The organism is Bordetella bronchiseptica (assembly GCF_900636925.1).
Lineage (GTDB): Bacteria > Pseudomonadota > Gammaproteobacteria > Burkholderiales > Burkholderiaceae_B > Bordetella > Bordetella pertussis.
This window is the reverse complement of the sequence record NZ_LR134326.1, coordinates 4,633,041-4,690,711: the sequence shown is the minus strand read 5'-3', so window position 1 is coordinate 4,690,711 and position 57,671 is coordinate 4,633,041. Positions and strand designations below refer to the sequence as shown.

Sequence of the window (57,671 nt, the reverse complement as noted above, 5' to 3'; positions counted from 1 at the left end):
CAACGGCACCTTCGATACGGCTGACGGCACGGCGCTGGGCTGGACGGGCGACATCGGCGGCGCCGGCGCGCTGGTCAAGGAAGGCCTGGGCACCCTGGTGCTGGATGGCGACAACCAGTATGGCGGCGGCACGACGGTCAATGCCGGCACGGTGCAGGTCGCGCGCGACGCAAACCTGGGCGCGGCAGGCGGCGCGGTGCGGCTGCAAGGCGCCACGCTGGCCAGCACGGGCAGCTTTGCCTCGGCGCGCGCGCTCACGCTGGGTGCGGCCGGCGGCACCTTCGCCACGCTGGGCGCGACGACGCTGGGCTGGGATGCGGCCATCGACGGCGCGGGCGGACTGACCAAGACCGGCGCCGGCGATCTGGTTCTTTCGCAGGCCAACACCTATGCCGGGCCGACCTTGATCAAGGAAGGCCGGCTGGCCGTCAATGGCAGTATCGCCAGTCCCGTGACCATCGATCCTGGCGGGGTGCTGGGCGGCACGGGCCGGGTCCTGGGGGCGGTGGCCAATAGCGGCACGGTGGCGCCGGGCAATTCCATCGGAACCCTGACCATCGTGGGCAACTACGCGGGCACCGGCGGGCGGTTGGAAATGGAGGCGCAGCTTGGCGGCGATGCTTCGCCGGCCGATCGGCTGGTCATCGATGGTGGCGCTGCCACTGGCAGGACCGATGTGGTAGTGATCAATCAGGGCGGCCTGGGCGGGCAGACCGACCAGGGTATCCCGCTGGTCGTGGCGCGCAATGGCGCGACGACGACGGCGGACGCCTTCAGCCTGGCATCGCCCGTGGCCGCGGGCGCCTATGAGTACAAACTGCTGCGCGGCACGCCTGATGGCACGGCAGCCAATGCACAGAACTGGTACCTGCGTTCGGGTCTGCTGGTGCCGCCGGCTGAAGTGCCCGGCGGTGGACCCGGCGGCGCGCCCGAGCCGGAATTCATTCCGTTCTATCGGCCGGAGGTGGCGCTGTACGCCGGCGCACCGATGCTGATGCGGGCCGTCGGCCTGCAGGCGTTGGGCACGTATCACGAACGTACCGGCGAGCAGGGCCTGATGACGCGGGACGATCCCGACCCCGTGCGGCGCGGCGCGTGGACACGCGCTTTTGGACGGACGTTCGAGCGCTCGGGTAGCGGCGATGTGGATCCGCGCTTCGACGGACACGTGGCGGGCTTGCAGGCCGGCGTTGATCTCTACGCCCGCCGCTCGGACCAGGGCCATGCCGATCTGGCCGGGGTTTTCGGCGGATACGCGAACGCGCGCGGACACATGGACGGTTTCGCGCGGGGAGAAACCGGTGCCTATGCCGGCAAGCCGGACCTCAATGCCTACTACATCGGTGGCTACTGGACGCACATTGGACCGAGCGGCTGGTACGTGGACGCGGTGCTGGCCGGTACGCGCTACGAGCAAAAGGCCAAATCGAGCAACGACCTGCGCACCGAGGCCAAGGGCTGGGGCGTGACCGCGTCGGTGGAGGCGGGCTACCCGGTGCCCATCGGCGAGAAATGGCATATCGAGCCGCAGGCGCAATTGGTGTACCAGCGCCTGACCGTGTCCAACGGCGAGGACGATGTGTCGTCGGTGTCGTACCGCACCCCCGACAGCGTGACGGCGCGCCTGGGCGCGCGCCTGTCGGGTCAGTACGCGTACAACACGACGCAACTGCGGCCGTTCATGGAAGTCTCCCTGCTGCGCGACTTCGCGGGTACCGACACGGTGACGTTTTCCGGCATCGACCGGATCGACTCGCGGTACCAGGCAACGGCCGTGGACTTGACGGCGGGCCTGGTGGCGCAGGTCCGCAAGGACGTGGGCCTGTGGGGGCAGGTGGGCTACGGAAAATCGATCGGCGGCGGCGACGGCAGCGATCGAGGCTGGGCCGCCAGCCTGGGGCTGCGCATCGAATACTAGGCGGCGCCGGCAAGCGCGGGACGCACGCGCGTCCCGTCCGGCATTCCGATCTTCCCGGGGCGTGGGCACGCCGCTTGCTGGGGCGTGGGCGCACAGGCCGATCGCTTGCATGGCAAGCGGTACGAGTGCGCCTTTTTACCGACCGAGGAAGACAATATGAAGACCTGCATCCATGTCCTTGCCGCCGTATCGGGCGATGCTCGGGACCAGCACGAGACGGACGCCGAGATGCGCGACGGCAAGTAGCCGCGACCCATTCCACGACAAGGAGCCAATCATGAACAACCGTATCCGGGCGGCCCTGCTTGCCGCCATCACGCTCGTCGCGCTGGCGGGCTGCAACACCATGTCGGGCGCCGGCAAGGACATCGAGCGCGGCGGCGAAAAAATCCAGGAGAAGGCGCAGTAGCAGCACCTCGGCCGGGGCGCGTTGCCGCTCCGGCAAATCCGCACGACAGGCGCGCGAACGCGCGTTCCACGCATCGCGTCATCCAGACGCTGTCCGGCATCGCGCCGGGCGCAGGCGATTTTTTCAAACGCAATGTACTACTAGGTCGAGATCATTCCTACTCGACCAAGCTGATGGCGCCTGCATCTTTCGATGCCGAATCTCCCTAGGATTTCTTGATTGCCGGTGTCAGTAGTCACTGGCAAGCAAGCTGGGAAGACTACGAATTCCTGTCTGGTTTCCGTCGCCACGCACGTGCACGGCCACTGACCGCGTCAGATCGCCACGGCCGTACCGACCAATTCGCTGCGTGGCCGCTTCATCCCTCTTGCTTCATCCATAAACCTTACCAGCGTCGTGGGGTGATCCCTGCGTGCGCCCATACATTTCATTTCGCGGGAGAAATCATGAGACGGTTAAAGGCCCAGGCTTTCGAGGGCAGCCGCAGCAGGCCGGCAGGACATGGGGTGGCGCCTACCTTGCTGGCGCTGGCCCTGGGGTTCCAGGGGGCGGCGGCGTGGGCCAATTGCACGACGTCAAACGGTGCTACCACTTGCACCAACGCCAACGGCTCTCATACCAACAAGGTGGGCAGTGGACCGAGCGGGATGAACGAACGCGTCACCGTGAATCAGGGGGCGCGCATCGAGACAAACGCCAGCGCGGCGATCAGTGTGGGAACGAGCGGGCAGGTACGAATCGAGGGCGGTGCAGTAGTGCAAAGCACGGTCAATACTGCTGCGTCCGGCCAGTACGCCAAAACGCTGGAAGCAGCAAGCAATAACAATATTTCCATCCAAGTAGGCGCGCAGCTCCTGGCCAAGGGCAGCGCTTCGCAGTCCAGCGCGTTGGGATTGTCAGGCGCCGGCAATACCGTCACCAACCATGGCACGATCCGGGCCGATAATGCCGCGGCAATCTGGATCACTGCCAATACCGCCAATGCGGCCAATACCATCGATAACTACGGGACTATCGAAACAGTGCTCAATGGCGGCTACGCCAACGCCATCGGCAGCACGCGGAACAACAGCGCCACGGGCGCTGGCGTGACGGTACGCAATCATGCCAACGGGCGCATCGTCGGCAACGTGAAGTTCGAGGCTGGCGACGACAGCGTCATACTCGACGGCGGCTCTACCATCACCGGATCCTTGAACGGTGGCAGCGGCAACAACAGCCTGACGCTGAAAGCCGGCGACGGCACGCTGGGCCGCGCAATCCGCAACTTCGGCACGATCACCAAGCAGGAGGCTGGAACCTGGACCCTGAATGGCCAGGTCGGCCGCAACGACAACAACCTCAAGTCCACGGTCAAGGTGGAGGGCGGCACGCTGGTCTTGCGCGGCGACAACAGCGGCGCCACCCAGGGCGGCGTGTTGCAGGTGTCCGCCGGCGCTACGGCGGATGTAACTGCCGCCAGCGCCATGCAGTCCATCAGCAACGCCGGCACGGTTCAGTTCACGCAGGACAGCAATGCCGCCTACGCCGGCGTGCTGAGCGGGACCGGGAGCATCGTCAAGCGCGGCGGCGGCGACCTGACGTTGACGGGCAACAACACCCATACCGGCAAGGTGGTGGTGGAGGCGGGCAGCCTCAGCGTATCGGCGGCCAACAACCTGGGTGGCGCAGGTAGTTCGGTACAGCTCAAGGGCGGCGCCCTCGCCCTCAAGAAAACCATCGCCGTCAATCGCGGCCTGACGCTCGATTCCGGGGCGCAGACGTTGATCATCGAGCCGGGAACAACCACGACCTGGCAAGGCCAGGTCAGCGGCGCCGGCAAACTGGTGACCCAGGGCGGCACGCTGGTGCTGGAGCACGCGTCCAATACGTATAGCGGCGGTACGGAGATCAACAACGGAACGCTGCGGGCGGCGCATGACGCCAGCCTGGGTTCCGGCACGTTGGCGCTCAAGAACAGCCAGCTGGCCGCCACGGACAGCTTCACGGCCACGCGTGCATTGACGCTCGCTGGAAACGAAAGCATAGACGTCGCAGCCACCAAGATACTCAGTTGGAACGGCGAAATCAGCGGTGCCGGCACCCTGGTGAAGGAAGGCCAGGGGACCTTGCTGCTGCGCGGAACCAATCAGCAAAATGGCGGCACGACCGTCAATGCCGGTACGCTGCAGATATCCCGCGACGCCAATCTTGGCCGAGGGGCGCTGGCGCTGAACGACGGCACGCTGCAGAGCACCGGCAGCTTCGCGACCTCGCGCGCGGCCACCTTGCGCGGCCAGGCCACCATGGAGGTCGACGCTTCGCATACCGTGACCTGGAATGGCGAGCTGAGCGGCGGCGGCATGTTGCGCAAGTCAGGCCAGGGCACGCTGGCCCTGGCCGGCGCCAACACGTACTCGGGTGGCACGGTGGTCGAGGCCGGCGCGCTTCGGGCAGGACACGAAGACAACCTGGGACGGGGCGCAATAACCCTGCAGGGCGGAGATCTGCTTGCCGGCGGCAGTTTTTCGAGCAACCGCGATCTCACGCTTGTCCGCGGTTCCTTGGACGTGGCTCGCGACGCTACCCTGACCTGGAACGGTGCGATATCGGGCGCCGGCGATCTGGTCAAAACGGGGGACGGGACTCTGGCGCTCACTGGCGTCAACGAGTACGCCGGCCAGACCGTGCTCAGGCAAGGCAAGCTGCGCGTGGCCAGGGAAGAAAGCCTGGGCGGCGGTGCGCTGGTGCTGGAAAACAATACGGTGTTCGAGAGTGCGGGCTCGTATGCCATCGGGCGGCGAGTCACGCTCAAGGGCGCGCCCAAGGTGGCAACGCCCGCGGGCGACACGCTCGAATGGCGCGGCACGGTCGACGGCGACGGCAAGCTGTACAAGCAAGGCGGCGGCACGCTCGTGCTGAGCGGCAACAATACCTACGCCAAGGGCGTCGAGGTCTGGGGCGGGGTCGTGCAAGTCTCTCGCGACCAGAACCTGGGCGCGGCCAATGGCGCGGTCACGCTCAACGGCGGCGGGTTGGCGGCCAACGGGGATTTCACCAGCAATCGCCAGCTGGAGCTGACCGCCGGGGCCAAGGCCATCGACGTCGCGGCCGGCAAGGACGTGACGTGGCGCGGTGTCGTCAACGGCGCCGGCGCGCTGACCAAGGCCGGCGACGGCACCTTGAGGTTGGAGGGCGTCAACACCTACACCGGTGGCACGCGCTTGCAGGGCGGCACCGTGCAGGTATCGCGCGACAACAACCTAGGCCAGGCCGCCGGCGCGGTCACGTTCGACGGCGGGCGGCTGGCCAGCACCGGCAGCTTTGCGACCGCACGCGCGGCCACGCTCAACAACGCCGGCCAGATCGATACCGCCCAGGGCACCACGCTGACGTGGAACGGCGCCATTGGCGGCAAGGGCGAGCTGCGCAAGCAAGGGGCGGGCACCCTGGTGCTGGGCGGCGCCAACACTTACCAGGGCGACACCCGCGTCGAGGCTGGCACGCTGCAGGTGTCGGCCGACGCCAATCTGGGCCAGGGCGCCGTGCATCTGCACGACAGCCGGCTGGCGACGACCGGTACCTTCGCGACCTCGCGCCGTCTGGAGTTGACCGGACGTGGCACGGTGCAAGCGGCTGCCGCCGCCACGCTGGATTGGCGCGGGACGGTGGCTGGCGCCGGCACGCTGGTCAAGGAAGGCGCAGGCACGCTGGTGCTGGCCGGCGACAACCAGCATGCCGGCGGCACCGAGGTCAGGGCCGGCACGCTGCAGGTATCGCGCGCCACCAACCTGGGGCCCGGCGCGCTGGCGCTGGAGAACGCGGCGCTGGCCACGACCGCCAGCTTCACGGCCACGCAGGCGGCCACCCTGACCGGCAACGCCGCCATTGACACGGCCGCCGGCACCACGCTGGGATGGGAGGGGGCCATCGGCGGAACCGGCAGCCTGCACAAAAAGGGCGAGGGCAAGCTGGTGCTGGTCAAGGACAACCACCATGACGGCGGCACCACCATTCACGCCGGCACCCTGCAGGTGTCGCGCGACGCCAACCTGGGCTCGGGGCAGAGCGCGGTGACGCTGGATGGCGGCGCCCTGGCGGTTTCTGCCGGGTTCTCCAGCGGGCGCGAGATCGTCGTGGGCGCCGGGCACGGCGCGCTTTCGGTGGCGGGCGGCCACACCCTGCAATGGCAGGGCCAGGTCGGCGGGGCGGGGACGTTGACCAAGACGGGCGACGGCACGCTCGTGCTGGAGCACGACAATACCCACGCCGGCGGCACCCGGGTTACCGGCGGGGTGCTGCGCGTCTCGCGCGACGAGAATCTGGGCGAAGCGCATGGCATGCTGACGCTCGACGGCGGCACGCTGTCTGCCACCGCCGGGTTCGCGAGCCGGCGCAACGCCACCGTGGGCAACGGCGGCGGCCGGATCGTCGTCGCCGACTCCGCCACGCTGGATTTGCAGGGCGACGTTGCCGGCGCGGGCCGGCTGGTCAAAGAGGGCGCGGGCATACTGGCCCTGGGCGGCACGAACACCTATGCCGGCGGCACCGTGGTCGAGGCCGGCACGCTGCGGGTCGCGCGCGACGCCAACCTGGGCGGCGGCGCGCTGATCCTGAACAACAGCCGCCTGCATGCGACCGCCGGCTTTGCCACCGGCCGCGATGCGACCCTCTCCGGGCGCGCCTCGATCGACACTGATGACCGGGCGACGCTGCAATGGCGCGGCACGGTCGATGGCGCCGGCAGGCTGGTCAAGCAGGGCCTGGGCACCCTGGTACTGGACGGCGACAACCGGTACGCGGGAGGCACCGAGGTCAATGCCGGCACGCTGCAGGTCGCGCGCGATGCCAACCTGGGCGCGGGCGACGTGGCGCTCAATGGCAGCCGCCTGGCCGCCACCGCCAGCTTCGCGACCGCGCGCACGGCCACGCTGAGCGGTGCGGCCGCCATCGACACGGCCGACGGCGTCACCTTGGACTGGAATGGCCTGCTCGACGGTGACGGCGCCCTGGTCAAGCAGGGCAACGGCACCCTGGCGCTGGCCGCGGCCAATCGCTACGGCGGCGGCACCATCGTCAAGGCGGGCGCCGTGCGGATCGCCCGCGACGCCAACCTGGGGCGGGCCGGCACAGGCGTAACGCTGGACGGCGGCGCGCTGGCCACCACGGCGGATCTCGCGACCGGCCGCGCGGCGACCCTGGGCGCGGCCCACGGCACGCTGGAGGTGGCCGCCGGCACCCGCCTGGACTGGAACGGGGCGATCGGCGGCGCCGGCGCGCTGACCAAGACCGGCGCCGGCACCCTGGCGCTGAACCACGACAACCAGCATGCCGGCGGCACCCTGGTCCACGGCGGCACGCTGCGCATCGCCCGCGACGCCAACCTGGGCGCGGCGGGCACGGCGGTGACGCTGGACGGCGGCACGCTGGCCACCACGGCATCGTTGGCGCTGGATCGCGCGCTGCGCGTCGGGGCGCGCAATGGCGTATTGCTGCCGGACGCGGGCACGACCCTGGATTGGCGGGGCGTGGTCGCCGGCGCGGGCAAGCTGACCAAGGCCGGTCCGGGCATGCTGGTGCTCAGCGCCGACAACCGTCATGGCGGCGGCACGGCAGTCACCGGCGGTACGCTGCAAGTCTCGCGCGACGCCAACCTGGGCGCGGCGGCCGGCGCCCTGACGCTGGACGGCGGCACTTTGCTGAGCACCGCCAGCTTTGCCTCGGCGCGTGCCGCCACCCTCGATGCCGCGGGCGGCACCTTCGTCACCCGCGACGGCACCCGGCTGGATTGGGACGGCGCGATAGGCGGGGCGGGTGGCCTGGTCAAGGAGGGCGCCGGCGAGCTGCGGCTTGGCAATGCCAATACCTACCAGGGGCCGACCCGCATCGCCGCCGGCCGCCTGGCCGTCAACGGCAGCATCGCCAGCCCGGTCACGGTCGAGCAGGCTGGCGTGCTGGGCGGCACGGGCCGCATCGTCGGGGATGTGGCCAACCGCGGCGTGGTCGCGCCGGGCAACTCGATCGGCGCGTTGACGGTAGCCGGCAATTACGCTGGTACCGGCGGCAGCCTGGAAGTGGAGGCGGCGCTTGGCGGCGACGCCGCGCCGGCCGATCGGCTGGTGCTTGACGGCGGCGCGGCCAGCGGTGTCACGCCGGTCGTGGTCAAGCCGCAGGGCGGGGTGGGCGGCCTGACCCTGCGCGGCATTCCGGTGGTCGTGGCCCAGGGTGGCGCCACGACCGCGCCCGGGGCCTTCCGCCTGGCGCAGCCGCTGGTCGCGGGCGCCTACGAGTACCAGTTGCTGCGCGGCGCGGGCGACGGCGCCGCGGCGCAGGCGCAAGACTGGTACCTGCGTACGTCCCGCGTCGAGCGCGACAAGGCGGGCAGGATCGTCAAGGTCGTGCCCTTCTACCGGCCCGAGGTGGCGCTGTATGCCGGCACGCCGATGCTGATGCGCATGACAGGCACGGAAATGCTGGGCAGCTATCGCGAGCGGGCGGGCCAGACTGGTGCGGTGTCGCCCGAAGCGGGCGCCACGGCCGCGCGCGGTGGATGGGCGCGCACCTTCGGCCGCCGTTTCGAGCGTTCCGCCGGCGGCGAGGCCGCGCCGTCCTTCGACGGCCATTTGGCCGGCGCGCAACTGGGCGCGGACCTCTACGCGCGCAGCTCGGGCACGCGGCATACCGACGCCTTCGGGGTGTTCGGCGGATATGCCACGGTGCGCGGCGACGTGCATGGCCTGGCGCGTGGCGAAATCCAGGCCGTGGGGACGTCCACGCTGCGGGCCACCCAATTGGGCGCCTATTGGACCCACACTGGTCCGGGCGGCTGGTACATCGACACGGTGCTGGCCGGCACGCGCTACAGGCAGCAGACGAAGTCGTCCGCTCAGGTCGGCGCTGTCAGCCGCGGCTGGGGGATGACGGCTTCGGTGGAGGCGGGCTATCCGTGGCAGCTCAACCCGCGCTGGCGCATCGAACCGCAGGCCCAGGTGGTGTATCAGCAACTGGGCATTGCCAATGGCGCCGACCGCGTGTCCACGGTGTCGTACAAGACGCCCGATGCGCTGACGGCTCGGTTAGGTACGCGCCTGTCGGGCCAGTACGCATACGGGAAGGCGCAGTTGCGGCCGTTCATGGGCGTATCGCTGCTGCACGATTTCACCGGCGCGGACACCGTCACGTTCGCGGGCGCGCATGGCGTACGCGCCAGCCGCCAGAACACGGCCGTGGATCTGAAGGCGGGCGTGGACACGCAGCTGGGCAAGAGCGTAGGCCTGTGGGGGCAGGTAGGCTACGGCAAGTCGGTCGGCAGCGGCGACGGCAGCGACCGTGGCTGGAGCGCCAACCTGGGGCTGCGCGTGGCGTATTGACCAGAGGCCAGGCCGGCCGCTCGGCGGCCGGCATTGCGGCTATATTGGCGTATGCCGACCACTACGCCCGCCCTGCGCCCGCAAGTCCTGACCGAAGCCGCCTTCGCGCCTTATGGCTGGATGCTGGGCAAGCCGCTGCCTGCCGGCGACGATGTGCCGCGGTTCAGCAACCCGGCCACCGATTTCTGGCAGGAGCATGTGTTCGACACCGGCGTTGGCGCCGGCAGGGAGACGGAAGTGCTGTGGGTCAATTACCGGGTCAGCCAGCCCGGTTTCGACACCCTGGAAAAGCACCTGCTGACCCAGCAGGCCATCGTGCCGCTGACCGGCGCCATCGTGCAGATCGTCGCGCGCAGCGCGTTCGACGGCAGTCCCGACCTGGCCAGCCTGGCCGCTTTCGTGGTGCCGCCGGGGCAGGGCATTTGCATGCGTCCGGGCTGTTGGCACGCCACCCGGATTTCCGGCGGCGAAGTGACCTGCCTGATGCTGACACGCCGATCGACCACCCTGGACCTGGTGCGCCACCTGCATGGCGAGCCGGCCCGCGAAAGCGAAATCGTGGCCATCGTGCCGCATGGGCTCGACCTGCCTGCGCGGCCCACGACGGAGGGGCCGTCCCCGCACGGGCGCTGACGCCCGTGGCAAGACGTGCCTGTCCCCGCCGGGGGAGCGACACCTGCGGCCAGGGTGCCTGTCCCCGCGGGGACAGGCACCCGTCAAGCGACGGTATCTGTTCTTTCCCGCCTGCAGCCCACGTTTTGAGACGGCCCTTACGGGCCGTTTTTCTTGCGTGCGTCACGCCGATTCCGCTTGCGCGGGAAATATTTGTCCCGTAGTATGGGATCAAATCTCAATTTACGGGATTAATAAAAAGCCGCGCCAGCGGCTGCCATCACCCACTGCGCGACTGGGCTGCCTTCAGTCTGCGCATCAGGAGACAAACGATGTACCGAATCGTCAGCGCGCTTGCGGTGTCCGTTACCTGCCTGGCCGGCATGGGCGCCGCGCAGGCGGACCAAGGCGCGGCCGCCTACCCCGACAAGCCCATCAAGATCGTCATTCCCTATTCCGCGGGCGGGGGCACCGACCAGTTCATGCGCATCGTGTCCGAGCGCGCCTCCCGGGTGCTCGGCCAGCCCATCACCATCCTCAACAAGCCGGGCGGCAGCACCGTGATCGGCGTGAACGCGGTCATCGGCGCCGCGCCCGACGGCTATACGCTGCTGGTGTCCACCAACACCAGCTACACCCTGATCCCGTACGTGATGTCGCCGCCACCCTATGCGCCCGAGAAGTCGCTGGACTACGTGGCCACGCTGGGCCAGACGTCCATGGTGCTGACCGCCAACAAGACCATGCCGTCCGATCTGAAGACGGTCCTGGACTCGGCCAGGCAGAGTCCCGGCCGCTACACCTACGCCACGTATGGCGTGGGCTCGTCGACCCATCTGGCGGGCGAGGTGTTCATGAACGATACCGGCGTCGAGTTCCGCCACATTCCGTACAAGGGCGTGGAGGCGGTGACCGCGCTGGCCGGCAACCAGGTGGACCTGATGATCGACGGCATCAACGCCGCGGGAACCATGCTGGATGCCGGCAAGACCCAGGCGCTGGTGGTGCTGCAGCGCACCCGCTCGCAATTCCTGCCCGACACGCCGACGCTGGTCGAGGCGGGCTACCCCGAGGCCGCCGAGAACGTCATTTCCTATGTGATGGCGGCGCCCAAGGGCACGCCGGCAGCCGTCATCGACAAGCTGCAGAAGAGTTTCGCCGAGGCCCTGCGCGACCCCGGCGTGCTGGCCCAGGCCAAGGCCATGCGCACCGAGGCGGCCTTCAAGGGGCCGGCGCAGACGCAGGCGTTCGTGGACAGCCAGTCGGCCTTGTTCAAGGACATCGTCGCAAAGAAAAACATCAAGTTCTGAACAGGCAAGGGCAATGAGCAGTCTCGAACAGCAAATGCAGCCGCCGGGCCAGACCTGGTGGGACATCATCGAAGCGCACGCGCGGCGCTTTCCGGAACGCGACGCGCTGGCGCACGGCGATGGCGCCATCACCTATGGCGAGCTGGTCGCGCGGGTGCGGCGCTGCGCCGCCGGCCTGAGCGCACGCGGCATCGGCGCGGGCGATTGCGTGGCGCTGCTGGCCCCGCCCACGCCCGACCCCATGGTCTGCCTGCTGGCCGCGGCGCGGTTGGGGGCGTTGTGGGTCGGGCTGAATCCCAGGTACCAGGCGCGCGAAATGGCCTATGTGATCGGCCACGCGCAGCCCAAGCTGGTGCTGTCGGTGCGGGAGTTCGAAGCGCGCCGCTACGCCGATGACCTGGAAGCGGCGCTGGCCACGCTGGCGCCGCAGGCCCGGCGTCCCGAGCTGCTGTACTACGACAGCCAGGCGTCCTGCGACGAGGCAATGCTGCACGCGTTGTGCGACGCGCCGGATGCTGCGTGTCCGGCGCCGTTCGACGATGCCGCCCAGCCCTGCATGCTGGTCTACACCTCGGGCACCACGGGCAATCCCAAGGGCGTCCTGCTGAGCCAGACGGCGCTGATCTATCGCTCTACCGTGCAGGCCCGCACCTTCGCCACGCGCAGCCACCCGGTGGTCATCAACTTCGCGCCGATCAACCATATCGGCGGCATGCACTTCCGGGGGCTGTCGCAGATCCTGGCCGGCGGCACCATCATCTACCAGGAGCGCTACCGGCCGGCCGAGGTGATGGGCCTGATCGAGAAGCATCGCGTCAACATGCTGATGCTGGGCTCGACCATGCTGCAGATGCTGATCCGCGAGCCGTCCTTCGACATGTCCATCATGCGCGGGATGGAGTGGTTCATTTTCTCGGGCGCGGCCATTCCCATGCCCATCCTGCAGCGCGTCAAGGAGCACTGCCCGCGCATCGGCTCCACCTACGGCCTGACCGAATCGTGCGGGTCGGTCAGCTACATCGTCGCCAGCGATTCGCTCGAGGCGGCCGCCTATACCGTGGGGCGCGCCATTCCCGAAGGCCAGTTGCGCGTGGCCGACGAGCAAGGGCAGCCGCTGCCCGCCGGGACCCAGGGCGAGCTGCAGGTGCGCGGTCAGTACTGCATGAATGGCTACCTGCGCGACGCCGCCGCCACGGCCGGCGCCTTCACGCGGGACGGCTGGCTCAAGACCGGCGACATGGCCCAGCGCGAGGACGACGGCAACTTCCGCCTGGTCGGGCGCATCAAGGAAATGTATAAATCGGGGGGCTACAACGTTTACCCGCGCGAGATCGAGGTCGTGCTCGAGCAGCACCCCAATGTGCTGATGTCGGCCGTCATCGCCGTCGACGACGAGCTCTACCAGCAGGTCGGCCACGCGCACCTGATCCTCAGGCCCGACACCGAGGTGTCGGAACCGGAGCTGGTGCAGTGGTGCCGCGAACGCATGGCCAACTATAAAGTGCCCAAGCGCATTTTCGTCCGCAACTCACTACCGATGCTGTCCATAGGCAAGGTCGACAAGATTGCCTTGCGGCAGCAGCACTAGACCATCCATGTCCAATCCGCTGAACCGTTACCACCACATCCTGCACGCCATCGCCGGCCGTCCCGGCGGCCTGTCGCTGGCCGACCTGGCCGCCGCCACCGGCCTGCCGCGCAGCACGACCCATCGCATGGCCACCACCTTGCGCGAGATCGATTACCTGGGCCAGGACGACGCCAGCGGCAACTTCGTGCTGGGCGATGGCCTGATCGGCCTGATGCGCAGCAGCCTGGCCCAGGACAGCAAGCTGGCGCTGTTCGATCCCGCCTTGAATTTCGTGGTGGGACGCCTGGAGGAAACCGCCTTTTGCGCGCGGCTGTGGAACGACGAGGTGGACCTGGTGCAGGCGGTCACGCCCACCCGCAAGGACCAGCTGTACATCTACCCGGGCGTGGGCGGCCGGCCGCTGGACAAGTGCTCGTCGAGCAAGGCCATCCTGGCCTACCTGGATCCGGCCCGCATCCAGGCGCTGCTCGAACCGCTGGCCAGCAGCACCCCGGGGCTGCGCGTGGACACCTTGATGCAGGAGCTCGACCAGGTGCACCGGCAGGGCTTTGCCATCTGCGACGGCGAAATCGACGAAGGGGTGCTGAGCGTCGCCTGCCCGGTGATGAGCGGCCCGGCGCGCGGCCTCTACAGCATCGGCGTGGTCGGCCCCGCCGCCCGCCTCAAATCGCATGACCTGCAGGAAATCGTCGAAGTCCTGCACTCGGCCGCCGACCTGGCCGCCGCCGAACTGCTGAACAGTTAGCGACTCACAAGGGGAACACCGCTATGAAGGAAATCATTTCGCTGGAGAAAACAGGCGCGGTGGCGACGGTCACCATAGACCGCGGCGGCAAGCGCAATGCGCTGAGCCAGGAGATGGTGCTGCGCCTGACAGATATCGCGCTGCAGCTGCAGCAGGACACCTCCGTGGCGTGCATCGTGCTCAGCGGCAACCAGAACGAATTCTCGGCCGGCATCGACCTGGGCGATGCCACGCGCTGGAGCCTGGACGACAAGACCCAGCTCGAGCGGCGCGCCATCGCCTTGCGCGGCACCCGGCTGTGCAAGGCCTGGGAAGACCTGCCGCAGATCACCATCGCCGCCGTCGAGGGCATGAACGTGGGCGGCGGCATCGCGCTCACGCTCGCCTGCGACTGGCGCGTCATGGGCAAATCGGCCTTCCTGTTCGTGCCCGAAGTGCAGATCGGCATTCCGTTGGGATGGCAGACCATTCCGCGCCTGGTGAACCTGGTCGGCCCGGCGCGCGCGAAACAGATCGTGCTGCTGGGCGAAAAGATGTCGGCCGACACCGCGCTCGAATGGGGCGTGGCAGATTTCGTCGTGGCCGACGGCGCGGCCTGCGCCCATGCCCAGGACCTCGCAGCGCGCATCGGCAAGATGCCCGAGCTCGCGGTGCGCATGTCCAAGCAAAGCATCAACGCGTATGCCAACGCGCTGAACCACCTGGGCAGCCACATGGACGTGGACCAGGCCATGCTGTGCGGCCAGACCCAGGACGCCGTCGCCGTGCGCGATCGCTACGCCCGGTAACGGCGGCACCTTTCAATCATTCACTCACCCATAAAGGATCAATCATGCTGGACTGGAACCAATACCGCTCGGAACTGATGACGCGCATCGGCGAAATCGCCAAGGCCAGCCCGGAAACCGTCAAGGGCTATCAACAGCTTTCGGCGGCCGGCAAGCAGACCAATCAGCTGGACGCCAAGACGCGCGAACTGATCGCGCTGGCGGTGGCCGTCACCACCCGCTGCGACGGCTGCATCGCGGTGCACGCCAAGGCGGCAACCGACAACGGCGCCACCAAGGGCGAGATCGCCGAGGCGCTGGGCGTGGCCGTGGCGCTGAACGCCGGCGCCGCGCTGGTCTACTCGGCCCGCGTCATGGACGCCGTGGACGCCGCCCAATAACCGCCGCGCCGTCGCGGCGCACCCGGTACAAAACCATACAAGGGGAATAGGGAATGTCGAGACTTGCACGCTTGCTGCTGGCCGGCTGCTGCGCGCTGGGCGCCGCGGCGCCCGCCGGCGCCGGCAACTGGCCGGCCGGCCCGGTCACGTTCATCGTGCCGTTTCCGGCCGGTGGCTCCATGGACACCTTCTCGCGGCCCATCGCCGGGCAGCTCAGCAAGGAACTGGGCGTTCCCGTCGTGGTATCCAACCGCTCCGGCGCGGGCGGCGGCGTCGGTATCGCCGCCATCGCCCGCGCCGCGCCCGACGGCTACACCATCGGCATGTCCAGCGTCGGCAACATGGCCATCAACCCGCATATCTATCCCGACCTTCCCTACAGTCCGCTCAAGGACTTCACGCCGATCGGGCTGGCGGGCCGCTTCGTCAACGTGCTGGTGGTCAACAGCAAGATCCCGGCCCGCAATGTCCAGGAGCTGATCGAACTGGACCGCAAGAAGCCCGGCAGCATCACCTTCGCCTCGGCCGGCAACGGCTCGACCAACCACCTGTCCGGCGAGCTGCTCAAGCAGCTCACCCACACCAGCTTCCTGCACGTGCCGTACCGGGGCAGCGGCCCGGCGCTGGCCGACGTGGTCGCGGGCAACGTGGCGTTCATGTTCGACACCCTCAACACCTCGATGCCGCTGATCGAATCGGGCGCCTTGCGCGCGCTGGCCGTGACCAGCGCCGAGCGCAGTCCCTTCCTGCCCGACGTGCCCACCATGAACGAAGCGGGCGTGGCCGGCTACGCCAAATCGGGCGAAGACCTCTGGTGGGCCATCATCGCGCCCCAGGGCGTGCCGGCCGACGTGCGCGACAAGCTGAATGCGGCGCTCAACAAGGCGCTCGGGTCTCCCGCCTTGCAGGCCCAGGTGCGGGCCCAGCGGGTCGAGACGCTGACCAGCACCCCGGATGCGCTGCAAACCATATTGCGCGACGACTACAACCGCTGGGGCGGCATCGTGCGCGATGCCGGCGTCAAGCTGGATTGACGGGGCGCGCGCCCTCCGTGGCGCGCGCGCCGCCCGGCTGCGTAAACTGGAGGCGTTCCTGGACGAAGCGCGAGACCGGCCTCGGCCAGGCCCCCGGGCCATGCCCTGCCTGGCCCGCTTCGAGGAGGCTTCCATGTTCGACGCCCTGCTGCTTACCCAGAACGACGACCGCGCCATCGTGGCGCAACGCGCCCGGCTCGACGAGGCGCAGTTGCCCGATGGCGACGTGCTGGTCGACATCGCCTGGTCCACAGTCAACTACAAGGATGCGCTGGCCATCACCGGCCGGATTCCCATCGTGCGGCAATTCCCCATGGTGCCCGGCATCGATTTCGCCGGCACCGTGCTCGAAAGCCATGACTCGCGCTACCGCGCGGGCGACGCCGTGCTGCTCAACGGCTGGGGCCTGGGCGAAGCCCACTGGGGCGGCCTGGCGCGCAAGGCGCGCGTCAAGGCCGACTGGCTCGTTCCCATGCCCGGCGGCATGGACGCGCGCCGCGCCATGGCCATCGGCACGGCCGGCTACACCGCCATGCTGTGCGTCATGGCCTTGCAGCGCGCCGGCGTCAGCCCAGAGGCGGGGCCGGTGCTCGTCACCGGCGCCAACGGCGGCGTCGGCACCATCGCCATCAGCCTGCTGGCGCGGCTGGGCTTCGAGGTGCACGCCAGCACGGGGCGCCTGAACGAAGCCGACTACCTCAAGCAGCTGGGCGCAACCGAACTGATCGACCGCGCCACGCTCAACCAGCCTGGCAAGCCCCTGCAGAAGGAACGCTGGGCCGCCGCGGTCGACAGCGTGGGCAGCCACACCCTGGCCAACGTCTGCGCCAGCATCCGGTACGGCGGCACCGTCGCCGCCTGCGGCCTGGCGCAAGGCATGGACTTTCCCGCCACGGTCGCGCCCTTCATCCTGCGCGGCGTCACCCTGGCCGGGATCGACAGCGTCTACGCGCCGTTCGCGCGCCGCGCCGAGGCCTGGGGCCGTCTGGCGAGCGAATTGCCGGCCGAAATCACCGATGCCAACACGCGCGCCATCACGCTCGACGAAGTGGTCGACCTGGCGCCGCGGCTGCTGGCGGGCCAGGTGCGGGGCAGGGTGGTGGTGGACGTCGGCGCCGGCTGACGCGGATATAGCCAGTAAAACTGAATAAACCTTCGGATAATTCGATTGGTCAGGTTCGGGGCAAGCCGCTAGCCTGCGAGAGTGACAGCAGATGCAGTCGTTCTACCAGGAGCCAGCAGTGGCAGCAGATCTCAAAGAAGCCCCGCACCCGCCCAAGGCCTTGTCGGGGTTGCGGGTATTGGATATCGCAACCTTTCTCGCCGCGCCGTTTTGCGGAACCATCATGGCCGACTTCGGCGCCGACGTCATCAAGATCGAGCAGCCCAAGGGCGGCGATTCGTTGCGCAAGTTCGGCACGCCCTCGCCGTGCGGCGATACGTATATGTGGATGAGCGAGGCGCGCAACAAGCGCTTCGTCACGCTGGACCTGCGCACCCCGGAGGGCGCGGCGCTGTTCAAGGAGCTGGTGCGCGAGTCCGATGTGGTGCTGGAGAACTTCCGGCCCGGCACGTTGGAGAAATGGGGGCTGGGCTACGACGTCCTGTCCGAGCTCAACCCTGGCCTGATTCTGCTGCGCGTGAGCGCCTATGGGCAGGACGGGCCCAAGCGCGAAGAGCCGGGGTTCGCCCGCATCGCGCATGCGTTCGGCGGGCTGGCGCACCTGGCTGGCGAGCCGGACGGCCCGCCGGTCGTGCCGGGTTCGACCTCGCTCGCGGACTATATCTCGGGGCTGTGGGGCGCCATCGGCGTGCTGACGGCGCTGCAGGCGCGCAACCACACCGGCCTGGGCCAGGTCGTCGACATCGGCCTGTACGAGTCCGTGTTCCGCCTGCTGGATGAAATCGCGCCCGTGTACGCGGCAACCGGCTTCGTGCGGCGCCGGCTGGGCGCGGATGTTCCCAATGTGGCGCCGCACAGCCACTACCAGACCCGCTGCGGCCAATGGGTGGCGATTGCGTGCAGCAATGACCGGATGTTCGAGCGCCTGGCCAGCGCGATGGGCAAGCCCGAACTGGCCGGCGACGCCAGGTTCGCCACCGCCGCGGCCCGGGCGGAAAACCGGCCGGCCATCAATGCCCAGGTGGCGGCGTGGAGCGCCCGCTTCGACCTGCAAGCCTTGCTGGACCTGTGCCGCGACGAGGGCGTGCCGTGTTCGAAGGTGTACTCGATCGAGGACATCTTCCAGGACGAGCAATACCGGGCGCGCGAGAACCTGATGGAAGTCGACGATCCGCGCATCGGCAAGACGGTGCTGCCGGCCCCGGTGCCCAGGCTGTCGGGCACGCCGGCCCGGTTCCTGCGGGCCGGCGGCGCGCTGGGGCAGGACAACGCCGGGGTGTTCGAAGAACTGCTGGGCGTGTGCGGCGAGCGGCTCGCGGCGCTCAGGCAGGCGGGCGTCGTGTAGTCGCCCGGGCGGTTCGCCGTCCGCTCGGCCCGTGGATCAGGTCGCGCACCAGTTGCGCCAGCCTGGCCGCGGCGGGCGTCAGCTTTCTATGCCGCAGCCGCACGATCGCCACGTCCCGGGTCATCCGGGGGCTCGCGATGGGCAGCACCTGCACATCCTTGTGCGGCTTCGCGGGCAAGACCATGGCGGGCAGCACCGCCGCCCCGAGCCCGGCGGTGGCCATCGATATCAGCGTCTGCGCCTGCGAAAACTGGAACTTCGTATTGATCGTCAAGCCGCGGCTGCGCGCCGTATCGTCGATCAGGGCGCGCAGCGCCGTGCCGGGGTTGAGCAGCAGCAGCGGCATCGAGGCCAGCCGCGCCAGGGTGATCTGCTCGGCGGTGTCGGGGAAAAGATTCCTGGGCACCACCGCGTACAGGTTCTCGGTCAGGATGGGCTCGAAATCGAACTCCGGCAGCTCCATGATGGGCCCGATGCCGAAGTCCGCCTCTTCGCGGCGCACCGTCTCGAACATATCGCCCGAGGTCAGCTCCCGCACGAACACTTCCACGCCGGGATAGTCGCGCTCGAAAGCCGCCAGGATGGGCGCCAGCCGCGTCGACGACACGGTGGTCGAGCACGAGAGGAAAATGCGGCCGCGCTTGAGGTCCACCGTTTCCTGTATCTGCCGCAGCCCGTTCTCCATTTCGTGGACCGCCCGGCGCGCGCTCTCCAGCAATTGCGCGCCTTCGGCGGTCAGCCTGACCTGCCGCGTGGTGCGGTGGAAAAGGTCCACGCCCAGCTGCGCTTCGAGCTGCTTGATCTGTCCCGTCACCGCGGCCTGCGAGCGGTGCGAAAGCTCGGCGGCCTGGCGGAAGCTGCAATGCTCGGCCACCAGCATGAACGTATGCAGCAGCTTCAGATTGATGTTCGGTAAGGGTCGGCTCTTTTCTTTGCCCATGCGGCCAGCTCCGGTCGCGGCGCACCGGCCGGCGCGCCGCGGACTTCAATAGATGAATAATCGATAAGATTAATCACATAATAACTTTGCGCAAGCCTCCTATGATGCTTTCCGTGCATCACAGGAGAGCATTGAGCATGGACGCCAAGAGTATGCTGCTGGCCCGGGGCCGGTTGCTGGAGGACTTCAAGACCGGTGATCAGTACGCGCACTGGCCCGGCCGGACGATCACCGAGGCGGACAACATCCAGTTCAGCCTGCTGACGATGAACCGCCACCCGGCCCATTGCGACCATCACTACGCCTCGCAGACGGAGTTCGGCAAGCCCTTGGTCAACAGCGGCCTGACCCTGGCGATCGTGCTGGGCATGAGCGTCGACGACATCAGCGCCAACGCCGTCGCCAACCTGGGATGGCAGGAGATCGAATTGCTGGCCCCCGTGCATCCCGGCGACACCGTGTACGCGCGTTCGCAGGTGCTGTCGGTGCGCGAGAGCAAGTCCCGTCCGGGCCAGGGGGTCGTGACCGTGCGCACCGAAGGCGTGCGCGCCGACGGGGTCGTCTTCATGCGCTTTGTCCGCAGCTGCCTGGTTCCGTCGCGGGCCTCGCTCGCAGGGGCGCGGCAGTGAACCTGGATTTCCTCAAAGGGGTGCGGGTCATCGAAAGCTCCGCCTTCATCGCCGCCCCCCTGGCCGGCCTGACCCTGGCGCAGTTCGGCGCCGAGGTGATCCGGCTGGACATGACAGGCGGAGGCATCGACTACGAGCGCATGCCCCGCATGCCCGACGGAACAAGCCTGTACTGGACGGGCCTGAACAAGCAGAAGCGTTCCGTCGCGCTGGACCTGCGCAAGCCCGAAGGCCGCGACCTGGCCAGAAAGCTGGTGTGCGCGCCGGGGCCGGACGCCGGCATCCTGCTTACCAACATCGGCGTGCCCTGGCTGTCCCACGCCGCGCTGGCCGAGGGCCGCCCGGACGTCATCACCTGCACCATCGAAGGCAACGCGGACGGCTCGAGCGCGGTCGACTATACGGTCAATTGCGCCACCGGCTATCCGCATGCCACCGGCGACGGACGCGAGCCGGTCAACAGCCCGCTGCCGGCCTGGGACGCGTGCTGCGGCTATCAGGCCGCGATGGCGGTGGTGTCGGCGGTGCTCAGGCGGCGCCAGACAGGCCAGGGCGCGGAGCTGCGGCTGGCGCTGTCGGACGTGGCGTTTGCGCTGATGTCGCACCTTGGCACGCTGGCGCAGGCCGAGCTGCTGGGCGAGGACCGCGAGCCCTTGGGCAATCATCTCTACGGCGCCTTCGGCAGGGACTTCGTCACCCGCGACGGAAACCGGGTCATGGTCGCGGCCATTTCGAAAGGGCAGTGGCAAAGCCTGGTGCGGACATGCGGCCTGGCCGAGGCGGTGGCCGCCATCGAAGCGCGCACGGGCGCCAAGCTGGCCGAGGAGGCGCAGCGCTTCGCGCACCGGGACGCCATCGCCGCCGCCTGCGAGCCCTGGTTTCGGGCCCGCACGCTGGCGCAGGCCAAGACCGCGCTCGACGACGGCGGCGTCTGCTGGGGCCTGTACCAGACGGCGACCCAGATGCTGGCCCGGGACGGCCGGGCGGGCAGCGCCAACCCGCTTTTCGAGCGGATCGCGACGGCCGGCGCCGGCGAACACTGGGCGCTCGGCACGCCGGTGCGCGAGCCGCGCGCCACGCGCCAGCCTACCCAGGGCGCCAGCCGGCTGGGCCAGCACACCGACCAGGTGCTGGGCGAGCTGCTTGGCCTGAGCGCCCGGCAACTATCGGACCTGCATGCCGCCGGCGTGGTGGCGGGACCATCCGGCGACCCACGGGGCGCCCATTAGGCAGCTGGGCGGGCGCTTGCCCGGATCAGCTAGCAAAAAGGCTTTTACAACAAGGAGACTGTCATGACATTGCGCTTTGCCTCGCTGGCCGCGGCACTTTGCATCCTGGCGCCCCAGGCGCACGCGACCCAGGCCTATCCCGACAAGCCGGTGCGCATCATCGTGCCCTGGACGCCCGGCCAGGCCACCGACGTGGCCGCCCGCGCCGCCGGCGAAAAGCTGGCCGCGGCGCTGGGGCAGCCGTTCATCGTGGAAAACAGGGCAGGGGCCGGCGGCACCATCGGCGCCACGGCGGTGGCCAAATCGGAAGCCGATGGCTACACCCTGCTGGCCGGCTCGTCGGGCTCGGTGACGGTCAACCCGCTGCTGATGAAAAGCGGATTCTCGCCGTCCGATCTCGAACCGGCCGGCCTGGTCGCGAAGGTGCCCTATGTGCTGGTGACCTCGTCCGACTTCCCGGCAAAGACCGCGCAGGAACTGATCGACCTGCTGCGCAAGAGCCCTGAGAAGTACACGTTCGCCTCGTCGGGCAACGGGTCCATCGGGCACCTCACCGCGGAAGTCTTCATGGACAGCGCGGGCATCAAGGCCCAGCACATTCCGTACAAGGGCAGCGCCGCGGCGCTGACCGATGTCCTGAGCGGGCAGGTCTCGTTCATGTGGGACTCCGTCGCGTCGGTGGCCCCGCACGTGAAATCCGGACGCGCGCGCGCCTACGCCGTCTCTTCCGCACAGCGCTCGGCCAGCATGCCGGATGTGCCGGTGCTGGCCGAAGTCAGCGAGATCAAGGGCTTCGACATGGTCGCCTGGGTCGGCCTGATGGCGCCCAAGGGCACCCCCGAGGATCGCCTGGAGCGGATCAACCAGGCCCTGCTCGAATCCTTGCGCGCCAGCGATGTCGCCAAGCAGTTCGTGACCCTGGGCATCGACCCCTATCCCGCATCGCGCCAGGAGGCCAGGAAAGTACTGGCCGCCGAGAACCAGCGCGTCAGCGAGATGATCCAGCGGCTCGGCATCACGCCCCAGTGATATCGGGCGGGATAGCGGCCGGCCCGCCAGGCATCCTGGCGGACCGGCGCGGCGGCGGTGCGTCCGTCACCGGCGCATGTCGCGCCATCAGTTCCACGATCCAGTCGATGAACACGCGCAGCTTCGCGCTGACATGCCGGTTCTGCGGATACGCGATATACAGCGGCATGGGGTCGAGCCGCCAGTCGCCGAACAGCCGTATCAGCGCGCCGCGCTCGACGTGCGCCTCGGCCATGTACGTCGGCACCCCGATCACCCCCATTGCGGCCAGGCCCGCGGCAAGATAGGCATTGCCTTCGTCCAGCAGCAGGGCATGGCGGCCGGCCACCTCGATGCGCTCGTCCGCCCGCCGCATGGCGCAGGGAAACAGACGGCGCGCGCGCGACCACGAGAAGCCGATGATGCGGTGCTGGGCGTCTTGCAGCTCGCGCGGATGGGCGGGCACGCCGGCGCGCGCCAGATAGCCGGGCGAAGCGTAGACGCCCAGCTGCAGGTCGCCCACATGGCGTGCCGCCAGCGACAGGTTGCCGATCTGGCCGCCCCGGATGACGCAATCCACGTTCTCGTCGATCAGGTCCACTTCCCGGTCGCTGACCCCCAGATGCAGCAGAATGTCCGGATACCGCGCCTGGAAGGCCGGCAGCGCCGGGACCAGGATCGTGCTGGCGAACGGGCTGGGCACATCGACCCGCAGCCTGCCTCCCGGCGTGGCCGACGCGCCGGACAGGCTGGTCTCGGCGTCTTCCAGGTCGGCCAGCAGTTGCCGCACCCGCTCGTAGTAGGCGGCGCCGTCGGCGGTGGCGTTGACCTTGCGCGTGGTGCGATTGAGCAGCCGCACGCGCAGGCGCGCCTCCAGTTGCTGCACCAGTTGCGTCACGCTGGTCTTGCTCATGTGCAGGGTGTCCGCCGCCTTGGTGAAGCTGCCGGTCTCCACTACGCGGGCGAAGGCCCGCATCGCATCGAAACGATCCATCGTTGTTCCAGGCTGTCCGATTGTTTGGATTCTACAAACAATGTTGGGTGCGATCGCCTGTTTATCGGCTCGGCGGCGCTCATTAAAGTGGCTCGCGCTGCCCCGATGGGCACGTTTCAATCATCCATGATGGAGATACTTCAATGCCCGCACGCAACGTGGTTTTTCCGGCCGGCCGCCAGGCCTTGTACGACCGCAACCGCTATTCGCCGGCCATCCGGTCCAACGGCTTTCTGTTCGTCTCCGGCCAGGTCGGCAGCCAGGAAGACGGTTCGCCGAAACAGGGGCTGCAGGACCAGGTCCGCCAGGCGTTCGACAACCTCAACGCCATCCTGGCAGCCGCCGGGTGCGGCTTCGACGACGTGGTCGATGTCACCGTGTTCATGGTCGACCCTCAGTCCCGGTTCGAGCAGATCTGGGAAGTGGTGCCCGAGTACTGGGGCCCGGCGCCGCATCCTACGCTGACCGCCGTCGGCGTGACCTGGCTGTATGGCTTCGATTTCGAGATCAAGGTGATCGCGAAGCTGCCGCGGGCGAGCCAGGACTGAGGCGGTCATCGGGGGCCGCGGCTTGCTGGACCGGCCGTGCGGCCTCCGGTGGCCGCCGCTCCCCGGGGCCAAAGACCGCCATCCCTATCCGTGTTTCCCCTCATTCTTGTGTAATGCGTCACGCGCTACTATTCGCTCAAATTAAGTAGCGCGTCACGCATTACATAGGCAAGAGCAATATGGAGCAAGTCACGGGGTACTGCACGCTGTGCCGGTCGCGCTGCGGATCCGTCAACCACGTCGAGAATGGCCGGCTGGTCGCCGTGACGCCGCTTGCCGGCCATCCCACGGGCGGGGCCTTGTGCGCCAAGGGCCGCGCGGCGCCGGAAATGATGGCCGAAAGCCATCGCCTGCTGCGCCCGCTCAGGCGGACCAATCCGCGCGGCGCGGCCGACCCCGGCTGGCGGGAAATCGAGTGGTCCGAAGCCCTGGACGAAGTGGCCGCGCGGCTGGCGGTCGCGCGCCGGCGCGATGGCGCCGAAAGCGTTGCCTTCGCCGTCACCACGCCCAGCGGCACGCCCATGGTGGACAGCTTCGAGTGGGTCGAGCGATTCGTGCGGGTGTTCGGCAGCCCCAACCTGATCTACGCGGTCGAGGTCTGTGGCTGGCACAAGGACTATGCCCATGCGCTGACGTTCGGGCGCGGCATCGGCGTGCCGGACCTGGAGCATACCGACACCATGCTCCTGTGGGGCCACAACCCCGCGCGGACCTGGCTGGCGCAGGCCGCGCGGATCGCGGCGGCGCGCCAGCGCGGGGCAAGGGTGGTGGTGGTGGATCCGAATCGGGAGGGATCCAGCCAGCAGGCGGACTTGTGGCTGCGGGTGCGCCCCGGCGCCGATGGCGCGCTCGCGCTGGGCGCCATACGCCACCTGCTGCATACCGGCCGCTTCGACCACGGCTTCGTGGCGCGCTGGAGCAACGGGCCGTACCTGGTGGACGGCGCAAGCGGCGCCTTGCTGCGCGCCGCGGATTTGTGGCCCGACGCCGACCCGGCCGCGCGGGTGGTGATGCTGGACGGCAGGCCGGCCGCCAGCGGCCGCGGCGCGGATACCGCGCGGGCCGAGCTGTTCGGATCCTGGACCTTGCGCCTGCACGACGGCCGCGCGTGCGAGGCCGTGACGGTCATGCACGCCTTGCGGGTTGCGGTGGAGCGCTACACGCCGGACGAGGTCGCCAGGCTGGCCTGGCTGGACGAGGCCGAGCTGGCGCAATTCAACGCCATCTTCGAGAACGCGCCCCGGCTGTCCTATCACTCCTGGACCGGCGTCGGCCAGCATACCAACGCCACCCAGACCGACCGCGCCATCGCCACGCTATACGCCTTGACGGGCGCATGCGACAGAAAGGGCGGCAACCTGTGGACCGTGGCGCCGCCTTATCGCGCCGTCAACGGGTATCGGGAGCTGCTGTCGCCGGTGCAACGCGCCAAGGCGCTGGGGCTGGACGAACTGCCTCTCGGGCCGCCCAGCCTGGGATGGATCACGGCGCGCGACTTCTGCCGGGCCGTCCTGCAACAGGACCCCTATCCGGTGCGCACGCTGGTCAGCTTCGGCACGAACCTGCTGGTCTCGCAGGCCGAGACCGCCCGCAATCTGGAGGCGCTGCAGGCCCTGGACTTCCACGTGCACGTCGACATGAGCATGAACCCGACCGCCATGAACGCGGACATCGTCCTGCCGGCTAACATGCCCTGGGAGCGCGAAGCGCTGAAGCTGGGTTTCGAGATCACGCAGGCGGCCGTGGAGCATGTGCAACTGCGCCCCAGGATGGTGGAGCCCGCCGGCGAGTCGCGCGCGGACTACGAGATCGTGCTGGAGCTGGCGCGCCGCCTGGGGCTGCGCGATGCGTTCTTCGGCGCGGACATGGATGCGTGCTGGAACCACCAGCTGGCGCCGTTGGGTATCGATGTGCAGGCCTTGCGCAGGCAGCCCGAGGGCATCCGCTTTCCGCAGCCGTTTGCCCACGAAAAGTACAAGACCCTGCGCGACGGGCAGCCCGTCGGCTTTCCCACGCACGACGGCAGGGTGCAGATCCACTGCGCGGCCCTGCACGACATCGGCCAGCCCGCGCTGCCTTCCCATGTCGAGCCGGCCGACACGCCGGCGCGGCATGCCGGCGCATACCCGCTGGTGCTGAGCACGGCCAAGAGCGGCTGGTTCGTGCATTCGTCGCATCGGTATGTGGCGTCCTTGCGGCGTAAATCGCCCGATCCGCAGGTGTACCTGAGCACCGAGGCCGCGCGCGACCGGGGCATAGCCAGCGGCGACTGGGTGCGCGTGCGCACGCCCTACGGCGAAGTCGCCTTGCGCGCGAAAATCAACGCCGACCTGCACGCCAACGTGGCGATCGCCGAGTTCGGCTGGTGGCAGGGCTGCGAGGGCCTGGGGCGCGCCGACGGCGCCATCGTCGGGCCCGCGTCCAGCAATATCAACGCCATCATGACCGATCGCCACCGCGACCCCGTCAGCGGCTCGGTGCCCCTGCGCGCCACGGTGTGCGACATCGTGCGCGACGACGCGCGCAACCGCGGCAGCTGGAGCGGCGCGCGCGAATTCGTGCTGGCGCGAAAGCGCGGCATCGCGCATGACGTGGCGGAGTTCCGCCTGCTTGCCTGCGACGCGCAGGCGTTGCCCGATTTCCTGCCGGGGCAGCACGTCATCGTCTCCATGCCCGGCGGCGCCGTGCGGCGCGCCTACTCGCTGACCGGCCCCAATCGCGCACCCGCCCACCTGTCGATCGCCGTGCGCCGTGTGCGCGACGGCGACGGCCCCGCCGGGCTGATGTCCAATGCGCTGCATGCGCTGGACGAGGGCGCGCGCGTGCTGCTGTCCGCGCCGGCGGGCGTCTTCACGCCGCCCTTGCGCACGGCGCGGCCCGTGATACTGATGGCCAGCGGCATCGGCATTACCCCCTTTCATGGCTACCTGGAAGCGCTGGCGCAAGACGCCGGGCCTGCCCCGTCGGTGCTGCTGGTGCACGCCTGCCGCGATGGTTCGTCGCACCCGTACGGGGCCGAGCTCAAGCGGCTGGCGCAGCGTATCGGGTCGGTGCGCACCCTGACCGTGTATGCCGAGCCGGCAAGCCGCGACGTGGCGGGCCGCGATTACCAGCAGCGCGGCCGGCTGGATTTCGCATGGCTGTCGCCGGAGACGGTGGCGGCGCGGCCGCTGGTCTACCTGTGCGGCTCGCCGGGTTTTCTGGCGTTATGCACCGACGCCCTGGCGGCGCGCGGCGTCCCGCGTTTCGACATTTTCTCGGAAACGTTCACCAGCGAAAAACGCGTGCCGGACACCCTGGCGCCCCAGCCGATCGAGATCGAGGCAGAGCAGGGCGGCTTCACCTGGGACCCCGCGGCCGGCACCTTGCTCGACGCCGCCGAACGCGCCGGGCTGTCCCTGCCGAGCGGCTGCCGCGTTGGCCAATGCGAGAGCTGCGCCATGCACATCGTTTCCGGGCAGGTGGCCCACCTCATTGACTTCGATGGTTCCGCGGACACCTGCCTGACCTGCCAGGCGGTTCCGATCACGCCTTTGACGCTGCGCAGGTAATCCTATTCTTGCCTTCCTCAGGAGTTTGCCATGCCCAACAATCATCTAACCGCCGCTGCCCCCGCACAGGGCAGAGAGGCCATAGCCAGTCCCATGGAACGCTTCTCCCAGGCCATGGTCGCCTGGGCGGAGAAATGGTTTCCCGATGCCTACGTCTTCGTGGTCGTGGCGTGCGCGGTGGTCGCGCTTGGCGCCATCCTGCACGGCGGCGATCCGCTTGCCGTCAGCAAGGCGTTCGGCGAAGGCTTCTGGAGCATCATTCCCTTCACCATGCAGATGGCCATGGTGGCCATCACCGGCTACGTGCTGGCCTTGTCGCCGCCCGTGGCGCGGCTGCTGCGGGCGCTGGCGCGCGTGCCCTCGACCCCGCGCGGCGCCGTGGTGTTCATCGGCACCCTGAGCATCCTGCTGTCGCTGGTCAACTGGGGCCTGAGCCTGATTTTCTCGGGCCTGCTGGTGCGCGAAATGGCCCGTCGCAACGATCTGCGCCTGGACTACCGCGCGGCCGGCGCCGCCGGGTATCTGGGGCTGGGCTGCGGGTTCACGCTGGGCATGAGCTCGTCGGCCGCGCAGCTGCAGGCCACGCCGGCCAGCATTCCGGCCTCGCTGATGCCCATCACCGGCGTGATCGGCTTCTCCGAAACCATACTGACCTGGCAGAACCTGGTGGTGGTGATCCTGGTTACCGTGGTTTCGGGACTGGTGTGCTACTTCACGGCGCCCAGCCCGGAGCGCTCCTTGACCGCGCAGGACCTGGGCGTGGACCTGACCGAACCCGAGGCGCAGGCGGCGCAACGCCAGCGCCCCGGCGATTACCTGGAGTTCAGCCCCTGGCTGACCGTGGCCGTGGTCGGGCTGGCCTCGGGGTGGCTGTATCTCACCTTCCGCAGCGGCAACCCGTTCATCACCATGTCGCAGCTGAACACCTACAACTTCGTGTTCCTGCTGCTGGGCCTGCTGCTGCACTGGCGGCCGCGCAGCTTCCTGGAGAGTTTCGGCCGCGCCATGCCCAGCATCGGCGGCGTGATGCTGCAGTTTCCGTTCTACGGCGGCATCGGCTACGTGCTGACCAAGGTCGCCAACGTGCAGGGGCATACCCTGTCGGACGCGATCGCGCACTGGTTCGTCAGCCTGGCGCACGACAGCAGCGTGTTCTCGATACTGGTCAGCATCTATTCGGCATTCCTCGGCTTCTTCATTCCGTCGGCCGGCGGCAAGTGGGTGATCGAGGCGCCGTACATCATGGACGCGGCCAACCAGATCCAGGCCCACCTGGGCTGGACCGTCATGGTCTACAACATCGCCGAAACGCTGCCCAACTTCATCAACCCGTTCTGGATGCTGCCGCTGCTGGGGATACTGCGCCTCAAATCCAAGGACCTGGTCGGCTATACCGCCATGCAGTTCCTGGTGCACTTCCCCATCGTCGTGGCCGCCGGCGCGATCCTGATGCACACCTTCAGCTATGTCCCGCCCGTCATCCCGGGACAGTGAGGCCGCCCGCCATTGCGCCTGCCCATCCATGGACCATGCAAGTTGAAAAACCGCCCGCCATCCACTGCGGCGCGTCACGCGCTACATCAGCGGTTTTGTTAAAGTGAGGGCTACAACAACGCACGAACCAGCATGGAGGTAAACCGAATGGCGAGGATGGCGCCGCCCGCGAATCTGCGAGAGTCCGTTATTGCGCAATTGCGTTCCCGGATCGTGTCGGGCGCCGCGGCGCCGGGCATGATCTATTCGGTTCCCAGCCTGGCCAACGAGCTGGGCATCTCCACCACGCCCGTGCGCGAGGCCTTGCTGGAATTGAGCCGCTCGGGCCTGGTCGAACCCTTGCGCAACCGCGGCTTCCGGGTCCAGGCCATCACCGTGCAGGACCTGGAAAACCACTTCGACGTGCGCGTCATGCTGGAATCCGGCGCGCTGGCCACCCTGGCGCGCCAGGGCCTGACCGACACCGCGCCGCTGGTCGCGCTGGCCGACGAAGTGGCCCAGGCGGTCAAGGACCAGGACGTGGGGCAGTACATCGAATCCGACCGCCGCTTCCACGAAGCCCTGGTCGCGCGCGCAGGCAACCCGCTGCTTACCCGGATGATCATGCATCTGCGCGCCGACATGCGGCTCTACGGCATCAATTCCGAGGAGGGCCGCGTGCGCCAGCGCGCCTCGGTCGACGAGCACTACGAAATGATCGACCTGGCCGTCAAGCAGCAACCCGAGGCCATCGTGGCGCTGATCACCCGCCACATCGAATCGTGGAAACCGCTGTTCGCCGCGGCGCTTTGAGCGGTAATCGGGGCGTGGCGGGTGTCTCGTCAGCGCGCCAGCTTCATTGAAACGTCGGTGTGAGTGCCGCGATCCAGGTCGACGCCGGGTTCGACCGTGCATTCGGCCAGCGCAAGCAACTCGTCCGATATCTCGCCGCCCTCGATCCGGCGGGCGATATCGTCGAGCAGCAGCGTGCGCGAGGCAAAACCCTGGCCCTTGAGCCCTCGCGCGAACAGCCGATAGGCCAGATGAGGTTCCACACCCGTCATGACGCCCAGGTCATGGATCCTGCCTTGATCGTTGCGAAGAACCAGACGCCCCGGGCGGGCGTATATCCGGTAAACGCGCCAGGGCGACAGGATCGCCGCATGCGTGCCCGGCTGATGCCGGCTGTGTCCATCGGGGCGCGTGCCGCCTGTTGCCGGCGGCAGAACCCCGAGGCAGGCATTCGCCACGCGTGCGAGGGCCTTCTTCAAGCGCTTCATGATGGGAAACCGAATGGATGGAGGCCATGGCAGGGCAGGCGGCGCAAGGCCGATGAATGCATCGCCTTACGCTGGCCCCCGCGTCCATGCGATGAGTCAGCGCGTTCTCACAGTTCCGCGATCATCCAATCCGGGCGAAACGCGTTGCGTCCAGCCTTGCGGAGATGAGCGGACCGCGCGCGGCTTCTTGCTACTGCGGCGTGTGCTGCTTGAGCGGATCGTTCTGTGCCTGCTTGCGCGCCGCTTCGTCTTGTTCTTCCTGGGTCTGCTTGTCTTGCGGCTTGTCGGGTTGACCGTCTTGTCCCGGCTGGGTTGGAGGGCCTGCGGCGGCGAAGCGTGTAGGGAATGTCATGATGTGTACCTTTTGGGTTGTCGTGGCGAGTGCCACCTGTCCACAGTACGCGCAACGACAGGCAGGACCTACGGTTAAATTGAAACAAGCCGACCAAGGGCTGTGTCGACGCTCAAGTGCCGGCGCGGCCTGTCTTGCGCGTCGTGTCGAAGTAGGCTTCGAGTCTGATTTCCAGGGACGCGTGGGTTCTGGGCGGCGGTTTTGCCGTCAGGCAAAACCATCGCGCCGTGAATTTCTGGCCGCGGTCGGGAGCAATGCCATGCTTCTGGCACCAGGCAGCGGCTACGGCTTGCGCCTCGTCTTCGTTCAGGAAAATTTTGGGCATGCTTGCTCCAACGGGCGTACTGTCCAACGGGTGCATTGCGGCACCCGCGAGCGCGAGGGATGCGTCGGACGCCGTACTTGCCGGATACTGGCCATGCCGTCCCGGCTCAGGACAGCACGCTCTTGCGCAGATGCGCTTCCAGGGCGCGCCAGGTACGCGTGCTGCCGGCGGGCGTTCTACGGAACCACAACTCGGCCATGAGCACGCAGGCCGGCACCGGCGCTCCATGGCAGTAAGCCCAGAGCGTCGCTATCTTCTTGGCGGCCTGGTTTTCGGACACGATCTGTTCGGGTGCATGCATGTTTTTCTATGGGGCCTGGAAAGGGAAACCGCTCGGGCGCGCGGGCGGCGTGGCCGGCAAGGCCAGGCAGATCGCGGGTCGCGCCGGAGAATGTGCGGGGTTGTCGGTTGGCCGCAGTGGCAGCCGGCCGATGCGGCGTCCGGCGTCTGCGGACGGCAATGGGCCGCGTTCCAGTGACGCGGACCCTTGGCGCTGTGGCGGGGGGGGGGGGCGTGACGGCGCTTGCGCGCCCGCTATGCGTGATTGTCGGGGCCGGCCGGCAGGCCGCCTGGCGCGGCCTTCAAGCATGCGGCTCGATGCGACCAGCCCACCATACGCCCTATTGCCGGATTGTCCTATCGATCAATTGCAACAGTCGGGCGATGGCGCGATAGTGCTTGACGTAACCGCCGCGGCGGCCCATATTGAAAATGGCTCGTCAAGCATCGCGATTCCTGTACGGTAAGCGCCCCTGCGTTCCCTTCACCATCCTTTCCTTGATCAGCCTCTCTATTTGGGGAGAGGTGCCCCCATATTCAAGGAAAGTCCATGCAAACAGGCATAGTCAAGTGGTTCAACGACGAGAAGGGTTTTGGTTTCATCATGCCGGAAAACGGCGGCCCCGATCTTTTCGCCCACTACTCTGAAATCCAGGGCGAGGGCCACAAGGCGCTCGTCGAACAGCAACGAGTGAGCTACGTCCAGGGCCACGGGCCCAAGGGGCCGATGGCCACCAAGATCACCCCGTTGTGATCCAGGCGCGATAGCCGTGCGGACCGGGCGAGTTCGCCGGGTCCCGCGCATCGCCCTCCAAGGCCGCCCGGCATGCCGGCGCGGCCTTTGTTCTGCGCGCGACGTTGCCTGCGCCGCTACGGCGGCGGCGTAACTTGATACCATGCGGGTTGATATATCCAGGTCTACTTCCGGCTATGGAACTTCGCCAGCTGCGCTACTTCGTCGAGACCGCCCACCGCCGCAGCATCACCAAGGCGGCGTCGGCGCTGCACATCGTGCAGCCGGCCCTGACCGCGCAGATCAAGGCGCTTGAAGACGAACTGGGCATCCAGCTGCTGGAGCGCTCGGCGCGCGGCGTCAGCCTCACGGTCGAAGGCGAGGCCGTACTGCGCGACGCCGTGTCCGTGCTGCGGGCGGTGGACGACCTGAAGCGGCGCCATGGCGTGGCGGCCCGTCCGGGCCGCGCGGTGAAGATCGGCATTCCCAATGGCATGACGCGCACCTTCGCCGGGCAGTTGATCGAGCGCGCCCGGCAGCAATGCAGTTTCGACATCGAGCTCATCGAGGGTATGTCGGGCCACCTGCTCGAATGGCTGAAATCCGGGCGCCTGGATATCGCCGTGCTGTTCGCCAGCCAGCCGCTCAGGCAGCTGGAGGTGCGCCGGCTGACCGCGGACTCCATCGACCTGGTCGGCCCGCCGGGCGCGCTGGACGCCCAACGCCCGGTCGCGTTCCGCGACCTGCCGCAGTACCCGCTGATCCTGCCCAATGCCAAGCACGGCCTGACGCGCCACATCCAGGCCCAGGCCCGCGCGCTGGGCGTCGAGCTGCGGCACCATACGACCCTGGACTCGATCGCCGAGATCAAGCACCTGGTGTCGCAAGGCGTGGGGTACACCCTGCTCGCGCCCATGGTGTATCGGCCGGAAATGGAACAGGGACTGCTTTCGGCAACCCCTGTCCGCGATCCGGCGCTTACCCGCGAGCTGGTGACGGCCACCCGGCGCCTGCACGAAGCGGGCGACGACATCGCCCAGGTGCGCGCACTGGTGCACGAGATCTGCGGGGCCCGGCAAGACCCCGTCGCCGCGCCCGGCTAGCAGGCGCGGCCGCACCCACGCCCTGTCAGGCGGCCGTGACGCCCGCGCGGCGCACCGTGCCCTGCCAGAGCTCGGCCTCCGTCGACAGGCGTTGCTGAAAGGCTTCGCGCCCCTCCGGCACCACCATCAAGCCCATGGCTTCCAGCCGGCTGGCGATGTCCGGTTCGCGCGCCGCGCGCAGCACCGCCTGCTCCAGCCTGGCGATGCGCGCGGGCTCGGTGCCGCTGTGCGCCACCATGCCGATCCAGCCCATGCCCGACAGCTTGCTCAGGCCCAGTTCGGTCATGCTGGGCACGTCCGGCAGCAAGGGCGAGCGCTTGTCGCCCAGCGTCGCCAGCGCACGCACCCTGCCGCTGCGCACCGAAGCCACTTGCGCGAACAGATTGTCCATCGCCGCGTTGACCCGGCCGCTGACCAGGTCGGGCATGAGCGCGGCGCTGCCCTTGTAGGGCACCGGCACCACGCGCACGTTCAGCTCCTGCCCGATCAGCAGGCTGACCAGGTGCGGCACGGTGCCGATGCCGGGCGAGCCGATCGTGATCGTGTCCGGCTTGGCCTGGGCGGCTTCGAACAATTGCTGCGGCGTGCGCCATGGCGAGTCGGCCGGCACCACCAGCACGTTCGGATTGAGCGCCACCAGGCCCACCGCCTGCGTATCGCGCAGCGGCTGGTAGCTGAGCTGCGGGTACAGCGCAGGGTTGACCACCAGGGGCGGCACCGCCAGCAGCAGCGTGTAGCCGTCGGGCGCCGCCCTGATGGCGGCCTCGGTGCCGATGTTGGTCGCGCCGCCGGGGCGGTTGACGATCACCACCGGCTGGCCGAGCTGCTCGCCCATGGAGGTCGCGATGGCGCGCGCCACCGAATCGGTGGCGCCGCCCGGCGGATACGGCACGATCCACTGCAGCGCGCGGTCGGGATACTGCGCGGCGCGCGCCGGCAGGCCCAGCCCTATGCCCGCGGCGCCCGCCAGCATGCCTTGCAGCAAGGTTCGTCGATGCATGGTGTACTCCTTATTCGGGCAGGTTGGAGCGCGCGGGGCGCGGATGTTGGGGCGCCACCGGCGCGACGGGCGGATAGCGCAGCTTGCCCTTGACCAGCGCCGGGCTCGACTGCGCGCCGGCCCGCACATACTGGCGGCTGGCATCGGTAAACGGCTGATAGTCCCAGGCGGGGAAGTCGCCCTGCAGGCGGCTTTGCTGCACCAGGCGGCGGCGCGCCTGGCTATGCAGGATGTCCTGGTGCAGGCGGCGGGCATCCCACCTCGCTTGCACCAGCGCGGTCAACTGCCGCTCGATGTCGCGGGCGGCGGGCTGGCCGGCCAGGTTGCGCAGCTCGTGCGGATCGTCCTGCAAATTGAAGAGCAGCGGCGGGTCGCCCTCGGCCACCACCAGCTTCCACCACCCCTGCCGCACCGCCAGGCAGGGCGCGTGCGCCCCTTCGCCGTTCATCTCGCCATAGACCACGCCCGTGGGCTCGTCCTGCGACACGCCCAGCCCCTGGGCCAGCGACCGGCCGTCCGGCGGCGGACTGGCGCCGTCGTCCGGCACCGACACGCCGGCCAGCTCGAGCATGGTCGGGAAAATATCCACCAGCGACGCCAGCTCGTGGCGCACCGCCGGCCGGGTGCGCCCGGGCGCCGAAATCAGCAGCGGAATGCGCACGGCCGGGTCGAAGTGCACCCACTTGTACCAAAGGCCGCGCTCGCCGAGCATATCGCCATGGTCGGCCGTGAAGACCACCACCGTCGACTCGTCCAGGTCCATGGCCTGCAGCGCGTCCAGCATGCGGCCCACCTGCGCGTCCACATAGCTCACCATGGCGTAGTAGGCATGGCGCGCGGCGCGCACATGCGCGTCGCTCACGTCGTACTCGTCCTGGCGGAACATGTACCAGAGGCGCTGGCTGTGCGGATCCTGCTGCGCGAACGGGATCGGCGGCACCGCGGGCATGTCGATGTCCTCGGGCCGGTACAGATCCAGGAACTCGCGCGTCGACACATACGGGTTGTGCGGGTGCGTCATCGACACGGCCAGGAAGAACGGCCGGTCCCGGTGCAGCCGGCCCAGGTCGTAGATCTTCTGCACGCCGCGATACACCACGTCGTCGTCGTAGTCGATCTGCATGCTGCGGCGGCATTCGCCCGCTTCGATCACGCTGCGCATATTCATGCCCGTGGGCGCGATGGGAATCTCCTCGCGCCAATCGGGCGTCCAGCCGAAATCCGACGGATAAATATCGGTCGTCAGCCGCTCCTGAAAGCCATGATGCTGCTCCGGGCCCACGAAATGCATCTTGCCCGACAGAATCGTCGAATAGCCGGCCAGCGCCAGATGGTGCAGGAAAGTCGGCACCTCGGCCGAGAACTCCGAGGCGTTGTCATACACCCCCACCGAACTCGGCAGCCGGCCCGTCAGCATCGCCACGCGCGACGGCGCGCACAGCGGGAAATTGCAGTACATATTGGCAAAGCGCGTCGACCGCGCCGCCAGCCGATCCAGATTCGGCGTGCGGCAGACGCCGTTGCCATACATGCGCAACGCGAAAGCCGTCAACTGGTCGGCCATCAGGAACAGGAAATTGGGTTGCTTGGTCTGCGGCATGATGCTCTCAACGTTGGGGGGCAGGCTGGATACTGGCCAGCAGGGTCGACCACTGCGCGCCCTCGCGCGCGATGCGCGCGCGCACCGTCGGCGCATCGGCGTAGAGCGGATCGATGCCCGCCGAGTGCAAACGTTCCACGACGGCCGGATTGCGCAGCGCCTGCGACAGGCCGGCCGACAGCTTGTCGGCCACGCCGGGCGGCACGCCCTCGGGCGCCATCAACGCCAGCCACGACGCGCCCGTGAACCCCGGCAAACCCAGTTCGGACAAAGGCTTCAACTCCGGCAGCAGCACCTGCGGGCGGGCCGACGTCAGCCCCAGCGCGCGCAGCGACCCCGCGCGTATGTGCGGCAACACCCCGGGGATCAACGCCACGATGCAATCGATATTGCCGGCCAGCAGATCCTGCACCGCGGGGCTCAGCCCCTTGTACGGCACATGCGTCAGCTGCACCCCGAAATCGCGCTTGAGCTGCTCCGCGTACAAATGGCCCGCCGTCGCATTGCCGCCGGAACCCGCGGTCAGGTTATTGCGGCGGCCATGCTCCAGAAAATCCGCCACCGACTTGATCGGCGAACGCGCATTGACCACCAGCACGCTCGACAGCTCGCCCACCATGCCGACCGGCGCCAGCGTCTGCACCCCTTGCGTGGCGCCCTTGCCATAGAAATACGGATTGACCGTCAGGATCGAATCCAGCGCCAGCAGCAGCGTGCCGCCATCGGGCTGGCTGCGCGACACCTCCTCGGCGCCGATATTGCCGCCGGCGCCGCCCTTGTTCGACACCACCACCGGCGTGCCCAGCTGCTGCCCGAGTTCCTGCCCGACCACGCGCCCCGCGATATCCACCGGCCCGCCCGGCACGAACGGCACCACCAGATTCAGCTGGCGCTGCGTCAAGGCATCGGCCCGCGCCAGCCCCGCCAGGGGCAGCGTGCCCAGCAGCGCGGCCGCGCCATGCAGCCACCGGCGCCGCGCTGCATCGGGCGCGTCCGCGCGCAGGACTGGCGTCTCGCCACCAGGCTTTTTCTCCATTGCCGCCTCCATTTATCGTTATGCGTCCGGCATGACCGGCAACTGATCGTAATCGCGCGGCGGCGGGCGGCGGTAATAGGAAAGGATGAGGCGAGCGATCAGAAAAAGTGATGGGCTTCAGCCAAGCCACTCGGGCGCCGACCGCTGGCGATGTGGCCTCCGGCCATTCTTGATGCGCCATGCGAGCAGGAGCGGGCGCGCGCCATGAGATTGATTCCATAAATAGATCAATCCATGAAAATTATTCGTTTGTTTGCGAATTCGCGGGCACATACGATGAGTCGCAAATGATGCCGAATCCAACGGGGAGACAAATGTTGCGAAGAATTTTTTCCAAGGCTGCCGCTGCAGCCGCGCTGCTGGGCATGGCGATGGCGCCCGTCGCGGGCCATGCGAACGGCCAGCCCACTCGCATAGTGGTCGGCTTTGCGGCAGGCGGGGCAGCGGATATCCTGGCCCGGACCTTTGCCGAATGGATGCATGCGCATCTCGGAGATACCTACATTGTCGAGAATCGTCCGGGCGCTTCCGCCCGAATTGCTGTCGACTATGTGAAGCGTGCGGCGCCGGACGGAAAGACTATCCTGATTTCGTCGCCATCTCCCATTACGATTTTCCCGCTGACCTATAAGAAGCTCAATTATGATCCCGACACGGATCTGATACCCATCGCGCACCTGGTCGATGCGCCGCAGGCCCTGACCGTCAGTGCATCCGGCCCGATACACTCGATGCAGGATTATCTCGCCGGCATAAAAAAGGACCCGCGCGCTGCGTCCGTCGGGATGGTGACGCTCGGCAGCCCGACGCACTTCAGCCTCCTGAGCCTCGGAAAATCCATCGACGTGCCTCTTACGCCGGTCGCCTACAAAGGGGTGGGCCCCATGCTGTCCGACGTGATAGGAGGCGCCCTGCCCGCATGCATCAATCCGCTCGGTGGGCAGATGGAACTGTACAGAGCCGGAAAAATTCGCTTTCTGGGCGTCACCGGTACTCGCAGGAGCGCAATGCTGCCGGACGTCCCGACGATGAAAGAGGCCGGGGCGGACGGCTTCGAAATGGCCTCCGGCTGGTTTGCCGCTTTCGTGCCCGCCGGCACGCCGAAGGAAACCGTGGAAAAACTCGAGAAGGCGATGATGGCAGCCGCCAAGGATCCAGTCATCCGTGAAAAACTTCAGGAGCTGGGGCTGGAAACCACCGGATGGTCCGGCGACGAACTGAAGCAATACATTCACGCCCAGCGCGATTACTGGCGAGGAATCGTCGCCGAATCCGGGTTCAGCGCGGATTCGTGAATCATCGCCCACGGACGCATAGGCCCGTGGGCCGGCCAACATTATCGACGTACGTACATGACACTGTCACCGACGACCATTTTCCCGGCCCGTTGCATCCATACCATGAATGCAACGCAACCGAGGGCGACGCATGTTGCCGTGCGTGAAGGCCGGATTCTCGATGTCGGCGACGCGTCCCTGCGCGAGGCGTGGCCCGATGCCGTCGTGGATAGCCGGTTCAGCGACAAAGTCCTCCTTCCGGGGTTGATAGAGGGGCACAGCCATTTGCTGGAAGGAGGGATGTGGCGGTTCGTGTACGTCGGCTATTACGACAGGCGCGGCCCGGATGGCCGGGTATGGCCGGGGCTGAAAAGCTACGAGGCAGTCATTGAGCGCCTGAGGGAAGCGGAAGCGCTCATGCCTGATGCGCAGGCGCCGTTGCTGGCGTGGGGTTTCGATCCGATCCATTTCGGCGGGCAGCGCATGACGACTTGCCACCTGGATCAGGTCTCGAAGACGCGCCGCATCGTGGTGCTCCATGCTAGCGTGCATCTGCTCAACGTCAACACCGCCATGCTCCGGCAGGCGGATATCCATGCGGGACTACGCATAGATGGCATCGTGCGCGCTGCCGACGGAACGCCTACCGGCGAGCTGCAGGAGTTCGCCGCCATGTTCATGGTGTTCAAGCATATCGGCAACGTATTCTTCGATGCCGGACAGAGCGAGGAGGGCATCCGGAATTTCGCGAAGATTGCGCAACAGGCCGGCGTGACGACGGCCACCGACCTTTCGCACGCGCTCGCGGACGACATGGTCGACAATCTCGTGCGCGTGACAGGCGAGGACGATTTTCCCTTGCGCCTGGTCGCTGCGTACTCCCCCATGCGCGACATGAATGGCCGCAGCGTGGACCGTGTCGTGAGCGCGACGCAACGCAACACCGCCAAGCTGCATTTCGGACTGGTCAAGCTGGTGATCGACGGTTCGATACAGGGATATACCGCCCGGGTGCGCTGGCCCGGCTATCACAATGGCGCGCCAAACGGCATGTGGATCATCGCTCCCCAGCAATTGAGGGAGCTGCTCATGGAGTACCACAAGGCGGGCCTGACGATTCATATCCACACGAACGGCGACGAGGCGACCGAGGTTGCCATGGACGCGCTGGAGTCCGTGCTGGCCGAATATCCCCGCTGGGACCACAGGCATACATTGCAGCATTGCCAGATGGCCGACGCCGCCCAGTTTCGCCGTATGGCCCGTCTGGGCATGTGCGCCAATCTGTTTGCCAATCATCTCTACTTCTGGGGGGATGCGCATTACACGGACACCCTGGGACCCGCGCGGGCGTTCAGGATGAATGCCGCGAAAACCGCGCTGCAGGCCGGGGTGCCCATATCGTTGCATTCCGACGCGCCCATTACACCCATCGGACCATTGTTCACGGCATGGTGCGCGGTCAACCGCGTCACGGCAGGCGGGCGGATTCTGGGCAGCCAGGAGCGGATTCCAGTGATGGATGCCCTGCATGCGATGACATTGGGGGCGGCTTATACGCTCAAACTCGATCACCTCATCGGCAGCATCGAGGTGGGCAAACTGGCCGACTTCGCCGTGCTGGAAGCCGATCCTTTGGAGGTCGCACCGCAGGACCTCGCGGGTATCGGCATATGGGGAACCGTGCTCGGAGGGCGTTCATTCCCGGCGCCCCAGCTGTCATGACAGCCCCGGACAGCATGCCCCTGACGGTGATCGGGGGTTTTCTGGGCGCCGGCAAGACCACTTTGCTCAACTACCTTCTGAAGGTCCAGCATAGCGAGCGTGTGCTCGTCATGGTCAATGACTTCGGCTCGATCAATATCGACGCGGAACTCCTGGATCAGGGCCGGCATGACCGCCCCGGCGTAGTCCGCCTGCAGAACGGCTGCGTCTGCTGCTCCATTGGCGGAGACTTGATGCAGGCATTCCTGCAAGTGATGTCAATGCCCGACAGGCCAGACCGCATCATCGTCGAAGCGAGCGGCGTTGCCGACCCCACGCGGATCGCGCAGATAGGCCGGGTAAGCGGCGGACTCAGCGATGAAGGCGTGATCACGCTGGTGGATGCGTCGGCTGTACGGACCCTGGCCGCCGACAAGTATGTCGGCGATATCGTCCGCCAGCAGATTCTGAGCGCGGACATTGTGCTGCTCAACAAGCTGGATCTCTCCAGCGACGCCGAAATCGTCGAGACCAGGGCATGGCTGCGCGACCTTGCGCCGCGCACGCGCGTGGTTTCCTGTATCCACGGCGAAGTCGATGCGGTTTCGGTCCTGGGTATCGGCGCCGGCAAGGTTGCGCCGGACGCCGCCGGCGGCCCTGTCGATGTCCCCGTGCCCGATCTGCGCCGCGCTTCGACGCGGCACGCCGATACGTTCCATAGCTCGACGCTTGCAACGGCGCATCGCTTCGATCGGTGCAGGATCGAGTATGCCCTCGACGCGCTTCCGCAGACGGTTTTGCGGGGCAAGGGATTTGTGGAGCTCGAAGGCGAGGCAACGCCCGCATTGCTGCAGCTTTGCGGAAGCAGATGGACCCTGGACCCAGTTTCCACACCGGCTCCGCCTGCCGGCACACATCTCGTTTTCATCGCGACAGGGGGCAGGGGCGTGCCACGGTTCGATGCCCCGTCGCACTTCGAGCAGGCGTTGGCATCGCGTGACGCCGCTTCCGCGGACACAAGCAATTGAGCATTCACGGACGCGCGGCGCCGCATGCCCGCAAGGCCGCGAGAGGCCGTTGACGCCGTGACGCCGCTGTAAGCTGTCGTGGCGTACGGTCGTGGAGCCAGGCCGGAAGATGGACTACCGCGTCCAGGCGTGCGAGCCCTTGTTGCTCGCCAGCGCAGATTCAATCTCCCTGACCGCCGTCGCCGTGCCGTCTTCCCGCGACATCGCCTGCGCCAGGGCCGCGGCGCTGGACCGCGTGGCCGGCAATCTGGCGAACCGGACCGCCGCCCTGATCGCGCCGGCGTCGAGCTGCCTAGTCGAGATCGGGGCGTCGGCCACGCCCAGGCGCGCCAGTTGGCGCGCCCAGAAAAACTGGTCCCCCGCGAACGGCAGCACCACAGAAGGCACGCCGGCGCGGCACGCCGAATGCGCCGTACCGCTGCCGCCGTGGTGCATCGCCAGCGACGTGCGCGGCAACAGCCAGCCATGCGGCGTATTGCCGATCACCAGGCAATCCTGCGGCAGGCGCACATCCGGCAAGCCCGACCAGCCCGGGTGAAACAGTATGCGCTCCCCCTCCAGGCCAGCGAACACCGCACGCAGCAAGGCCTCCCGGTCAAAGCCCGTCATGCTGCCGAACCCCACATAGACAGGCGGCTCGCCCGCCTTCAGAAAATCCTCCAGCTCGGCCGGGGGCGACCAGGCACCGTCGGCCGGCTCCAGCCACTGCCCGCACAGCCTGGCATTCGCCGGCCAATCGGCAGGCGGCGGCAGCAAGGCCGGCGACACCCCATACAGCATCGGATGCCCGGTCCACAGCCGGTGGCGCGGCCCCTGGTCCAGCACCTGCCGCCGGGCCCGGTTGACCGACCTCCTGAACGACAGCCACAGCAACCCGTTCACCAGATGATGGCTCGCCTTGTTCAAGGCCGACGGCAACTTGCCGGCCGGCAGAAACGGCGAAGCAAACGCGCTCGTCGGCGAAATCGGGATCATCCCCGCGCCGATCGCCGGAATGCCAAGACGGTCCGCGATCGACAGCCCCACGAACGCAGCCAGCCCGGCAACAATCATCCCATCGCACCCCGCCGCCGCCTCGGCGGCCTGCCGCATCCAGCTCTCCGCCTGGGCATTGGCGATACCGGACAACGCCGCCACCGTCGCGTTCACCCCCTTGCCCTGCGACACCAGATCAGCGAGGCTTTCCTGGATATTCCCGCTCAACGCCGCGTGCGGCACGGCAAGGCGCCGGGCGCTGGCCAGCGTATTTCCGTCGGCCAGCAGCAAGACCTCGTGCCCGGCGTCCATCAACGCGCGGCACAACGCCGCAAGCGGACGCGTATCCCCCTCCGTGCCATACGTAAGAACCAGCAGCCTCACGACCCATCCCCCTTCGCGGCGCTACGCGCGGCACACCCCTGCAAAAACAGACCCAGCGCGCACGAGAACTCCGTATCCAGCGATAGGGCAGGATCGGCAAGCCAGCGCATCAGCGCACCCAAATACAAGTGATGAAACATCGTCGCCAGATACGGCGCCGGCAGATCGGCGCGGATGCCGCCCGACGCCTGGCTATTGCCGATCATCCGTGCGTAGAGCGCCAACAGCCCATCCCCGCCATGCGCCGCCTCCGGCGACTGCATATCGAGGAAACAGAACCGCAGATACGCCGGCAGCAAATCCCGGTGCGCGGCACACCACCGCGCGGACAACCCCAGCAACTGCGCCGCGCCCGCCGCGAACTCCTGGCTGGCGAGGCCAGCCAGCGGCAGACTCCCCAAATCGCGCGCCAGCTCCTGATGAACCCACGCCGCCAGAATGTAATCCTTGGTCGGGAAGTGGTTATAAAGCGTCCCCCGCGCCACGTCCGCCGCCTGCGCCACCCGCTCCATCGTGACGGCCTCGTAGCCATCCTGCTGGAACAGCTGTCCGGCGACGGTCGTGATGGTGTCGCGCACGCTCTGGCGCTTGCGGGCTCGCAGGCCTGGGGGAGGGGGCATTGGGTTTGGCTGTGAATTGAACGTTGATCAAAATTATACTGTGTTCAATTATTTAGTCAATGAAGGGGAGCGGCTGTCTGGGAGGGCGGCGATTGGCCGTTGGGAGGGGGAAGGGGCAGGCAGGAATTTCCTTGATGGGGTTCTAAGGAAATTGCGGGTACAAGCAGGCGGGGGGGGGGGAAGACGTAGCGCCGGGAGACTTGTGGGGCTTGATGGGCATCATGGGCCAGGTTTTATTCTGGGGTCATGATTTTCTTGGCGGGTTGGCGCGACGTGGGTGTGCTTTAGGGCAGTTGTTGGTGTACTGCGATCGGAGTTGGATAGGAGCGTCTTGCGGTGGGGGATTTTGAGTCGGTGATTTACAGTGTTGCTACAGGGAAATGAGGCGAATTCTAGCGTATGGTTGAAATAGATAAAACTATTTTTAATCAGTGGGTTACATATTTTGGCTGAACTGGTGAAAATTGGCCGCTGTACCTGCACTGTATCGAAATCTCGGTACAGTGGTAAATGGCTGAGGCTATGTTCCTGCGCCAAACTCGGCGAAGATTTTGCCCAAATGGAAAATATGCCGCATAGACATTGACAAAGCCCGTGCTCCATAGATTTGGAACGTCAGTCGCTCCTCTCAGTCCCAATCGTATAAGGTAGAGAGGAGATCTCATAATTGCAGCCATAAAGCTATGAGATAGATAAGGCATCCTTTACAACTTGCTCGTTACATTCAGCTGGGGCTATAAGGATTTTCTTGACTCTATCCAGTGCTTTTCTCGCTGGCAACCAGATAACCCCGTCTCCCTTGGAATAGTCTGTGACGAGTTCGTAACGCTTTAGAAGTTTCAATATATCCGGGACGTATCTGCGCTCATCGACATCTAGACCTCTATATAGAGCGCTCTCAGCTCTACCAGAAAAGCTTTGTACAAACAGTTTTCTCAAGGTTATAAGCAACACTTTTTGAGCGGTGTTCATCTGCGTGTTTCGAATTGCGCCGCTCGTCCCCGTAGCATCAAAAGATACAAAATCGCAATTTGAGGAAAACTTATTGGGCGGCAGGTCGCTTACCGAGACACGCCCAACAATTTGCTGGAACATGCAACTATCAAATGTTGGTAAATTTTGAGATGTAATTTCCGGACTAATTGCTACTTGATCAAAGAGGCAGTGCGAGAAAGACAAATTGCTTAAGTTGCTGTTTTCTGCATGAAATTCTAATTGATGCTCGGAGAAATTGATTTCTTTGACATGGAGGTGTATGTCCAGGGAGATGTCGTTTTCTATAACAAAACTTGCAACGTCTCCCCTTACACAAGAAAGATCCGTGCGTGAGTTCAAGAAAGCGACAGCTTGTCGAACACTCTTGCGGACGTCACCTTGCTCTTTGAGTTTTCTATGTGCAAGTTCAACTCCAATTTCCTGAATCGGACGGTCGCAATTATTCATCGCATCCACCCAAATTTGTTCTGCTGCTACGGTATAGGGTGACTCAAAGAAGCGGAGAAGTTCCCGTCCGTTGCAGACAGCTGCAAGTTCGCCATCGACGAAACACCGACTTTCATCTTCCGCACGGTATATACCAAGCCCCGGCAGTCTTTGAATGGCTAGGATTCCCTGCTCGTCAGGTTCATAACCGCAAACTTCAGTGAATGCAGAAAAGAGACTGCTTCGTGTAATTGGCCCTAATCCATCTTCCGATGTACGTGCCAATGTGGCCAATCTTTCGAGAATGCGCCTTAATGTTGCGCCATCTAGGTTTGTTTCAATCTTCTCTTCGCGTTCATATATACGCCCTAATAAATAATCCCAGCCGTCGACGACATCTGGTGGATTTTCTCCACTGCTTAAGTCGGAGAGGAAGTTGCGAGAGGCCAAGTAACCAAGAAGTAATGGTCTAGTAGGAAGCCAGGCCGGAAAGGAGACAGGCTCTTCCTGCTGATAAAAAGCAGCTAAAAATGAGCGCATCTGTGTCTCGTTGAACTCATCTACTGCTAGTACAGTAGCGTCGCTGAGACCAAGAGCAGTGCTAAGCTCCCGATCGTTTTCGAAGTAATGACTTCGTCCACTGACGACTACACCAGAGACTTGGCTTTCGCGTATGAGTTGCCTAACACCCTCCAAGGATCGGGTTCTAAGGTCTTTTAATTTTTTCCATGTTCCTTGGACTCCCAGGGATGCAATTTCGTCAAAACCATCGGCTAGCAAAATGACAAATCCAGCTCTCCAAGCTCTTATAAGGGAGCTAGGCGAGTCAAAGCCAATGCTTCTAGCATGCCTCTCCAATATTTCAATGGGATCTCGCTGCCCTGAATGCTCACGAAGATTTATGTAGACAGGAAATTTCGCTGTAGTGCCGCGTATATATTTTTTCTCGAGACGCAGGAAAAGCTCTCGAAGTGTCATGCTTTTTCCGGCGCCATACTGACCAACTACGGCAAAGCGTTTCCCTTCAAGTAGCTGAGTCTCAATTTCTTCGATGAAGAGGGTTTGGTCACCAGTTAGCAGCCCTATCTCAATAAAAGGAACGGTGGGGTCTTTAGCTGTGGAAGAAAAATCTTGCACGCTCCCAAAGGTGTGATTCTTGCGAGCTGCTAAATATCCCCTAACATCAATCAAACTTTGCTGAAACTGGGAAAACGAGACAGCTTTAACTTGACCTCGGCCTGATTCCTGAACCTCTTTACGCTGCTCAGCAGTGGGCTCATTTTTTGTTACAAACCAGCCAACTGCGACCTTCATTGTTGAAAGCTTGTTGTGTTCAACAATTAACTTGAATATCTTTCGCGTGTCTTCTTTGGCTTTCCCTGTGCCTAATGAGACTGTCGCTTCAATGAAATTAATCGAGTCTTCTGTCTCAAAAACCCCGTCCCGTTCTCGTCCGTCGAGTATTTTGGCGCCTGAATATTGAGCAGCTGGCCATTTGGCTCTAGCAATCCTCCGCACTTCATTTTCGAAATCTTTGTCTGCGTGGCTCATCGAGGTCCTTCTCTAGATAGACAAATAATTAAGCGATGAATTTCAAAATTCTCTTAAATTGGATTGATAAGTGGCACGCAATCAGCCACTTGGCCTCAAGAAAACAGTTCTAGCAGATACGTCAAGGTCGGTAATTACTACATTTGAATGTTGGTTTGGGCTGGGAGCACACAGTTCGAGAGAATTTCTTGTAATACGAATCCCGGCGACAGCCTATTCTGCACTAGTCCTCAAGTCCTGAATTTCTTCGTCATGACGAAGACTTTGGGGGCGCGAATGCGTCAGCACGCGGCTGCACAAACTCTTGCAGGCTTATCTGACCATCGACGAAACGCTGGGCGTGGGCTTCATCTGCTTCATTGAGCGAGAAACCTTCTAGACCGACGGAGGCCCGCGCATAGTTAACTGCCGATTGTCGGCGGCTGCGTTCGGTATCCGATATGGTTTTGTGGGGCCGTTGCCTGCATTTACCCTTGCCAGCCATGGTGTCTCCTTGCCGTAGGTAACTCGATCTTACAAGAAGTACGGGTATTTTGGTTCAAATACGGGCAACCTCAAAGGTGGTGCGCTGAGTGTCTTGTTTTACCTGCTATGGACCCTAATATCGGCTGCGTACTAGCCGTAGTTTCCAAAGAGGCTTTGCCTCTCTGGACTCTCCACCCTCGCCGGCGGGAGCCTCGGGGGCAGGGGTTGCGGGCTCTGGCCCGGAACTCCTGCCCCCGGGCATAGCGTAGGGCGCTCCTGCCGCGTCAAGGGGCCGTGTCCTCGCCCTGTGGGCTGCGGGCCGCACCAACCCCTTGACCCGTCATCCGCTCGACAGCACTGCTACTGACGTCGTTTGGCCGGAAGAGGTGTCAAGGGCGGGACCGGAAGCCGCAGCCCGAAGCGCAGCGCAGGGAGCGGGTGAGGATCCCGGGCGAAGCCTTCACCCTTGATGGCTCTGGAAGCCATGCAGCCTGTCGGCCGGGGGGGAGGAACAAGGCGAAGCCGCTGGGCCTGCCCCCGCGGCCAGTCCGGCAAGAACGGACGCGGGATGCAACCGAAGGGGTTGCCCAAGCGAATCAAAAGGGGCACGCGAATAGCGGCATGTTGCGCCAATCGGGACACAAAATGCCTCGCCAGGAGCCAGTCTGGTAGACCGGGACGTCACTGTCACCGGACAAGAAATCTGCCCATAAGTTGGTGCAATCCGCGCTTGGACCTGCCTAGCCAATCACTCCCAAAAACTCGCCAACCACCCGATAGCGATATCCGTCGTCTTCCTTGTTGACTTCAATCGAGATCAAGTTCGGATTCGTGGATCTCGGTTTTAAGAGGATCTGTCGATTCTCAGTCCCGTCTTCGGTACGCACCTTGAAGCTCTGGTATGCCTTCACGATGTATCGCGAACCAGAGTCGCCATCCTGCGTATCGGCGCATTCTATCAGCACGATTTTTCCATTCCGGCTGCCATCCGGGTTCAAGCGGAACAAGCAGATGGCGCCGTCGGGGATGACCTTGTTTATGGATTCGCCGACGACATGGCAAGCAAAAATATTCTTTCCCACCGGCGTGCCAGCAGGGACCGCTACCCAATTTTCATGTTCGACGTGTTGGATCGCGCTGAAACCGCCTGCCGCCGCTCGCAGGTCATAGAGCGGGACTGCGTTGACGTAAGGTTGCAAGGGCTAGTCAGGTGTCGGGAAAGCGATGATGTTGGATGTAGCTGCCCACATGCCGCTTCAGATAGCGCCTTAAGCTGTCATCGCACGCATAGAGATACGTGCCGCGTATACCGCGCAGCATGATGGTTCGGTAGATGTTCAGTATGTACTGCTTGAGTTCATTCGGGTCTTCAATGGCCTGCTTTCCGTTTCGGTCATGATAGTTGTTTCGGTCAATGACGATCCGGTCCAGTTCTTCCTCATAGCGGATTTCGTGGCCGAAGATTACACCGGTGTAGTTCAGGTCATAGCCTTGGGTGGTATGAATACAGCCCACCTCGCCCACGGCGCCTTTCGCGTTGATCCAATCCACGGTCGTGCTGTTCCACCGCAGTCGCACGTCACCGATCTCGATGTCATGCAGCTGGGGGGACTTCTTGGAAATCCAGGGCCAGGAGTAACCGGCAACCAGTCGCGCTAAACCGTAGCTGGAGTTTCTATGCTGTATCTCCTTTACCATGTCGGAGAGTTCGTCAAAAATCAGAAATTCGTATTTGCTGGAACAGAATTTCTCGTCAGCTGAAAGTCGCATGTGCAGTAGATCATCGACAAATCGCACGTAGTGCCGCCCGGCACGTACCCGGAACTGGGACGCCAGCGTTATGACTGTGCTGTTCGGCGAAGACTTGATGTCCTCGAAGTCGGATGCATCGGCATCGGACGGTTTGATGCTCTGGTCCGGGTCATAGAAGAAGACAGCTTTATCCGATTGGCGCGTTACCCAGTCCACCTCGCTGCATGTGTTCTTGTCCAGTCCAAGTGCGGCGCAAGCCGTGTCGAAGCCTCCGAAATAGGCTCCGAGGTTGACGCGCTTACGCAGGCGGTGCGACTCATCCGCCAGGACGATGTCGTAGCGCTGCTTTGTCAGTTCGGAAGGGCTGATCACCATATCGGGATGCAGGCCTGCAACGTTCCGGAACGCCTTCTTCAGCGTGCTCCTGAACGAACTCATGGGTACTACCAGGGCCATGCGCGGGCATGGGAGCGATTGCTTGATCTGCCGGAGCAGTTCGCGCACCTCCTTCTCTTCCTCGGAAAATTCGCGGAGATTCAGTTCTTCAAGATCGGAATGAACGAGCTTGAAGAGGAATATCGCCAATACCGATTTTCCGGTTCCAGCGCCACCTTGAACCACGATATGCTTGAGCCTGGGGTCGGCCAGCGACCGCATTATCTCGATTAGGCCTTGTTGTTGATCGACTGACAGCGATTTGTACGGCGAGTATTTAAAAACATCGGAATTGTCGATGGCTTCGAGTGATTTTTGAGCGATTCCGTGGTGAAGCAGTCTATTCCAGGTTTCCCGAAATATCTTGGAATAAAGTTCATCTCTCTGATAGTAGTTGTGGTCACTCAGGCCGAGGTTGCCGTTCAACATGCTGAAACGGCCGTCCGCTGACATGTACTTTATGAGGGACGACTCTATATCGAGAGTCGCTGACTTGTTGAAGCACTTACTGCTGACGAGGTGTGCCGTCGTCAACGATTGTTTTTGAGGGTGTTTCAGATGCGTACCCAGGCGAGCGAGCGTGTTTGTAGTCTCGCCGACATAGGCGCAACGTGTCCTTCCGTCGCTGAGAATATAAACAAGCGGCCAGTTGTTCGCTGCGTATGCGTGGGTTTCGATTTCCGTCAGCGTTTCTGCTGAGAATCGGTACCGGTTCACGTCGACGAGGTGCCGTTGGGTCATAGCTCGTTGTATTTTTTTGCGGTCCCCTTTGCCTTGTGTACGGGGTACTTTTGTTCGTTTCTGTCGATCTTATCCAGGACGATTTTCTTTATGTCGAAGTCGTACGCGTCGGATAGGAGCAGCGCGTAGGCTAAGACATCGGCAAGCTCTTCTTTCACCTTCTCGCGATCGGCGGCTTCAGGGGGCTTCCATAGGAAAACCTCCAGCAATTCGCTAGTTTCGATGCTGAGCGCCAAGGCCAGGTCTTTAGGGTTGTGGAACTGCTGCCAGTTTCGCTCGTCGCGAAACTGGCGCAGCCGCTGAATGATTTCTTCCATTTCCTGTCTCTGCGAATGTGAGGTGGTTGGAAAGCATGATAGACCGCTTGGCGCCCAGTTGCACTTTTGGGGTGTGTCTCTAGTGATTCTCATCCGGTCGGCGTGACTTCGCTAAGGCGATGTTTCTGCGTCGTCTCGATGTTCGGCCGCAAACAGCTATTTGCCGTACGCGGGGCCGGCCTGCCATCTCATCTGCGGTGCAGCCAGCACCGCTCTTTAGCACGTGGTTTGTTTGAATGCGCTGCACGAAGGCGAAGGCCATCCGCCTGTCTATGGGGGGATAAAGGTATCAGACTACGATTTACAAATCATGTGACTTGCGCCGGGTGTGCGCCATGCATTCCAGTTCCGTGATGCCTGCCTTGCAGCCGACATAATCGGCGGTCACCGGCTTGCGGCGCAAATTATCGAGGCAGGTGTGGTAGTGGTCAGAGCTTGCCCAATAATCCCTCCCTGAGCAAACGCTACGTTACTAGACATGCTCGAGGAATCTTGAAATCAGCAACACGTTGTCTCGATGGAACTCTAGGTACTTGCGCTGTCCATTGGAAAACGTCCCGACGTTGGGTGGAGCGCTTGGATCGAGACCCATGCGCACCAGTGATTCTCTATCTGCAACGGGCGAAATAATGGTCTGCCCGTTTCCGTGGAATCCGATGAAACCACGGTCGAATAGGTGGTCCATGCTTGGCGTCAACAGCAAGCCATTTTCGCCGTCCAGTCGCTCTTCGTTGTTGGAGTCACGCCATGGTTTACAGTGACTGGCTCGCAGGTGTTCCTCGCGATTAACACCTGTAATACGGCAGGCTACCTCCAGTTCCATCACTCGCTTTTTGAATAGCCCCTGCCCTCGACGCGCAAGGACGATCGCTTGTCGTTCGGTATCTGACAGTGCTCCATCAGACTGAACCTGGCTAAGCTCATGCTCTTCCCACTCAGCAAGCCCAAGCCCCGGCGAAATATAGGCCGGTTGTTCTTCAGCAACGTATCGCCCTCTTACCAAACCATGGGCTTCGGTGCCAAGCAGATCGATCAGCGCTGCGGCGAACTCTTCTGGCAAGTGAGTTAAGTAAACACTTTGCAAGCCCGTCCCGTTTGGGCGCAAAGGCGCGTACTTCAAGGGAAGCAAGGGTGCGAGGACTGACATATGGTCAGCGGGCCGCGCAGGTAGCCGTAGCTCATGGAACCTGACGTCTACGCGCCAACCGATATTGTTCCAGTATGCCCCGGTTTGTCCGAATTCCGAGGGTTTGGGTGCTTCGTACGCATGCGTAGCAACGATCCCGATGGCGCGTATTCGGGTGTTGCTGAAAGAGAAGGCAATATCGCCCGGTTCGACTTCACGCATGAAGTCGTAGAACGGATTCTGTGCCTGGTTGGCTTTTCGTTTTGGTGACCAGAGATAACCGCCTTGTACTTCGTGGCGGTATGTTTGGTTCTGGTTGACCCACCAATAGCGCATAAAGGGCTGGCTGCCTATGGAAGCCTAAGGTAATTTTGTTACTACTGTAGCATTTGTTGTCGTGCTGCGCGTCGTGACGCACCGATGCTTTCGAAAGCTCCTTCGCTTGACGTGCTTCCAGTGCCTGGCACTCCAAAGTTGGCGTGTCATGTCCTGAGGTGGTCTTAAGGATAATCGCGACGAGTTGAGGTCTCAGGAATTTCGATCTGCGCTTTGTGCGTCGTACCGAAACTGTACCTGGCTCACACACTTGGAAAATTCCCCCGGGAGGGGCTAGGGGCAATCGCGCTAGGAGTCTGAAATTTCTAGGGGTTTTCAGATGGTGCCCGGGGCCGGAATCGAACCGGCACGCCTTGCGGCGGGGGATTTTGAGTCCCCTGCGTCTACCAATTTCACCACCCGGGCACGGGGGAACGGGCTTCGAGCGAAGGCCGTCTGGAAGGAAGGTTGCGATTATATGCGGTCTTGAAAATCTTCGCTTGTGCCCTCATGTGTAGGGGCACGCCCGGGGCCGCCGCCGTGCGCCGGCCCGCGATTGTTCATTTTTTGATCAGTTACGTACCACGATGAGCCAGACCACCACGAATTCCGCATCCGAAACCCTGGGGTTCCAGGCCGAGGTGAAGCAGCTGCTGCACCTGATGATTCACTCTCTCTACAGCAACAAGGAGATCTTCCTGCGCGAGCTGGTGTCGAACGCGTCGGACGCGTGCGACAAGCTGCGCTTCGAGGCGATCGACCAGCCGGGCTTGCTGGACGGCGACGGGGAGCTGGCGATCCGCGTGGATTACGACAAGGCCGCCCGCACGATCACGATTTCCGATAACGGTATCGGCCTGTCGCGCGACGAGGCGGTGGCCAATCTGGGCACGATTGCCCGCTCGGGCACGCGCGAGTTTTTCTCGCAGCTGACGGGCGACAAGCAGAAGGACGCGCAGCTGATCGGTCAGTTCGGGGTGGGGTTCTATTCCTCGTTCATCGTGGCAGACAAGGTGACGGTGCTCAGCCGCCGCGCCGGCCTGGCGGCCAATGAGGCGATCCGCTGGGAGTCGGACGGGCAGGGCGAGTTCAGCATCGCGCCGGCCGAGAAGGCCGGGCGCGGTACGGATGTGGTGCTGCACTTGCGCGCCGACGAGGACGAGTTGCTCAATGGCTGGAAGCTGCGCGAGATCCTGCGCCGCTATTCGGACCATATTTCGCTGCCGATCCGCATGGCCAAGGAGGATTGGGACGCGGAGAAGGGCGAGCAGGTCAAGGGCGATGAGCTGGAGACGGTGAACCAGGCGAATGCGCTGTGGACGCGCAACAAATCGGATATCACGGACGAGCAGTATCGCGAGTTCTACAAGACGGTGTCGCACGATTATGACGATCCGCTGGCGTGGACGCATAACCGGGTGGAGGGCCGCAGCGAGTATACGCAGCTGCTGTATGTGCCCAAGCACGCGCCGTTCGACATGTGGGACCGCGACGCACGCCGCGGGGTGAAGCTGTATGTGAAGCGGGTGTTCATCATGGACGACGCGGAGCAGTTGCTGCCGTCGTATCTGCGTTTCGTGCGCGGGGTGATCGATTCGGCGGATCTGCCGCTGAACGTGTCGCGCGAGATCCTGCAGGAGAGCCGCGACGTGCGGGCGATCCGCGAGGGTTCGGCCAAGCGGGTGCTGTCGCTGCTGGAGGACATGGCGGAGAACAAGGCGGAGGATTACGCGACGTTCTGGACGGAGTTCGGCCAGGTGCTGAAGGAAGGCACGGGCGAGGACGCGGCCAACCGCGAGCGCATCGCCAGGCTGCTGCGCTTTGCGTCGACGCACGACGGCGGGCAGGCGCAGACGGTGTCGTTCGCGGATTATGTGGGCCGCATGAAGGATGGCCAGGACAAGATTTACTACGTGACGGCGGATACGTTCACGGCGGCGGCGAACAGTCCGCACCTGGAGATTTTCCGGAAGAAGGGCATCGAGGTGCTGCTGCTGTCGGATCGGGTGGACGAGTGGATGCTGTCCTATCTGCGCGAGTTCGACGGCAAGTCGCTGGTGTCGGTGGCCAAGGGCGGCCTGGATCTGGCGGAGTTGGCGGACGAGGAAGAGAAGAAGCGCCAGTCCGAGGTGGCCGAGACGTTCAAGCCGCTGGTCGAGCGCCTGCAGCAGGCGCTGGCCGAGCAGGTGAAGGAGGTGCGGGTGACGCAGCGCCTGGTGGATTCGCCGGCCTGCGTGGTGGTGGGCCAGAACGAGCTCAGCCCGCATCTGCTGCGCATGCTGAAGGCGGCGGGCCAGGAGGCGCCGGAGGTCAAGCCGGTGCTGGAGATCAACCCGGACCACGCGCTGATCGCGCGGATCCGCGATGCCAGCGATGCGGAGTTCGGCGATTGGGCCGCGCTGCTGCTGGACCAGGCGCTGCTGGCCGAGGGCGCGCAGATCGCCGACCCGGCGGCCTTCGTGAAGCGCTTGAATGGGTTGCTGTTGAAGGCTTGAGGATGCGCTCGATCAAGGGGCGGCGGTCCCCGCGCGGGGGCTGACACCGTCTTGGCAGGCCGGCATTGAGGGCGTACGACGGGGTGCCTGTCCCTGCGGGGACAGGCACACGGAGGAGGTGGCTGGTGCCAGTCCCCGTTCGGGGGCAGGCACCGAAGTGTCAGGTTAGCGGCAGTGTCAGGATGCCCTGGGTGGCGGGGCGCATCATGAGGCGGCGGTACCAGGCCGAGATGTGCGGCGTGGCGGGGCGTTCGATGGGCAGGCCCAGCCAGCGGTGCGCGGCGCAGCCCAGCGCGATGTCGCCCATGCTGAATTGCGGGCCGGCGATGAAGTCGCGGCCTGCCAGGGCGTTTTCCAGCATCAGGGCGATCTTGCCGGCCTGGCGGGCCGAGGCTTCGATGGCGGCGGCGTCGCGCTGTTCGGGCGCGGTGCGCACCAGGCCCAGGAAGGCGGCCAGCATGCTGGGTTGCCATTCGGTGGTCTGCCAGTCCATCCAGCGGTCGGCGTCGGCGCGCACGCAGGGGTCGGCGGGGCTGATGGCGCCTTCGCCGTAGCGCGCGCCCAGGTAGCGCACGATGGCGTTGGATTCCCACAGGATGAAGCCGCCGTCGTCGATCAGCGGCACCTTGCGGTTGGGGTTCATGCGGCGGTATTCGGGGGTGTCGAGCCCGCCGAACTGGCCGCCGGCCTCGATGAAGGTGTGCGGCAGCGCCAGTTCGCGCACGGCCCACATGACTTTTTGCACGTTGACCGAACTCAGCCGGCCCCAGATCTTCAGCATGTCGAAACCCCTGGTTTGATTGTCGGTACCGCTATACGGGCGGCAGGTTGCGCCGCGGGAACCCGCTTTCGCGGCCGAAGCGCACCCAGTTGAAGGCGCGTCCCGGGTCGGTCTTGCGGCCCGGGGCGATGTGTTCGTGGCCGCGCGCGTCGGCCAGCGGGTAGCGCGCGCGCAGCACCTGCGCCAGGCGCGCCAGCGTGGCGTACTGGGCGTCGGCGTAGGGCAGGATGTCGGTGCCTTCCAGTTCGATGCCGATCGAGAAGTCGTTGCAGTTGTCGCGGCCCCTGAAGCGGGATACGCCGGCGTGCCAGGCGCGCGCCTCGGTGGCGGCGAACTGGATGACGGCGCCGTCGCGGCGGATGAAGAAGTGGGCCGAGACATGCAGGCCGCGCAGGCGCTCGAGCCACGGGTCGGCGCTGTAGTCCAGCCGGTTCAGGAACAGGTCGGCGACGTACGGGCCGCCGAACTGGCTGGGCGGCAGGCTGATATTGTGGATGACCAGCAGGCTGATCTGCGTGCCCGCGGGGCGGGCGTTGACGTTGGGCGAAGGGGCGCGGGTGACCGCGGGCCCGGGGATCAGCCAGCCGTGGCGGTCCAGTAGCAATCGTTGCATGATGGGGTCAGGCTTGTTGCGGGTGACCCTGCATTATGCAGGATGGGGCCGGATCCTCCAGCCCGTGGGGTTTTGCGGCGGCCGCCGTTCAGCCGCGCTCGGCGCCGCGGCGGGCGTGGTCGCTGCTGCACCAGGTCTGCCCGCCCAGCAGCACGGCCTCGGAACGCGGCAGGTGCACGCCGCAATGGGCACAGCGCACCATGGGCTGGCTGGCGGCGTCCTGGGCGGGGCGGGGCGGCTCGGCGCGCGGGGCGCGCTTGGAGGCGGCGCGGGCGCCGGCCAGGCGCGCGATGAACAGCACGGCCAGAATGACGACGAACCAGAAGATCAGCTTGCCCACTTCAACCTCGATGCAGAATGACTTCCAGCACGAACCGGCTGCCGGTGTAGGCCAGGATCAGGAACGCGAAGCCGGTCAGGGTCCAGCGCAGCGCCACGCGGCCGCGCCAGCCGCGGATGTGGCGGCCCAGCAGCAGCACGCCGAAGGTGGCCCAGGACAGCAGCGTGAAGATGGTCTTGTGGTCGAACGGCAGGAATTTGCCGGTCAGGGTGATGGAGGCGACCGAGCCCGAGCCCACCGCCAGGGTCAGGACCACGAAGCCGATCCAGATGACGCGAAACAGCAGGCGCTCCTGCACCAGCAGCGGCGGCTGGGCGTCCAGCACGCGGCCGACGATGCTGCGTTCGGCCGGCGCATCCAGCGGGCGGTGCAGGTGGCGGTCGAGCAGGGCCATCAGCATGGCGTGCAGCGCGGCGATGGTGATCAGGCCGTAGGCGGCCAGCGCGATCAGCAGGTGGGCGCGCAGCCAGGGGTTGTTGGCATGGGGCACCAGCTGGGCCTGCGGGAACAGCGCGGCTATTGCGGTTACGATAGCGGCTGCCGGCAGCAACAGCAGCTGCAGGCCGTCGATGCGGATCAGCAGGCTTTCCAGCCAGAACACGACCAGGCCCAGCCATACGGCGGCCGACAGGGCCAGCGCCCAGCCGATGTACAGGTGTTGCGTCCCCAGCATGGCTTGCTGCAGGGCCACGCCGTGCAGGGCCAGCGCGCCCAGCAGGCCGGTTCGGGTTAGCTTGCTTGCTTGATCCACGCTGCCGCGGCCTTGCAGGCGTCGCCACAGCGACCCTGCGAGTACCGCATAAGCCAGCGCGGCCACGGCGTGAAATACAATGCCTGATGACATAAAAACCGTTGTCTGGATGGGGCCATGGGCGCTTGTCGCCCGCCGGCGGCTAGCTGCGCCCAGGCGGCCTCGTTCAATCAACTAGTGTAAGCGGAAACGCCTCTCATGCTCGATAACCTGACTCAACGGCTGTCGCGCGTCGTCAAGACGCTGCGCGGCGAAGCCCGCCTGACCGAGGCCAACACCCAGGAGATGCTGCGCGAAGTGCGCATGGCGCTGCTGGAGGCCGACGTGGCGCTGCCCGTGGTGCGCGATTTCGTGGCGCGCGTCAAGGAAAAGGCCCTGGGCGAAGAAGTGGCCGGCAGCCTCAGCCCCGGCCAGGCCCTGGTGGGCGTGGTCCACAAGGAGCTGACCAGCCTGATGGGCGGCGACCTGGGCGAGCACGCCGGCGAGCTGTCGCTGGCCACCCAGCCGCCCGCGGTCATCCTGATGGCCGGCCTGCAGGGCGCGGGCAAGACCACCACCACCGGCAAGCTGGCGCGCTGGCTGTCCGAGGGGCAGCACGTCCAGGGCGGCCGCAAGACGGGCAAGAAGAAGGTGCTGGTGGTCAGCGCCGACGTGTATCGCCCGGCCGCCATCGAGCAGCTGAAGACCGTGGCCGCCCAGGTCGGGGTGGATTTTCTGCCGTCGGACGTTAGCCAGAAGCCGGAAGACATCGCCCGCAACGCGATCGACCATGCGCGCCGCCACCACTACGACGTGCTGATCGTCGACACGGCGGGCCGGCTGGGCATCGACGAGGCCATGATGCGCGAGATCCGCGCGCTGCACGACCTGGTCAAGCCGATCGAGACGCTGTTCGTGGTCGACGCGATGCAGGGCCAGGACGCGGTCAATACCGCGCGGGCCTTTGGCGACGCGCTGCCGCTGACCGGCGTGGTGCTGACCAAGCTGGACGGCGACGCGCGCGGCGGCGCGGCGCTGTCGGTGCGCCACGTCACCGGCAAGCCGCTGAAGTTCGTCGGCGTCTCCGAAAAGCTGGACGGCCTCGAGCCGTTCCACCCCGAGCGCATGGCGCAGCGCGTGCTGGGCATGGGCGACATCGTGTCGCTGGTCGAGCAGGCGCAGAAGAACATCGACATCGCCGAGGCGCAGAAGCTGGCCTCGAAGATCAAGTCCGGCAACAAGTTCGACTTGAACGACTTCCGCGACCAACTCGGCCAGGTCAAGAAGCTGGGCGACATGGGCTCGTTGCTGGAAAAGCTGCCCGCGCAGTTCCAGCAGGCGGCCGGCCAGCTGCAGGGCGGCCAGGCCGAGAAGCAGCTGCGCCGCACCGAGGGCATCCTGAACTCCATGACGCCGGGCGAGCGCGCCAAGCCCGAGTTGATCAAGGCCTCGCGCAAGCGCCGCATCGCCGCCGGCGCCGGCGTGCCGGTGCAGGAAGTCAACCGCCTGCTGTCTCAGTTCGAGCAGATGCAGGGCATGATGAAGCAGATGAAAAAAGGCGGCATGGCCAAGATGATGCGCGCCATGGGCGGCATGAAGGGCCTGGGCCGCTTTGGCGGCATGCGCTAGCGGCGAGCGCGCAGTAAAAAAACGGCCAGACTTTGCGTCTGGCCGAATCGATCGGGGCTAAGCGGGGATAGCCGCCCCGATACAAACCGGCAAACGCTGCGGGGTTTGCCGGTCTGTCCTGGTTGTTACTCGGCAAGCGGCGGAATGCGCAGCACCTGGCCCGGGTAGATCTTGTCCGGGTCGCTGAGCATGGGCTTGTTGGCCTCGAAAATCGTCGGGTACTTGGCGCCCTTGCCCTTGCCGTAGTTGGCTTCGGCGATCTTCCACAGGGTGTCGCCCTTCTGTAC

General features: G+C 65.5%; 48 protein-coding genes and 1 tRNA gene (2 of these 49 cut by a window edge). 26 read left to right on the top strand and 23 right to left on the bottom strand.

Annotated features, from left to right (window positions below; translation table 11 throughout):
• From EL288_RS21895 to EL288_RS21835, 12 genes are all read left to right on the top strand, one after another.
• On the top strand, positions 1-1,918 hold the 3' end of the coding sequence (locus EL288_RS21895; RefSeq protein ID WP_126622031.1) for an autotransporter-associated beta strand repeat-containing protein. 4,811 nt of this gene lie to the left of the window's left edge; the window shows 1,918 of its 6,729 coding nt (coding positions 4,812-6,729); its start codon lies beyond the left edge, outside the window; it ends in the stop codon at positions 1,916-1,918.
• 277 nt (positions 1,919-2,195) lie between these two features.
• Positions 2,196-2,327, top strand: coding sequence for an entericidin A/B family lipoprotein (locus EL288_RS21885; RefSeq protein ID WP_003807750.1), 132 nt, complete (start codon positions 2,196-2,198; stop codon positions 2,325-2,327).
• Between the two features lie 446 nt (positions 2,328-2,773).
• Entirely contained in the window at positions 2,774-9,676 is a 6,903-nt protein-coding gene (gene batB, locus EL288_RS21880; RefSeq protein ID WP_126622030.1) for an autotransporter BatB, read from the top strand.
• Positions 9,677-9,727: 51 nt separating this feature from the next.
• Positions 9,728-10,309: an ureidoglycolate lyase gene (locus tag EL288_RS21875; protein WP_033446648.1), complete on the top strand. Its 582-nt coding sequence runs from the start codon at positions 9,728-9,730 to the stop codon at positions 10,307-10,309.
• A gap of 311 nt (positions 10,310-10,620) precedes the next feature.
• Positions 10,621-11,598, top strand: coding sequence for a Bug family tripartite tricarboxylate transporter substrate binding protein (locus EL288_RS21870; protein WP_003807753.1), 978 nt, complete (start codon positions 10,621-10,623; stop codon positions 11,596-11,598).
• Positions 11,599-11,611: 13 nt separating this feature from the next.
• On the top strand, positions 11,612-13,186 hold the full coding sequence (locus tag EL288_RS21865) for a class I adenylate-forming enzyme family protein (RefSeq protein ID WP_080707674.1): 1,575 nt from the start codon (positions 11,612-11,614) through the stop codon (positions 13,184-13,186).
• Between the two features lie 7 nt (positions 13,187-13,193).
• Complete coding sequence (locus EL288_RS21860) at positions 13,194-13,934, top strand: IclR family transcriptional regulator (protein ID WP_003807755.1); 741 nt, start codon at positions 13,194-13,196, stop codon at positions 13,932-13,934.
• A 23-nt stretch (positions 13,935-13,957) separates the two neighbouring features.
• Positions 13,958-14,722, top strand: a complete 765-nt coding sequence (locus EL288_RS21855; protein WP_010925816.1) for an enoyl-CoA hydratase/isomerase family protein — start codon at positions 13,958-13,960, stop codon at positions 14,720-14,722.
• Positions 14,723-14,766: 44 nt separating this feature from the next.
• Positions 14,767-15,102 (top strand): carboxymuconolactone decarboxylase family protein, encoded by a 336-nt coding sequence (locus tag EL288_RS21850; protein ID WP_003807759.1) that lies wholly within the window; start codon positions 14,767-14,769, stop codon positions 15,100-15,102.
• Positions 15,103-15,155: 53 nt separating this feature from the next.
• Entirely contained in the window at positions 15,156-16,136 is a 981-nt protein-coding gene (locus EL288_RS21845; RefSeq protein ID WP_003807761.1) for a Bug family tripartite tricarboxylate transporter substrate binding protein, read from the top strand.
• Positions 16,137-16,236: 100 nt separating this feature from the next.
• Positions 16,237-17,259, top strand: coding sequence for an acrylyl-CoA reductase (NADPH) (acuI, locus tag EL288_RS21840; RefSeq protein WP_003807763.1), 1,023 nt, complete (start codon positions 16,237-16,239; stop codon positions 17,257-17,259).
• Between the two features lie 91 nt (positions 17,260-17,350).
• Positions 17,351-18,604: a CaiB/BaiF CoA transferase family protein gene (locus EL288_RS21835; RefSeq protein WP_033453611.1), complete on the top strand. Its 1,254-nt coding sequence runs from the start codon at positions 17,351-17,353 to the stop codon at positions 18,602-18,604.
• Here EL288_RS21835 and EL288_RS21830 read toward each other — a convergent pair.
• Positions 18,582-19,544 carry a LysR family transcriptional regulator gene (locus EL288_RS21830; RefSeq protein WP_003807766.1) on the bottom strand — a complete coding sequence of 321 codons (963 nt, stop codon included), beginning with the start codon at positions 19,542-19,544 and terminating at the stop codon, positions 18,582-18,584. The two genes, EL288_RS21835 and EL288_RS21830, sit on opposite strands and share 23 nt — an antisense overlap.
• A 152-nt stretch (positions 19,545-19,696) precedes the next feature.
• On the opposite strand from EL288_RS21830, the gene EL288_RS21825 reads away from it, so the two are divergent.
• The 3 genes from EL288_RS21825 (at position 19,697) to EL288_RS21815 (ending at position 22,431) form a co-directional block, all read left to right on the top strand.
• Positions 19,697-20,173, top strand: coding sequence for a MaoC family dehydratase (locus EL288_RS21825; RefSeq protein ID WP_010925819.1), 477 nt, complete (start codon positions 19,697-19,699; stop codon positions 20,171-20,173).
• Positions 20,170-21,402, top strand: a complete 1,233-nt coding sequence (locus EL288_RS21820) for a CoA transferase (protein ID WP_003807769.1) — start codon at positions 20,170-20,172, stop codon at positions 21,400-21,402. Before EL288_RS21825 ends, EL288_RS21820 begins: the two co-directional genes overlap by 4 nt.
• A gap of 63 nt (positions 21,403-21,465) precedes the next feature.
• Positions 21,466-22,431 carry a Bug family tripartite tricarboxylate transporter substrate binding protein gene (locus EL288_RS21815; RefSeq protein WP_003807771.1) on the top strand — a complete coding sequence of 322 codons (966 nt, stop codon included), beginning with the start codon at positions 21,466-21,468 and terminating at the stop codon, positions 22,429-22,431.
• On the opposite strand, the gene EL288_RS21810 is transcribed toward EL288_RS21815, so the two are convergent.
• Positions 22,418-23,404, bottom strand: coding sequence for a LysR family transcriptional regulator (locus tag EL288_RS21810; RefSeq protein WP_003807773.1), 987 nt, complete (start codon positions 23,402-23,404; stop codon positions 22,418-22,420). The two genes, EL288_RS21815 and EL288_RS21810, sit on opposite strands and share 14 nt — an antisense overlap.
• Before the next feature lie 143 nt (positions 23,405-23,547).
• Between EL288_RS21810 and EL288_RS21805 the strand changes: the two genes are divergently transcribed.
• From EL288_RS21805 to EL288_RS21790, 4 genes are all read left to right on the top strand, one after another.
• Positions 23,548-23,952, top strand: a complete 405-nt coding sequence (locus tag EL288_RS21805; RefSeq protein ID WP_015038827.1) for a RidA family protein — start codon at positions 23,548-23,550, stop codon at positions 23,950-23,952.
• Positions 23,953-24,131: 179 nt separating this feature from the next.
• A complete protein-coding gene (locus tag EL288_RS21800) occupies positions 24,132-27,503 on the top strand; it encodes a molybdopterin-dependent oxidoreductase (RefSeq protein ID WP_033458904.1) in 3,372 nt (1,123 codons plus the stop codon).
• 30 nt (positions 27,504-27,533) lie between these two features.
• Entirely contained in the window at positions 27,534-28,997 is a 1,464-nt protein-coding gene (locus EL288_RS21795) for a short-chain fatty acid transporter (protein WP_015038828.1), read from the top strand.
• Between the two features lie 132 nt (positions 28,998-29,129).
• Entirely contained in the window at positions 29,130-29,789 is a 660-nt protein-coding gene (locus EL288_RS21790) for a GntR family transcriptional regulator (protein WP_049788684.1), read from the top strand.
• Positions 29,790-29,818: 29 nt separating this feature from the next.
• Here the strand turns inward: EL288_RS21790 and EL288_RS21785 are convergent, their stop codons facing one another.
• The 4 genes from EL288_RS21785 to EL288_RS21770 form a co-directional block, all read right to left on the bottom strand.
• On the bottom strand, positions 29,819-30,256 hold the full coding sequence (locus tag EL288_RS21785) for a hypothetical protein (RefSeq protein WP_003807784.1): 438 nt from the start codon (positions 30,254-30,256) through the stop codon (positions 29,819-29,821).
• Between the two features lie 190 nt (positions 30,257-30,446).
• Complete coding sequence (locus EL288_RS21780) at positions 30,447-30,608, bottom strand: hypothetical protein (protein ID WP_226376466.1); 162 nt, start codon at positions 30,606-30,608, stop codon at positions 30,447-30,449.
• Positions 30,609-30,720: 112 nt separating this feature from the next.
• Positions 30,721-30,933, bottom strand: coding sequence for a hypothetical protein (locus EL288_RS21775; protein WP_033474203.1), 213 nt, complete (start codon positions 30,931-30,933; stop codon positions 30,721-30,723).
• Positions 30,934-31,039: 106 nt separating this feature from the next.
• Positions 31,040-31,234 (bottom strand): hypothetical protein, encoded by a 195-nt coding sequence (locus EL288_RS21770; RefSeq protein ID WP_033446653.1) that lies wholly within the window; start codon positions 31,232-31,234, stop codon positions 31,040-31,042.
• Between the two features lie 528 nt (positions 31,235-31,762).
• Here EL288_RS21770 and EL288_RS21765 point away from each other — a divergent pair.
• Both EL288_RS21765 and EL288_RS21760 read left to right on the top strand, forming a co-directional pair.
• Positions 31,763-31,966, top strand: coding sequence for a cold-shock protein (locus EL288_RS21765; protein ID WP_003807785.1), 204 nt, complete (start codon positions 31,763-31,765; stop codon positions 31,964-31,966).
• Between the two features lie 176 nt (positions 31,967-32,142).
• Positions 32,143-33,048: a LysR family transcriptional regulator gene (locus tag EL288_RS21760; RefSeq protein WP_003807787.1), complete on the top strand. Its 906-nt coding sequence runs from the start codon at positions 32,143-32,145 to the stop codon at positions 33,046-33,048.
• Positions 33,049-33,073: 25 nt separating this feature from the next.
• Here EL288_RS21760 and EL288_RS21755 read toward each other — a convergent pair whose 3' ends face one another.
• The 3 genes from EL288_RS21755 to EL288_RS21745 are packed head-to-tail and all read right to left on the bottom strand — an operon-like array spanning position 33,074 to position 36,684.
• Entirely contained in the window at positions 33,074-34,048 is a 975-nt protein-coding gene (locus tag EL288_RS21755) for a Bug family tripartite tricarboxylate transporter substrate binding protein (protein ID WP_003807789.1), read from the bottom strand.
• A gap of 10 nt (positions 34,049-34,058) precedes the next feature.
• Positions 34,059-35,648 (bottom strand): choline-sulfatase, encoded by a 1,590-nt coding sequence (gene betC, locus EL288_RS21750; protein WP_003807791.1) that lies wholly within the window; start codon positions 35,646-35,648, stop codon positions 34,059-34,061.
• 7 nt (positions 35,649-35,655) lie between these two features.
• Entirely contained in the window at positions 35,656-36,684 is a 1,029-nt protein-coding gene (locus EL288_RS21745; RefSeq protein WP_225665592.1) for a Bug family tripartite tricarboxylate transporter substrate binding protein, read from the bottom strand.
• Between the two features lie 287 nt (positions 36,685-36,971).
• On the opposite strand from EL288_RS21745, the gene EL288_RS21740 reads away from it, so the two are divergent.
• From EL288_RS21740 to EL288_RS21730, 3 genes are read left to right on the top strand one after another with little or no spacing between them, the layout of a single operon-like run.
• Positions 36,972-37,979 (top strand): Bug family tripartite tricarboxylate transporter substrate binding protein, encoded by a 1,008-nt coding sequence (locus EL288_RS21740; protein ID WP_010927499.1) that lies wholly within the window; start codon positions 36,972-36,974, stop codon positions 37,977-37,979.
• 57 nt (positions 37,980-38,036) lie between these two features.
• Positions 38,037-39,686, top strand: a complete 1,650-nt coding sequence (locus EL288_RS21735) for an amidohydrolase (RefSeq protein WP_043172213.1) — start codon at positions 38,037-38,039, stop codon at positions 39,684-39,686.
• Positions 39,683-40,693 carry a CobW family GTP-binding protein gene (locus EL288_RS21730; protein ID WP_033458899.1) on the top strand — a complete coding sequence of 337 codons (1,011 nt, stop codon included), beginning with the start codon at positions 39,683-39,685 and terminating at the stop codon, positions 40,691-40,693. Before EL288_RS21735 ends, EL288_RS21730 begins: the two co-directional genes overlap by 4 nt.
• Positions 40,694-40,807: 114 nt before the next feature.
• On the opposite strand, the gene EL288_RS21725 is transcribed toward EL288_RS21730, so the two are convergent.
• The 9 genes from EL288_RS21725 to EL288_RS21685 form a co-directional block, all read right to left on the bottom strand.
• Positions 40,808-42,052 (bottom strand): glycosyltransferase, encoded by a 1,245-nt coding sequence (locus EL288_RS21725; protein ID WP_033458896.1) that lies wholly within the window; start codon positions 42,050-42,052, stop codon positions 40,808-40,810.
• Positions 42,049-42,630: a TetR/AcrR family transcriptional regulator gene (locus EL288_RS21720; RefSeq protein WP_232018715.1), complete on the bottom strand. Its 582-nt coding sequence runs from the start codon at positions 42,628-42,630 to the stop codon at positions 42,049-42,051. The genes EL288_RS21725 and EL288_RS21720 overlap by 4 nt, the downstream gene beginning before the upstream one ends.
• A 723-nt stretch (positions 42,631-43,353) precedes the next feature.
• Positions 43,354-45,645, bottom strand: coding sequence for an NACHT domain-containing protein (locus EL288_RS21715; protein ID WP_080704462.1), 2,292 nt, complete (start codon positions 45,643-45,645; stop codon positions 43,354-43,356).
• Between the two features lie 250 nt (positions 45,646-45,895).
• Positions 45,896-46,129, bottom strand: coding sequence for an antitoxin VbhA family protein (locus EL288_RS21710; protein ID WP_080707654.1), 234 nt, complete (start codon positions 46,127-46,129; stop codon positions 45,896-45,898).
• 721 nt (positions 46,130-46,850) lie between these two features.
• Complete coding sequence (locus tag EL288_RS24500; RefSeq protein ID WP_232018714.1) at positions 46,851-47,309, bottom strand: S24 family peptidase; 459 nt, start codon at positions 47,307-47,309, stop codon at positions 46,851-46,853.
• A 7-nt stretch (positions 47,310-47,316) separates the two neighbouring features.
• The gene (locus EL288_RS21700) at positions 47,317-49,038 is read right to left on the bottom strand and encodes a DUF2075 domain-containing protein (RefSeq protein ID WP_232018713.1); all 1,722 of its coding nucleotides are present in this window, start codon (positions 49,036-49,038) and stop codon (positions 47,317-47,319) included.
• Positions 49,035-49,355, bottom strand: a complete 321-nt coding sequence (locus tag EL288_RS21695; protein ID WP_033448775.1) for a nucleotide pyrophosphohydrolase — start codon at positions 49,353-49,355, stop codon at positions 49,035-49,037. The genes EL288_RS21700 and EL288_RS21695 overlap by 4 nt, the downstream gene beginning before the upstream one ends.
• A 472-nt stretch (positions 49,356-49,827) precedes the next feature.
• Entirely contained in the window at positions 49,828-50,817 is a 990-nt protein-coding gene (locus EL288_RS21690) for an HNH endonuclease (protein WP_080704463.1), read from the bottom strand.
• 320 nt (positions 50,818-51,137) lie between these two features.
• Positions 51,138-51,222 (bottom strand) — tRNA-Leu (locus tag EL288_RS21685).
• Positions 51,223-51,383: 161 nt separating this feature from the next.
• Here EL288_RS21685 and htpG point away from each other — a divergent pair.
• Positions 51,384-53,291, top strand: coding sequence for a molecular chaperone HtpG (gene htpG / locus EL288_RS21680; RefSeq protein ID WP_033458405.1), 1,908 nt, complete (start codon positions 51,384-51,386; stop codon positions 53,289-53,291).
• A gap of 160 nt (positions 53,292-53,451) precedes the next feature.
• Here htpG and EL288_RS21675 read toward each other — a convergent pair whose 3' ends face one another.
• The 4 genes from EL288_RS21675 to EL288_RS21660 all read right to left on the bottom strand — a co-directional run bounded on the left by EL288_RS21675 (position 53,452) and on the right by EL288_RS21660 (position 55,869).
• Positions 53,452-54,072, bottom strand: a complete 621-nt coding sequence (locus EL288_RS21675) for a glutathione S-transferase family protein (RefSeq protein ID WP_033458403.1) — start codon at positions 54,070-54,072, stop codon at positions 53,452-53,454.
• A 31-nt stretch (positions 54,073-54,103) separates the two neighbouring features.
• The gene (ampD, locus tag EL288_RS21670; RefSeq protein ID WP_003807804.1) at positions 54,104-54,685 is read right to left on the bottom strand and encodes a 1,6-anhydro-N-acetylmuramyl-L-alanine amidase AmpD; all 582 of its coding nucleotides are present in this window, start codon (positions 54,683-54,685) and stop codon (positions 54,104-54,106) included.
• Positions 54,686-54,773: 88 nt separating this feature from the next.
• On the bottom strand, positions 54,774-55,025 hold the full coding sequence (locus EL288_RS21665; RefSeq protein ID WP_003807805.1) for a PP0621 family protein: 252 nt from the start codon (positions 55,023-55,025) through the stop codon (positions 54,774-54,776).
• A gap of 1 nt (position 55,026) precedes the next feature.
• A complete protein-coding gene (locus EL288_RS21660) occupies positions 55,027-55,869 on the bottom strand; it encodes a cytochrome C assembly family protein (protein ID WP_033448047.1) in 843 nt (280 codons plus the stop codon).
• Between the two features lie 105 nt (positions 55,870-55,974).
• On the opposite strand from EL288_RS21660, the gene ffh reads away from it, so the two are divergent.
• Entirely contained in the window at positions 55,975-57,384 is a 1,410-nt protein-coding gene (gene ffh, locus EL288_RS21655; protein WP_003807808.1) for a signal recognition particle protein, read from the top strand.
• Between the two features lie 125 nt (positions 57,385-57,509).
• On the opposite strand, the gene lysM is transcribed toward ffh, so the two are convergent.
• Positions 57,510-57,671, bottom strand: the 3' end of a protein-coding gene (gene lysM / locus EL288_RS21650; RefSeq protein WP_023853464.1) for a peptidoglycan-binding protein LysM. Its footprint extends 288 nt past the window's final position; the window shows 162 of its 450 coding nt (coding positions 289-450); the start codon falls outside the window, past its right edge; it ends in the stop codon at positions 57,510-57,512.

Excerpts from the sequence above, each read along its gene's own strand:
- EL288_RS21835 (WP_033453611.1), top strand. The coding sequence starts at position 17,351 with ATGCAGTCGTTCTACCAGGAGCCAGCAGTGGCAGCAGATCTCAAAGAA.
- EL288_RS21700 (WP_232018713.1), bottom strand. The coding sequence starts at position 49,038 with ATGACCCAACGGCACCTCGTCGACGTGAACCGGTACCGATTCTCAGCA.
- EL288_RS21755 (WP_003807789.1), bottom strand. The coding sequence starts at position 34,048 with ATGCATCGACGAACCTTGCTGCAAGGCATGCTGGCGGGCGCCGCGGGC.
- EL288_RS21795 (WP_015038828.1), top strand. The coding sequence starts at position 27,534 with ATGCCCAACAATCATCTAACCGCCGCTGCCCCCGCACAGGGCAGAGAG.
- EL288_RS21745 (WP_225665592.1), bottom strand. The coding sequence starts at position 36,684 with ATGGAGAAAAAGCCTGGTGGCGAGACGCCAGTCCTGCGCGCGGACGCG.
- EL288_RS21870 (WP_003807753.1), top strand. The coding sequence starts at position 10,621 with ATGTACCGAATCGTCAGCGCGCTTGCGGTGTCCGTTACCTGCCTGGCC.
- EL288_RS21740 (WP_010927499.1), top strand. The coding sequence starts at position 36,972 with ATGATGCCGAATCCAACGGGGAGACAAATGTTGCGAAGAATTTTTTCC.
- EL288_RS21690 (WP_080704463.1), bottom strand. The coding sequence starts at position 50,817 with ATGCGCTATTGGTGGGTCAACCAGAACCAAACATACCGCCACGAAGTA.
- EL288_RS21715 (WP_080704462.1), bottom strand. The coding sequence starts at position 45,645 with ATGAGCCACGCAGACAAAGATTTCGAAAATGAAGTGCGGAGGATTGCT.
- EL288_RS21830 (WP_003807766.1), bottom strand. The coding sequence starts at position 19,544 with ATGGGCAAAGAAAAGAGCCGACCCTTACCGAACATCAATCTGAAGCTG.
- EL288_RS21710 (WP_080707654.1), bottom strand. The coding sequence starts at position 46,129 with ATGGCTGGCAAGGGTAAATGCAGGCAACGGCCCCACAAAACCATATCG.
- EL288_RS21855 (WP_010925816.1), top strand. The coding sequence starts at position 13,958 with ATGAAGGAAATCATTTCGCTGGAGAAAACAGGCGCGGTGGCGACGGTC.
- batB (WP_126622030.1), top strand. The coding sequence starts at position 2,774 with ATGAGACGGTTAAAGGCCCAGGCTTTCGAGGGCAGCCGCAGCAGGCCG.
- EL288_RS21860 (WP_003807755.1), top strand. The coding sequence starts at position 13,194 with ATGTCCAATCCGCTGAACCGTTACCACCACATCCTGCACGCCATCGCC.
- EL288_RS21785 (WP_003807784.1), bottom strand. The coding sequence starts at position 30,256 with ATGAAGCGCTTGAAGAAGGCCCTCGCACGCGTGGCGAATGCCTGCCTC.
- EL288_RS21825 (WP_010925819.1), top strand. The coding sequence starts at position 19,697 with ATGCTGCTGGCCCGGGGCCGGTTGCTGGAGGACTTCAAGACCGGTGAT.
- EL288_RS21790 (WP_049788684.1), top strand. The coding sequence starts at position 29,130 with ATGGAGGTAAACCGAATGGCGAGGATGGCGCCGCCCGCGAATCTGCGA.
- ffh (WP_003807808.1), top strand. The coding sequence starts at position 55,975 with ATGCTCGATAACCTGACTCAACGGCTGTCGCGCGTCGTCAAGACGCTG.
- EL288_RS21660 (WP_033448047.1), bottom strand. The coding sequence starts at position 55,869 with ATGTCATCAGGCATTGTATTTCACGCCGTGGCCGCGCTGGCTTATGCG.
- acuI (WP_003807763.1), top strand. The coding sequence starts at position 16,237 with ATGCCCTGCCTGGCCCGCTTCGAGGAGGCTTCCATGTTCGACGCCCTG.
- ampD (WP_003807804.1), bottom strand. The coding sequence starts at position 54,685 with ATGCAACGATTGCTACTGGACCGCCACGGCTGGCTGATCCCCGGGCCC.
- betC (WP_003807791.1), bottom strand. The coding sequence starts at position 35,648 with ATGCCGCAGACCAAGCAACCCAATTTCCTGTTCCTGATGGCCGACCAG.
- EL288_RS21765 (WP_003807785.1), top strand. The coding sequence starts at position 31,763 with ATGCAAACAGGCATAGTCAAGTGGTTCAACGACGAGAAGGGTTTTGGT.
- EL288_RS21805 (WP_015038827.1), top strand. The coding sequence starts at position 23,548 with ATGCCCGCACGCAACGTGGTTTTTCCGGCCGGCCGCCAGGCCTTGTAC.
- EL288_RS21850 (WP_003807759.1), top strand. The coding sequence starts at position 14,767 with ATGCTGGACTGGAACCAATACCGCTCGGAACTGATGACGCGCATCGGC.
- EL288_RS21735 (WP_043172213.1), top strand. The coding sequence starts at position 38,037 with ATGACACTGTCACCGACGACCATTTTCCCGGCCCGTTGCATCCATACC.
- EL288_RS21775 (WP_033474203.1), bottom strand. The coding sequence starts at position 30,933 with ATGCCCAAAATTTTCCTGAACGAAGACGAGGCGCAAGCCGTAGCCGCT.
- EL288_RS21815 (WP_003807771.1), top strand. The coding sequence starts at position 21,466 with ATGACATTGCGCTTTGCCTCGCTGGCCGCGGCACTTTGCATCCTGGCG.
- EL288_RS21875 (WP_033446648.1), top strand. The coding sequence starts at position 9,728 with ATGCCGACCACTACGCCCGCCCTGCGCCCGCAAGTCCTGACCGAAGCC.
- EL288_RS21760 (WP_003807787.1), top strand. The coding sequence starts at position 32,143 with ATGGAACTTCGCCAGCTGCGCTACTTCGTCGAGACCGCCCACCGCCGC.
- EL288_RS21780 (WP_226376466.1), bottom strand. The coding sequence starts at position 30,608 with ATGACATTCCCTACACGCTTCGCCGCCGCAGGCCCTCCAACCCAGCCG.
- EL288_RS21675 (WP_033458403.1), bottom strand. The coding sequence starts at position 54,072 with ATGCTGAAGATCTGGGGCCGGCTGAGTTCGGTCAACGTGCAAAAAGTC.
- EL288_RS21695 (WP_033448775.1), bottom strand. The coding sequence starts at position 49,355 with ATGGAAGAAATCATTCAGCGGCTGCGCCAGTTTCGCGACGAGCGAAAC.
- EL288_RS21865 (WP_080707674.1), top strand. The coding sequence starts at position 11,612 with ATGAGCAGTCTCGAACAGCAAATGCAGCCGCCGGGCCAGACCTGGTGG.
- htpG (WP_033458405.1), top strand. The coding sequence starts at position 51,384 with ATGAGCCAGACCACCACGAATTCCGCATCCGAAACCCTGGGGTTCCAG.
- EL288_RS21730 (WP_033458899.1), top strand. The coding sequence starts at position 39,683 with ATGACAGCCCCGGACAGCATGCCCCTGACGGTGATCGGGGGTTTTCTG.
- EL288_RS21770 (WP_033446653.1), bottom strand. The coding sequence starts at position 31,234 with ATGCATGCACCCGAACAGATCGTGTCCGAAAACCAGGCCGCCAAGAAG.
- EL288_RS21800 (WP_033458904.1), top strand. The coding sequence starts at position 24,132 with ATGGAGCAAGTCACGGGGTACTGCACGCTGTGCCGGTCGCGCTGCGGA.
- EL288_RS21810 (WP_003807773.1), bottom strand. The coding sequence starts at position 23,404 with ATGGATCGTTTCGATGCGATGCGGGCCTTCGCCCGCGTAGTGGAGACC.
- EL288_RS21885 (WP_003807750.1), top strand. The coding sequence starts at position 2,196 with ATGAACAACCGTATCCGGGCGGCCCTGCTTGCCGCCATCACGCTCGTC.
- EL288_RS21845 (WP_003807761.1), top strand. The coding sequence starts at position 15,156 with ATGTCGAGACTTGCACGCTTGCTGCTGGCCGGCTGCTGCGCGCTGGGC.